Source organism: Hymenobacter properus (genome assembly GCF_015694735.1).
In the GTDB taxonomy this organism is placed as follows: domain Bacteria; phylum Bacteroidota; class Bacteroidia; order Cytophagales; family Hymenobacteraceae; genus Hymenobacter; species Hymenobacter properus.
This window is the reverse complement of sequence record NZ_JADQDP010000002.1, coordinates 1,267,248-1,324,918: the sequence shown is the minus strand read 5'-3', so window position 1 is coordinate 1,324,918 and position 57,671 is coordinate 1,267,248. Positions and strand designations below refer to the sequence as shown.

At 64.0% G+C, this 57,671-nt stretch carries 46 protein-coding genes (2 of these 46 cut by a window edge); 25 read left to right on the top strand and 21 right to left on the bottom strand.

Annotated elements, in window-relative coordinates:
* From I2I01_RS11750 to I2I01_RS11725, 6 genes are all read left to right on the top strand, one after another.
* Positions 1-1,004, top strand: partial view of a serine hydrolase gene (locus tag I2I01_RS11750; RefSeq protein WP_196286628.1) — the 3' portion only. It extends 460 nt beyond the left edge of the window; the window shows 1,004 of its 1,464 coding nt (coding positions 461-1,464); its start codon lies beyond the left edge, outside the window; its stop codon occupies positions 1,002-1,004.
* A 159-nt stretch (positions 1,005-1,163) separates the two neighbouring features.
* Complete coding sequence (locus I2I01_RS11745) at positions 1,164-2,990, top strand: DUF885 domain-containing protein (protein WP_196286627.1); 1,827 nt, start codon at positions 1,164-1,166, stop codon at positions 2,988-2,990.
* Between the two features lie 64 nt (positions 2,991-3,054).
* Entirely contained in the window at positions 3,055-5,397 is a 2,343-nt protein-coding gene (locus I2I01_RS11740; protein WP_196286626.1) for a S9 family peptidase, read from the top strand.
* 137 nt (positions 5,398-5,534) lie between these two features.
* Positions 5,535-7,523 carry a S9 family peptidase gene (locus I2I01_RS11735; protein WP_196286625.1) on the top strand — a complete coding sequence of 663 codons (1,989 nt, stop codon included), beginning with the start codon at positions 5,535-5,537 and terminating at the stop codon, positions 7,521-7,523.
* A gap of 106 nt (positions 7,524-7,629) precedes the next feature.
* Positions 7,630-9,126 (top strand): M28 family peptidase, encoded by a 1,497-nt coding sequence (locus tag I2I01_RS11730; RefSeq protein WP_196286624.1) that lies wholly within the window; start codon positions 7,630-7,632, stop codon positions 9,124-9,126.
* Positions 9,127-9,237: 111 nt separating this feature from the next.
* A complete protein-coding gene (locus I2I01_RS11725; RefSeq protein ID WP_196286623.1) occupies positions 9,238-9,870 on the top strand; it encodes a flavin reductase family protein in 633 nt (210 codons plus the stop codon).
* Between the two features lie 206 nt (positions 9,871-10,076).
* Here I2I01_RS11725 and I2I01_RS11720 read toward each other — a convergent pair whose 3' ends face one another.
* Positions 10,077-11,270: an MBL fold metallo-hydrolase gene (locus I2I01_RS11720; protein WP_196286622.1), complete on the bottom strand. Its 1,194-nt coding sequence runs from the start codon at positions 11,268-11,270 to the stop codon at positions 10,077-10,079.
* Between the two features lie 207 nt (positions 11,271-11,477).
* Positions 11,478-11,846, bottom strand: coding sequence for a hypothetical protein (locus I2I01_RS11715; protein WP_196286621.1), 369 nt, complete (start codon positions 11,844-11,846; stop codon positions 11,478-11,480).
* Positions 11,847-11,966: 120 nt separating this feature from the next.
* Here I2I01_RS11715 and I2I01_RS11710 point away from each other — a divergent pair, with 120 nt between their 5' ends.
* Positions 11,967-13,118 (top strand): esterase/lipase family protein, encoded by a 1,152-nt coding sequence (locus I2I01_RS11710; RefSeq protein ID WP_196286620.1) that lies wholly within the window; start codon positions 11,967-11,969, stop codon positions 13,116-13,118.
* A gap of 71 nt (positions 13,119-13,189) precedes the next feature.
* Here the strand turns inward: I2I01_RS11710 and I2I01_RS11705 are convergent, their stop codons facing one another.
* Both I2I01_RS11705 and I2I01_RS11700 read right to left on the bottom strand, forming a co-directional pair.
* Positions 13,190-13,489 (bottom strand): hypothetical protein, encoded by a 300-nt coding sequence (locus I2I01_RS11705; protein ID WP_196286619.1) that lies wholly within the window; start codon positions 13,487-13,489, stop codon positions 13,190-13,192.
* Positions 13,490-13,596: 107 nt separating this feature from the next.
* Positions 13,597-15,132, bottom strand: coding sequence for an HTTM domain-containing protein (locus tag I2I01_RS11700; RefSeq protein WP_211537919.1), 1,536 nt, complete (start codon positions 15,130-15,132; stop codon positions 13,597-13,599).
* A gap of 131 nt (positions 15,133-15,263) precedes the next feature.
* On the opposite strand from I2I01_RS11700, the gene I2I01_RS11695 reads away from it, so the two are divergent.
* Complete coding sequence (locus tag I2I01_RS11695; RefSeq protein ID WP_196286618.1) at positions 15,264-15,683, top strand: thiol-disulfide oxidoreductase DCC family protein; 420 nt, start codon at positions 15,264-15,266, stop codon at positions 15,681-15,683.
* Positions 15,684-15,695: 12 nt separating this feature from the next.
* Here I2I01_RS11695 and I2I01_RS11690 read toward each other — a convergent pair whose 3' ends face one another.
* The 5 genes from I2I01_RS11690 to I2I01_RS11670 form a co-directional block, all read right to left on the bottom strand.
* A complete protein-coding gene (locus I2I01_RS11690; protein WP_196286617.1) occupies positions 15,696-16,922 on the bottom strand; it encodes a serine hydrolase in 1,227 nt (408 codons plus the stop codon).
* Complete coding sequence (locus tag I2I01_RS11685; protein WP_196286616.1) at positions 16,922-18,037, bottom strand: mandelate racemase/muconate lactonizing enzyme family protein; 1,116 nt, start codon at positions 18,035-18,037, stop codon at positions 16,922-16,924. The genes I2I01_RS11690 and I2I01_RS11685 overlap by 1 nt, the downstream gene beginning before the upstream one ends.
* A 79-nt stretch (positions 18,038-18,116) precedes the next feature.
* The gene (locus I2I01_RS11680) at positions 18,117-18,854 is read right to left on the bottom strand and encodes a hypothetical protein (RefSeq protein WP_196286615.1); all 738 of its coding nucleotides are present in this window, start codon (positions 18,852-18,854) and stop codon (positions 18,117-18,119) included.
* Between the two features lie 204 nt (positions 18,855-19,058).
* The gene (locus tag I2I01_RS11675; protein WP_196286614.1) at positions 19,059-21,332 is read right to left on the bottom strand and encodes a pectate lyase family protein; all 2,274 of its coding nucleotides are present in this window, start codon (positions 21,330-21,332) and stop codon (positions 19,059-19,061) included.
* Positions 21,333-21,553: 221 nt separating this feature from the next.
* Positions 21,554-21,940, bottom strand: coding sequence for a hypothetical protein (locus tag I2I01_RS11670; protein ID WP_196286613.1), 387 nt, complete (start codon positions 21,938-21,940; stop codon positions 21,554-21,556).
* Between the two features lie 139 nt (positions 21,941-22,079).
* Between I2I01_RS11670 and I2I01_RS11665 the strand changes: the two genes are divergently transcribed.
* A complete protein-coding gene (locus I2I01_RS11665) occupies positions 22,080-22,238 on the top strand; it encodes a hypothetical protein (protein WP_196286612.1) in 159 nt (52 codons plus the stop codon).
* Between the two features lie 102 nt (positions 22,239-22,340).
* Here the strand turns inward: I2I01_RS11665 and I2I01_RS11660 are convergent, their stop codons facing one another.
* From I2I01_RS11660 to I2I01_RS11650, 3 genes are all read right to left on the bottom strand, one after another.
* Positions 22,341-22,937 (bottom strand): hypothetical protein, encoded by a 597-nt coding sequence (locus I2I01_RS11660; protein WP_196286611.1) that lies wholly within the window; start codon positions 22,935-22,937, stop codon positions 22,341-22,343.
* Positions 22,938-22,950: 13 nt separating this feature from the next.
* On the bottom strand, positions 22,951-23,148 hold the full coding sequence (locus I2I01_RS11655; protein WP_196286610.1) for a hypothetical protein: 198 nt from the start codon (positions 23,146-23,148) through the stop codon (positions 22,951-22,953).
* A 498-nt stretch (positions 23,149-23,646) separates the two neighbouring features.
* Positions 23,647-26,109 (bottom strand): glycoside hydrolase family 31 protein, encoded by a 2,463-nt coding sequence (locus tag I2I01_RS11650; RefSeq protein WP_230678945.1) that lies wholly within the window; start codon positions 26,107-26,109, stop codon positions 23,647-23,649.
* 248 nt (positions 26,110-26,357) lie between these two features.
* Between I2I01_RS11650 and I2I01_RS11645 the strand changes: the two genes are divergently transcribed.
* From I2I01_RS11645 to I2I01_RS11635, 3 genes are all read left to right on the top strand, one after another.
* Positions 26,358-27,791, top strand: a complete 1,434-nt coding sequence (locus I2I01_RS11645) for a glycosyltransferase family 4 protein (protein WP_196286609.1) — start codon at positions 26,358-26,360, stop codon at positions 27,789-27,791.
* 76 nt (positions 27,792-27,867) lie between these two features.
* Positions 27,868-28,338 (top strand): YdeI/OmpD-associated family protein, encoded by a 471-nt coding sequence (locus tag I2I01_RS11640; RefSeq protein ID WP_196286608.1) that lies wholly within the window; start codon positions 27,868-27,870, stop codon positions 28,336-28,338.
* A gap of 184 nt (positions 28,339-28,522) precedes the next feature.
* Positions 28,523-30,403, top strand: coding sequence for an alpha-amylase family glycosyl hydrolase (locus I2I01_RS11635; protein ID WP_196286607.1), 1,881 nt, complete (start codon positions 28,523-28,525; stop codon positions 30,401-30,403).
* Between the two features lie 170 nt (positions 30,404-30,573).
* Here the strand turns inward: I2I01_RS11635 and I2I01_RS11630 are convergent, their stop codons facing one another.
* From I2I01_RS11630 to I2I01_RS11610, 5 genes are all read right to left on the bottom strand, one after another.
* Positions 30,574-33,039: a TonB-dependent receptor domain-containing protein gene (locus tag I2I01_RS11630; RefSeq protein WP_196286606.1), complete on the bottom strand. Its 2,466-nt coding sequence runs from the start codon at positions 33,037-33,039 to the stop codon at positions 30,574-30,576.
* Positions 33,040-33,432: 393 nt separating this feature from the next.
* Positions 33,433-34,200 carry a LytR/AlgR family response regulator transcription factor gene (locus I2I01_RS11625; RefSeq protein ID WP_196286605.1) on the bottom strand — a complete coding sequence of 256 codons (768 nt, stop codon included), beginning with the start codon at positions 34,198-34,200 and terminating at the stop codon, positions 33,433-33,435.
* The gene (locus tag I2I01_RS11620; protein ID WP_196286604.1) at positions 34,181-35,242 is read right to left on the bottom strand and encodes a sensor histidine kinase; all 1,062 of its coding nucleotides are present in this window, start codon (positions 35,240-35,242) and stop codon (positions 34,181-34,183) included. Before I2I01_RS11620 ends, I2I01_RS11625 begins: the two co-directional genes overlap by 20 nt.
* Before the next feature lie 201 nt (positions 35,243-35,443).
* Positions 35,444-36,661, bottom strand: a complete 1,218-nt coding sequence (locus I2I01_RS11615) for a Kelch repeat-containing protein (RefSeq protein ID WP_196286603.1) — start codon at positions 36,659-36,661, stop codon at positions 35,444-35,446.
* A 245-nt stretch (positions 36,662-36,906) separates the two neighbouring features.
* A complete protein-coding gene (locus I2I01_RS11610; RefSeq protein ID WP_196286602.1) occupies positions 36,907-38,961 on the bottom strand; it encodes an alpha amylase C-terminal domain-containing protein in 2,055 nt (684 codons plus the stop codon).
* Between the two features lie 280 nt (positions 38,962-39,241).
* Here I2I01_RS11610 and ggt point away from each other — a divergent pair, with 280 nt between their 5' ends.
* The gene (gene ggt / locus I2I01_RS11605) at positions 39,242-40,993 is read left to right on the top strand and encodes a gamma-glutamyltransferase (protein WP_196286601.1); all 1,752 of its coding nucleotides are present in this window, start codon (positions 39,242-39,244) and stop codon (positions 40,991-40,993) included.
* 154 nt (positions 40,994-41,147) lie between these two features.
* Here ggt and I2I01_RS11600 read toward each other — a convergent pair whose 3' ends face one another.
* A complete protein-coding gene (locus I2I01_RS11600) occupies positions 41,148-41,516 on the bottom strand; it encodes a hypothetical protein (protein ID WP_196286600.1) in 369 nt (122 codons plus the stop codon).
* 124 nt (positions 41,517-41,640) lie between these two features.
* Entirely contained in the window at positions 41,641-42,717 is a 1,077-nt protein-coding gene (locus I2I01_RS11595; protein ID WP_196286599.1) for an NYN domain-containing protein, read from the bottom strand.
* A 168-nt stretch (positions 42,718-42,885) separates the two neighbouring features.
* On the opposite strand from I2I01_RS11595, the gene I2I01_RS11590 reads away from it, so the two are divergent.
* From I2I01_RS11590 to I2I01_RS11580, 3 genes are read left to right on the top strand one after another with little or no spacing between them, the layout of a single operon-like run.
* Complete coding sequence (locus tag I2I01_RS11590) at positions 42,886-45,780, top strand: TIM-barrel domain-containing protein (protein ID WP_196286598.1); 2,895 nt, start codon at positions 42,886-42,888, stop codon at positions 45,778-45,780.
* A 56-nt stretch (positions 45,781-45,836) separates the two neighbouring features.
* Positions 45,837-47,294 carry a TlpA disulfide reductase family protein gene (locus I2I01_RS11585; protein WP_230679072.1) on the top strand — a complete coding sequence of 486 codons (1,458 nt, stop codon included), beginning with the start codon at positions 45,837-45,839 and terminating at the stop codon, positions 47,292-47,294.
* Positions 47,295-47,333: 39 nt separating this feature from the next.
* On the top strand, positions 47,334-47,891 hold the full coding sequence (locus tag I2I01_RS11580; RefSeq protein ID WP_196286596.1) for a GNAT family N-acetyltransferase: 558 nt from the start codon (positions 47,334-47,336) through the stop codon (positions 47,889-47,891).
* Here the strand turns inward: I2I01_RS11580 and I2I01_RS11575 are convergent.
* Together I2I01_RS11575 and I2I01_RS11570 are read right to left on the bottom strand one after the other, a co-directional pair.
* Positions 47,888-48,523, bottom strand: coding sequence for a phosphatase PAP2 family protein (locus tag I2I01_RS11575; protein ID WP_196286595.1), 636 nt, complete (start codon positions 48,521-48,523; stop codon positions 47,888-47,890). The two genes, I2I01_RS11580 and I2I01_RS11575, sit on opposite strands and share 4 nt — an antisense overlap.
* 47 nt (positions 48,524-48,570) lie before the next feature.
* Positions 48,571-49,311 carry a phosphatase PAP2 family protein gene (locus I2I01_RS11570; RefSeq protein ID WP_196286594.1) on the bottom strand — a complete coding sequence of 247 codons (741 nt, stop codon included), beginning with the start codon at positions 49,309-49,311 and terminating at the stop codon, positions 48,571-48,573.
* A gap of 238 nt (positions 49,312-49,549) precedes the next feature.
* Here I2I01_RS11570 and I2I01_RS11565 point away from each other — a divergent pair, with 238 nt between their 5' ends.
* The 9 genes from I2I01_RS11565 to I2I01_RS11525 all read left to right on the top strand — a co-directional run.
* Complete coding sequence (locus I2I01_RS11565; RefSeq protein ID WP_196286593.1) at positions 49,550-49,933, top strand: DUF4844 domain-containing protein; 384 nt, start codon at positions 49,550-49,552, stop codon at positions 49,931-49,933.
* Between the two features lie 51 nt (positions 49,934-49,984).
* The gene (locus tag I2I01_RS11560) at positions 49,985-51,475 is read left to right on the top strand and encodes an alpha-amylase family glycosyl hydrolase (protein WP_196286592.1); all 1,491 of its coding nucleotides are present in this window, start codon (positions 49,985-49,987) and stop codon (positions 51,473-51,475) included.
* A 34-nt stretch (positions 51,476-51,509) separates the two neighbouring features.
* Complete coding sequence (locus I2I01_RS11555) at positions 51,510-52,226, top strand: DUF421 domain-containing protein (RefSeq protein WP_196286591.1); 717 nt, start codon at positions 51,510-51,512, stop codon at positions 52,224-52,226.
* Positions 52,227-52,324: 98 nt separating this feature from the next.
* On the top strand, positions 52,325-52,915 hold the full coding sequence (locus I2I01_RS11550) for a nitroreductase family protein (RefSeq protein WP_196286590.1): 591 nt from the start codon (positions 52,325-52,327) through the stop codon (positions 52,913-52,915).
* 209 nt (positions 52,916-53,124) lie between these two features.
* Entirely contained in the window at positions 53,125-54,270 is a 1,146-nt protein-coding gene (locus tag I2I01_RS11545; protein ID WP_211537916.1) for a TlpA disulfide reductase family protein, read from the top strand.
* Positions 54,271-54,473: 203 nt separating this feature from the next.
* Positions 54,474-54,953 carry a DinB family protein gene (locus I2I01_RS11540; protein WP_196286588.1) on the top strand — a complete coding sequence of 160 codons (480 nt, stop codon included), beginning with the start codon at positions 54,474-54,476 and terminating at the stop codon, positions 54,951-54,953.
* Between the two features lie 125 nt (positions 54,954-55,078).
* Positions 55,079-55,468 (top strand): VOC family protein, encoded by a 390-nt coding sequence (locus I2I01_RS11535; RefSeq protein WP_196286587.1) that lies wholly within the window; start codon positions 55,079-55,081, stop codon positions 55,466-55,468.
* Between the two features lie 61 nt (positions 55,469-55,529).
* Positions 55,530-56,876 (top strand): alpha-amylase family glycosyl hydrolase, encoded by a 1,347-nt coding sequence (locus tag I2I01_RS11530; protein WP_196286586.1) that lies wholly within the window; start codon positions 55,530-55,532, stop codon positions 56,874-56,876.
* Between the two features lie 55 nt (positions 56,877-56,931).
* A protein-coding gene (locus I2I01_RS11525; protein WP_196286585.1) for an aldo/keto reductase crosses the window boundary here: on the top strand, positions 56,932-57,671 show its 5' portion. 229 nt of this gene lie beyond the right edge of the window; only the first 740 of its 969 coding nucleotides appear in the window; the start codon lies at positions 56,932-56,934; the stop codon falls past the right edge of the window.

Here is a 57,671-nt window from a genome sequence, read left to right as displayed (position 1 = left end):
CCTCTTTCGTGGAAACCCGCCTGCTGCAGCCCTTGGGCATGCGGCGCAGTGCCACGAGCTTTTCCCGCCTGCCTGACCCCACCAATGTCGCGGATGCGCATGCCTCGGAGGACGGCAAGGTGCGGGTAGTACGGCGGCATTTGGGCTCAACAGCTGACCCAACGGGGGCCATGTTCAGCGCCGGCGGCATCTACAGCAGCGTAGCCGACCTGAGCCAGTGGGCCCTGATGCTGCTGGGCGGCCCCGGCGCGCCCGCCCCGCTGCTGAAGCCCGCAACGCAGTGGGAGCTGTGGTCGCCCCAGACGCTCAAGCACCTATCTCCCGGGCCGACGTTTTACAACACCCACTTCGCGGCCTACGGTTTGGGCTGGGACCTGACTGATGTGGGAGGGTTCAAGCAGGTATCGCACACCGGCGGGACGGTTGGCATGGTGACCAAGGTGACGCTGGTGCCCGACTTGCACTTGGGTATCATCGTGCTTACCAACCAGGAGGAAGGCCTAGCCTTTCAGGCCATTACCACCTCAATTATGGACCATTACTTGGGCGTGACGGGCCAGGACCGGGTGCAAACCATGCTCGGCTACAAGCAAGCCAGTGCGGCCGAATCGGATAAGGCCACCGCCGCTGCCTGGAAGCAGGTAGCTCTAGCCCAGAGGGCCGCCCCGAAGAAAGCCGACTACAGTGCCTACATCGGCCGCTACCACGACGCTTGGCTGGGCGATGTGAATGTGTACCAGCAAGGTCCGCAGCTTTGGCTGCGCGCCGTGCGTGCGCCGCGCCTCGTGGGCCAGGTACTGCCCTACCGCGGCAGCACCTGCGTGGTACGCTGGAAGCTCCGCAGCATCAACGCCGATGCCTTCGCCACCTTTACGCTCGACGACCAGGGCCGCGCCTCGGGTCTGAAAATGAAGCCGATTTCGCCGGCAACTGATTTTAGCTACGACTTTCAGGACCTGGATTTCAAACGTGTAACTGAGTCCACAGCGGGCGCCGCCCAGTAAAACCCCGCCCCAAGCAACCGGGAAGCGCAAGCAGCGTCTTTGCCGGCCGTGCCAATGATAGAGGAAAGCCCCGGCCACGGGGCTTTTTTTTTACTTCGATTGCCAGCGCCACGCTTTCGGTATCTTGGGCTGATAAACGGGCCTATAAAGTAGACTTTCATGCGAAAACTTGTATTGCAAACGCTGGCTGCCGGCACGCTTCTGACCACCTGCCCTCTGCCCGGGGCCTTGGCGCAAAAAGCCCCCGCGGCGGCCAAAACAGTCGGCGCTAAAGCCGTCACGACCACCGCCTCGGCTCCGCTGGCGGCGCTGTTTGCGGCGTATTGGGAAGACCAAGCCAAGCTGTATCCGCTGTCGGCTACGGCGCAGGGCGACTACCGCTACAACGACCAACTGCCCAACTACGAGACCCGTGCCTTCCGGCAGCAGTTGCAGCAGGTTTATCAGCAGTACCTGATTTCACTGCAAAAATTTGACCGGACCAAGCTGTCGGCCGAAGACCAGGCCAACTACGACATCTTCGAGTACGAGATGAAGACCCGGCTCGACGGGTTGAAGCTGAATACCTGGATGATGCCCTTCGCCCAGTTTTATTCCCTACCCAACAACCTCGTGCAGCTGGGCGCGGGCACCGGTTCGCAACCCTTCAAAACCGTGAAGGACTACGACGACTGGCTGGCGCGCGTGGATAAGTTTCCGGTGTGGGCCGACTCGGCCATCGGCAACTTCCGGCGCGGCATGAAGGCCGGCGTGGTGTTGCCCAAGGTGCTGGTGCTGAAAATGGTGCCCCAGTTGCAGGCGCAGGTGGTGACAGACCCGGCCAAGAGCTTGTTCTACGGTCCGATTACGCGGCTGCCCGCCAGCTTCTCGGAAGCCGACAAAACCCGCCTAACGGCTGCTTACCAGCAAGCCATTGCCACCGTCCTGGTGCCGACCTACCGCAAGCTGGCCGACTTCCTGCAAACCGAGTATCTGCCCGCAGCCCGCAGCAGCACCGGCATCGGGGCCGTGCCCGGCGGGACCGAGATGTACCGCTTTGCCGTGCGCCAGATGACGACCACCGACCGCACGCCCGACGCCATTTACCAAACCGGGCTGGCCGAAGTGAAGCGCATCCGGGCCGAGATGGAGGCCGTAAAAAAGCAGGTGGGCTATGAGGGCGACTTGCCGGCTTTCTTCAATTACCTGAACTCGGACCCCAAATTCACGCCCTACAAAACGCCGGACGACGTGCTGAACGCCTTCCGGGCCATTCAGGCGCGCATCACGCCCCACCTGCCCAAGCTGTTTGGGCGCACGCCGAAGTCGCCGTTTGAGATTCGGCAAACCGAGGCCTTTCGGGCCGCCACGGCGTCGGCCGAATACAACCGGGGCACGCCCGACGGCTCGAGGCCGGGCATTTTTTACGTGCCCATCCTCGATGCCACCAAGTTCAACGTGACCTCGGGCATGGAGTCGCTGTTTCTGCACGAGGCCATTCCCGGCCACCACTACCAGCTGTCGCTGCAGCAGGAAAACACCACGCAGCCCAAATTCCGGCGCTTTGCCAGCTACTCGGCCTTTAGCGAGGGTTGGGCGCTGTACTGCGAGAGCCTGGGGCCCGAGCTGGGCCTCTACACCGACCCCTACCAGAAACTCGGGGCGCTGGGCGACGACATGCACCGCGCCGTCCGGCTGGTGGTGGACGTGGGCATGCACGCCAAGGGCATGAGCCGCGAGGAAGCCATCAAGTACATGATGGACAATGAGCCCATCAGCGAGCAGGGCGCCACGGCCGAAATCGAGCGCTACATGTCGTGGCCCGGCCAGGCGCTGAGCTACAAAACCGGCGGGCTGAAATTGCGTGAACTTCGCGCCCGCTACGAAAAGCAGCTGGGCCCGAAGTTCGACCTGCGCGCTTTCCACGACGAGATTCTGGCCGGGGGCTCGATGCCCCTGGCTGTGCTGGAGCGCCGCCTGGACGCCTGGGCCGCCCGCCAGCGGTAGGCCGGTTTAAACGCACCTACCTTTCACTTCCCATTCCGAATTCCCGCTTTTTTTGCTTAACCCTATGCCCCAATTTTCCCCGGCCTTGTTTGCGGCCGCGCTTCTGGCCGCTGCTGCTGCTTCGGCTCAGCAGCGGCCTGTGCTCACCGAGCAGGACTATGCCCGCGCCGAGCGTTTTATGAGCTACAACACCCAGGCACTGGTGGACCACAGCGCCGGACAGCCCAACTGGCTGCCCGACGGCCGGTTCTGGTACCGCACGCTCACGGCCCAGGGCAGCGAGTTCATCATCGTGGACCCGGCCCGCAAAACCCGCACCGCCGCCTTCGACCAGGCCAAACTGGCGGCGGCGCTGTCGGCGGCCAGCGGCAAAAGCTACGAGGGCGGCCGGCTGCCCTTCCGCAGCGTCAGCTTCTCGCCCGATGCCAAGGCCATTGCCTTCGAGGCCGCCGGCAAAAGCTGGAAGTACGACGTGGTGAGCGGTAAAATCAACCCCGAAACGCCCACGCCCAACGCGCCGGCCGCCGCGGCCAATGCCGACAACGAAGTGGTGTCGCCCAACGGCCAGCTGGCCGCCTTCATCAAGGACGATAACCTGTGGGTGCGCGACACCAAAACCAATCAAACCACCCAGCTGACCACCGACGGCGCCAAGGACTACGGCTACGCCACCGATAACGCCGGCTGGACGCACAGCGACAAGCCCATCCTGCGCTGGTCGCCCGACTCGCGCAAAATCGCCACCTTCCGGCAAGACCAGCGCCAAGTGGGCGACATGTACCTGGTGACCACCAACGTGGGCCATCCCACTCTGAAAAGCTGGAAATACCCGCTGCCGGGCGATAAAAACATTGCTATGATTGAACGAGTGGTGGTGGAAGTGAGCCCGGCCAAAGTGGTGCGCCTGCAAGTGGCGCCCGACGCCCACCGGGGCACGCTCTCGGACGATATTTCGAGCAGCGGCACCTTTGATGACGTGGACTGGAGCCCGGATGGCCGCGAGCTGGCGTTTGTGTCGACTTCGCGCGACCACAAGGAGGAAAAAGTGCGCGTGGCCGACGCCAGCACCGGCGCGGTGCGCGAGGTATTTCAGGAAACCGTGCCCACACAGTACGAGTCGGGCCAGGGCGCCATCAACTGGCGCTACTTGCCCAAGAGCAAGGAAATTGTCTGGTATTCGGAACGCGACAACTGGGGGCACTTATACCTGTATGACGCCAGCAGCGGCAAGGTGAAGAACCAGATTACCAAGGGCAACTTCGTGGTGACGCAGCTGCTGCGCGTGGACGAAGCCAAGCGTCAGCTCTACTTCCTGGCCGACGGCCGCGAGGCCGGCAACCCCTACTTCACCCACCTCTACCGCATCGGGCTCGACGGCAAAAACCTCACCCTGCTCACGCCCGAGGCTGGCAACCACCAGGTGATGATGGCGCCCTCGGGCCGCTACTTCGTGGATACCTACTCGCAGCCCGACAAGCCGGGCGTGACGGTGCTGCGAAGCATCGACGGCAAGCTGCTGTCGACGCTGGAGAAAACTGACATCTCGCGCCTGACGGCCAGCGGCTGGAAGGCGCCCACGCCCATCACGGTGAAGGCCGCCGACGGGCAGACCGACTTGTACGGCGTGATGTTTACGCCCACCACGCTGGATGCCAGCCGCAAGTACCCGGTGATTGACTACATCTACCCCGGGCCGCAGGGCGGAGGCGTGGGCACCTGGTCGTTTGTGGCGGCGCGGGGCGACCACCAGGCGCTGGCCGAGCTGGGCTTCGTGGTGGTGGTGATTGAGGGTAGCTGCAACCCTCTGCGCAGCAAGAACTACCACGATGCGTGCTACGGCAACATGGCCGAAAACACCCTTTCCGACCAGGTGAGCGGCCTGAAGCAGCTGGCCCAGAAGTACCCTTACATGGACCTGGACCGGGCTGGCATCTGGGGGCACTCGGGCGGGGGCTACGCCACGGCGGCAGCCATGTTCCGCTACCCCGACTTCTTCAAAGTGGGCATTTCGGAATCGGGCAACCACGAGAACCGCAACTATGAAGACGACTGGGCCGAGCGCTACATCGGCCTGCTGAAAACCAACGCCGACGGCACCACCAACTACGACAACCAAGCCAACGCCGCCTTCGCCAAAAACCTGAAAGGCAAGCTCATGCTGGCCCACGGCCTGATGGACGACAACGTGCCGCCCTACAATACTTTCCTGGTCATCGAAGCCCTCACCAAGGCCAACAAGAGCTACGACCTGGTGGTATTCCCGAACGCCCAGCACGGCTACGGCCAGTATTCGCCATACATGACGCGCCGCCGCTGGGACTACTTCGTGCAACACCTGGCCGGCGCCCAGCCCCCGCACGACTACCAGATGCAGCCCAAAGCCGACCCGCGCAACGCGGTGCAATAGAGGCGGAAGTTCGAGTAGAAAACAGACCGTCATGCTGAGCGCAGCCGAAGCATCTCTACCGCGCAAGTAATCCAATCGACAGGGTTTACTATTGCGGTAGAGATGCTTCGACTGCGCTCAGCATGACGGTCTGTTTTATGAAAGCCCTTTTTTCCAAGCTGTGGCTGCTTCTGCTACTCCCCGGCCTCAGCCAGGCCCAGCGCCGCTTCGAGTTGGCCGACATCAGCCGCTTGGTGAACGTGAGCGACCCGCAGCTCTCGCCCGATGGTAAGAGCGTTCTTGTCGTGGTGTCGCGCCCCAACCTCAGCACCAACCGCAACGAGACCGAAGTGGTGCTGGTAGACGTGGCCAGCGGCCAAGAGCGCGTGTTAGTGGCTGGACGGCCCACGGTGAAGCAGCCGCGCTGGTCGCCCACCGGTGACCGGGTGGCGTTTCTGGCGCGCACTGGCACGGGCAAGGAGGCGCACACCCAGCTTTTCGTGCAAAATATGGCTTCGGGCGAAGTGCGCCAGTTGACTAACGCTGTCGAAAACGTGCAGCTTTACAGCTGGAAGCCCGATGGCACGGCCCTCGCCTACTCGGCGGCCGATGCGCCAGCCAACGCGACCGGACTGGCCCGCGGCAACGACAGCTTCGAGGTGGGCAATGGCAGCGTGACGCTCACCGCCCCACCCGCGCCCGACCATATTTGGCTGGTATCAGCTACCGACGGCCCGCCGGCCCGCCGCCTCACCAGCGGCCCGCTCAGCCTGCCCGATGACTCCTCCGCGCCCTTCGCCTGGGCGCCCGACGGCCGCACGCTGGCCTGCGTGCTGCGCCCCAGCGCCCAAACCGGCGACCAGGAAACTGCTGTGTACACGCTGGACGTGGCCACCGGCACCCTGCACGAGCTACCCGGCTCCCCGCACCGCATCGATTTGCCCGCCTACTCGCCCGACGGCAAGTGGCTGAGCTACCAGACGCCGCGCGAACCTCCCTATTTTGAGTCGCTGGAATTTGACGTGGTGCCGGCGGCGGGTGGCCCGGCGCGCCACCTCTGCCGGGCGCTCGACCGGAATTTGCAACGGGCTTTATGGAGCCCGGACAGCAAAAGCCTGTTTGTGGGCGGCAACGACGCGGCCACGGTTTCCATCTGGCAACAGGGCTTGGATGGCAAAAGCCAAAAGCTGAAACTGGGCCCCGTGTCGCCCAATGGCAGCTATTGGGTGGAGATGTCGGTAGGCAAGCGCAACGCTGTGGCCCTTACTGCCAACGAGCCCGGCCGCCCGGCAGAGCTGTACTACCTGCCCTCCCCCACCGCTGCCCCGCGCCGCCTCACCGATTTCAACCACGAAACCGCCGCCCTGGCCCTGGGCCGCATGGAAGCAGTGGATTGGCAATCGGACGAGTTGCGGCCCAACGGCATCCTCACCTACCCGCCCGATTTTGACCCCACCAAGAAATATCCGCTGGTACTGATGATGCATGGTGGGCCTTCCAATGCCTCGCGGGCGGCTTTATATGGGCTGGGGCAGGCGGTGGCGGCGCATGGCTACGTGGTGTTTCAACCCAACTACCGGGGCTCTGACAACTTGGGTTATGCTTTCCAGCGAGCCATACGAGATGATGCGGGGGCCGGGCCGGGGCGTGATGTATTAACCGGCATTGCGATGCTGGAGAAGCGCGGCTGGGTCGACACCAGCCGCATTGCACTGTCGGGCGCCTCCTACGGCGGCTTTATGACGGCCTGGTTGATGGGCGAGCCGCGGCGCTGGCGGTGCGCGGTGGCCGCGGCATCGGTAGTTGATTTGCTGGACAGCTACAACCTGAGCGACAACAACATCGCCAATGCCGGGCACTACGGCCCCTCGCCCTGGCTTAGCGCTGAGAATCTAGCGCATTACCAGGCACAATCGCCCTTGAGCCGGGCCACGCGCTGGCGCACGCCCACGCTCATTCTGCACAACGTGGGCGACTTCCGCGTGCCCATCAGCAACTCCTACAAAATGTACCACGCGCTGAAAGACAACGGCGTGCCCGTGCGCTTCGTGGCCTTTCCCATCTCGGCCCATGTGCCCGGCGACCCCGTGCGCAGCGCCGAGTGGAACCGCCTGTGGCTGGAGTGGCTGGACCGGTACCTGAAGTAGAAACGTATTCCGCTGCTGGCACGCGTCGGAGACGCGCGCCAGTACGTTCAACAAATTCGTTCAACGATGGGCGAGGGCAAGCCTCGCCCCTACCCACTTGCCGCATATGAAAAGAATTCTCCAAACTGCTTCCCGCCTGCTGCTGGCCAGTCTGACGCTGGCCGCGCCCCTCGCCGCCACGGCCCAAAAGAAACCTGCCGCCAAGCCCGCTAATGCCGAAAGCGCCATCCGCGAAGCCGACATTCGGCGCGACTTGTTTGCGCTGGCCGGCGACCATTTCCGTGGGCGCGAGGGCGGTACGCTCGATGAGCTGAAAGCCTCGGTGTGGCTGGCCGACCAGATTCGGGCAACCGGCATGCTGCCCGCCGGCGACGACGGCACCTACTTCCAGTGGTTCAACCTGCAGCGCACCCGCCTGAGCAAAAGTAGCACCCTGCGCATTGGCAGCCATGAGATTAAGCTGAACGAGGACGGCACCGTAACGGCCCCCACCAACGCCAGCGTGAACGCGCCGCTGGTGTACGTGGGCACCGGCACGCCTACCGAGCTGGCCAAAGTTGACATCAAAGGCAAGGCTGTGGCGGTGCAGATTGCCGGCGCACCCACCGACGGCATCAGCTACCGGCGCTACGTGTTTGGCAAGTTTGCCGGGCAGGCCGGCGAGCTGGTGAACGCCGGCGCGGTGGCCGTGGTGTTCGTGTCGGACGCGGCATCCCAAGCGCTGTATGAGCACTGGAGCCACATTTATGAGCGGGGCCGCTACAGCCTGCCCGGCGCGGCCAGCACCCGCGTGGTGAGCACGCCGCCGGTGGTGTGGCTGCCGGCTAGCGCAGCCAGCTGGGTGCAGCAAGCCGGCCAGCAGCTCACCGCCGAGCTGAAGGTAGAAAGCTTCCAGTATCCGTCGGTCAACATCGTGGCCAAGATGCCCGGCACCGACCCGCAACTGAAAAACGAGTACGTCCTCTTCAGCACCCACCAAGACCACGACGGCGTGCGCGCCCCCGTAGCCGGCGACTCCATCTACAACGGCGCCGACGACAACGCCACCGGCTGCGCGGCACTGTTGGCCATCATGCGCGCCTTCAAGCAACAGCCGGGCCGGCGCTCGGCCTTGTTTGTTTATCAGGGCTCGGAAGAGCGAGGGCTTATTGGCTCGACTTATTTTTCGGCCCACCCTACGGTGCCGCAGTCGTCCATTGTGGCGGTTTTAAACGCCGAAATGATGGGCCGCAACGCGCCCGACAGCGCCGCCCTGTTGGGCAGCACGCCCCCGCACATGAACTCCTCGGACCTGGTGAAAACCGCGCTGGCGGCCAACCAGGCCGGCCCGAAATTCAAGCTTGATACCGAGTGGGACAAGCCCACGCACCCCGAGGGCTGGTACTTCCGCTCCGACCACCTGCCCTACGCCCGCCTGGGCATCCCGGCCATTATGTACACTTCGCTGCTGCACGTCGACTACCACACCCCGCGCGACGAGCCCGGCCGCATCGATTACGCCAAGCTCACCCGCATGACGCAGTGGATGTACCTGACCGGCTGGGCCGTAGCCAACCGGACCGCGCCGCCCGCCCGGGAGCCCGGGTTTAAGCTGGAGCGGTAGGGCGCTTCGCTTCAATTGACAGTTATCAGTGAGCAGTTAACTATAAGCCGCCATCAACACTACTGGCCGCTTATTGTTAACTGCTCACTGATAACTGTCAACTGTTTAAACATGCGCCACCTCACCACCGCCGACATTCAGGCTTTCGAGAAAATCTACCGCCTCAACCTCGTCAACGGCCTGCCGGGCTTCAAGCCCGCCAACCTGGTGGGCACGGCCGCGCCCGACGGCGCCACCAACCTGGCTGTGTTTAGCTCAGCCCTGCACCTGGGCTCCGACCCGGCGTTGCTCGGCATTGTGACGCGGCCCACCACCGTGCCCCGCCACACCTACGCCAACCTAAAAGCCAGCGGCTGCTTCACCCTCAACCACGTGCCCGAAGCCTTGGCCGCGCAGGCGCATTACACCTCGGCAAACTTCCCGGACACGGTTTCGGAGTTTGACGAATGCGGCTTCACTGCCGAGTACCGCGACGGTTTTGCCGCCCCCTACGTGGCTGAAAGCGCCCTCAGCATCGGTCTGCGGCTGCTCGAAGAGCACGCCATCAGCAACGGTACCGTGCTACTGGTAGGTGCTGTGGAGCACGTGTACCTGCACGACGAACTGCTGCGCCCCGATGGCACCCTGGACCTGGCCGCCGCCGGCACCGCCGCCATTTCCGGCCTCGACGGCTACCACGCCGTGGCGCCCCCGGTGCGCTTCGGCTACGCCCGGCCGGGCCAGCCACCCGTGCCGCTGCCGTGAGGCGGCTGCAGCCTTGCGAAAAAGAAAGCCCCGCTTCTTGATGGAAGTGGGCTTTTCTTATTTGAAGGATGCTAGAGCCTGCGCTGTGGCGGGCTGCCGGCTTTGGGCCGGCTGTCCGCTCTCTGTCAGAGCAACTTTGCGTTAACAACGAGCGGACAGCCGGCCCAAAGCCGGCAGCCCGCACCGCGCCGTTTATCCGCACCTCTCTACGGGTACTGCGTTTCGATTTTGCGGCCCTCCGTGCTGGTATAGCGCTGGTCGTGGTTGGCGTGGGCACCGCTCGGGTCCGTATCGGGCGCATACGTTTCGAAGCCACTGGCCGACGAGCCGGCCGGGCTGTCGCGGTACCAGGCGCGGTACGAACCATCCGTCGTGCGGGGCTGGAGTGGGCCGAACGAGTCAGCTGACTGACTGGATGCTTGCGGCTTGCGCTTCTTGCTCTTCTTCTTGCCTTTGCCGGCCGTGGCCAGTGCCACGCCCCCCAGCGCCAGGCCGGCCACGGCCAGTACCTTCAGCCAGGGCCGCACCAGGGGCGGCGGCACCGAGGTCACGCCGCTGCCGTCGGCCGTGGCGGGCGTTTTAACGTAGCGGCCCACTTTGGGGCGCGCCAACTCGTCGAAGCGGGGAACGAAATTGTCTAACTGGCGGCGCAATTCCTCGCCGTGCATGGCAATGCCGTGGCCGGTGGCGGCCACTTCGGGTTCCATGCGGGCCAGCAGCGCCATCGAGTCGCGTGCGGCGTCCCAGTCGGGCGTGAAGTAGGCCGGCGGGCCGTGCACCTCTTGCTTTTGCGTGAACACGGCCGAGCCCGATTCCTGCTTCACCGTGGTAAACGCGTCGCCGGCCACCAGCACCTTGTCGTGCTCGCGGAAAAAGGACACGTGCCCGAATGTGTGGCCCGGCGTGTGCACCCAGCGCCAGCCAGGCAGGCCGGGCACGCTGCCATCGGCCGGCAGCGCCTGCACGCGGCTGCCAAAATTGTAGGCGTGCTTGGGATAGGTGAAGGACATGTAGGCCATCATGCCGCCACCAACGGTGGGGTCGGGCGGCGGGAAGCTGGAGCGGCCCGTGAGGTAGGGCAGCTCCAGGGGGTGGGCATACACGGGCACGTCGGGCCAGGCGGCCAGCAGGCCGTCGAGGGCGCCCACGTGGTCGAAGTGGCCGTGGGTGAGCAGAATGGCCACGGGCGGCGTGTCGGGGCCAAACAGCTCCTCGGCCTGCTTCTTAATCTTGTGGGACGAGCCGGGCAGGCCGGCATCAATCAGTACCCAGGGGCCCTGCGGCTGGTCTTGCGGGAAGGCGTAGAAAAGGTTCACGAACACGTCGCGCAGCACGCTCAGGCCGGGCACTACGGCGGTGAAGGCGGGCGTGTCGGCCCGGGAGGCATCATTGGAAAGCATAGGCAGGCGGAAAGGAAGAAATGAAACAACAGTACAGGCAGCGGCCGCACCGGGACGGGCCCGGTTGGCGCGCAGGTACTACGGCCACGCGGGTCGGGCGGGTTGGGTATTTTTTGCGGCCGGGCGAGGTAGCGTCGGGCTTGGCCGGAATGCAAAAAGCCCATTACCGGTCGGTAATGGGCTCGTAAGGCGGAGCTTATAAAAAAGCTATTTCGGCTGCGGCGCGTCGTTCTGGTTGCCGTTGCCGTTCGTCGACTGGTCGGCGTTGCCCAGCTGGCCGCTGGCGTCCTGGGGCGTGGCGGTGCTCTTGCCAGCCGGGGCCGAGTTCAGCTGGTCCTGCACGGTGCCGTTCTTGATGCCGATGGCCGAACCCACGCCAATGGGGGTGTGCACTTCCTGCTTGTAGTTGATGCTGTCGCGGTTCACGTCCGAGTTGTGCCAGCCGGGGGCGTTGGTGAAACCGTGACGGAACTGCATGTTTTCGCCGGGGCTCCAGCGGTAGTCGCAGGATGTCAGCGTGGCGGCCAAAGCGGTGCCCAGCAGCAAGGCCAGGGCGGGACGGGAAGAAAGCTTCATGAAGGTGGTCTTGGGATTGGACACACAAAGTACGGGGATTTCGCCCGGAAGGCCAACCCAATACGGCCCGGGGCGTTACTTTCGGCGCCGGCGCGTGCCGCCGCCCCTGCTTTTTTGCTCATGGCCGCCTCCGATTCCAACCAGCCTTCCCGCTTCCGCCGGGCCCTTGGGGCCGTGGGGCGGGCGGCCCTGCTGCCGGTGCGCGGGGCCAGCTACGTGGTGCGCTCAGGCCAGGCGCACCAGCATTTTTTCCTGCCCGTGCTCAACGGCGCCCTCGGCGACCAGCTGGCCGCGCGCTTCGACAAGCGGGCCATTCGGATGAGCTTCCGGCGCGGCGGGCACGACGTGGCCGTGGCCGACCTGCGCCTGACTGAGCCCCTGCAGAAAACGGTGGTGTTCGTGCACGGCCTGATGGGCGACGAACTCATCTGGCAAACCGGCTTTCAGGATGCGCCCGGCAGCCGCCGCTACGGCCCCCGCCTGGCCGAAGAAACCCATTGCCGCGCCCTTTACCTGCGCTACAACACCGGCCTGCACCTGTCCGAAAACGGCCGCGAGCTCAGCCGCCTCCTTTCCGAGCTGGTAACTACCTACCCCGACGCCATCGGCGAACTGGTGCTGGTGGGCCACAGCATGGGCGGGCTCATCATCCGGAGCGCGGGATTTTACGGGCAATTCGCAATGGGCAATGAGCAATTAACAATGCCTCAGACCGGGGCTGCCGCAACTCCCAAATTGCGAATTGATAATTACTCATTGCCCATTGAAAAAGCGCCCTGGCTGGCCCACCTGCGCTCGGTGTTTCTCATCGGCACGCCCAACGACGGCTCGTGGCTGGAGCAGAACTCGCACCTCACGGCGCGACTGCTGGAGCGCATCAACCTGTTTCCGACGCGATTTCTGAGCAAGGCCCTCAACCAGCGCAGCAACGGCATCAAGGACTTGCGCTACTCCATTTTGGTGGATGAGGACTGGCAGGACGCCCACGCCAACGACCTCACGCCGCCGCGCACGCCGGTGCCGCCGCTGCCGGGTGTGCAGTATCACATTTTGATGGGCTCCTGGCTGCGCACCACCCGCCCAGCGGCCCTGCGCGAGTATTTCGGCGACGGGCTGGTGGGCCACAACAGCGCCCGCGGCCGCGCTACCTTTGGCGACGAGGCGGCCCTGCCCACCGGGGCCAACGTGCGCACGGCCGTGTTCAGCCAGCAGCACCACGGCGGCTTGCTCACGCACCCGGAGGTGTTTCAGTACCTGAAGCAGTGGGCCTAGGCTGGTAGCAGAAAAAAACAGGGCCAAATCCGCGAAGGAAATGGCCCTGTTGATGGGAAGGCAATTTAAAATCAGGTAGTAGAACCCGACGTAGTGGTGCCTGAGGTGGTGGTACCGGACGTGGTAGTACCCGACGTGGTGGTACCGGTTGTGGTGGTACCCGACGTAGTGCCATCGGTGGTAGTGCCGCGGGGGCTGGCGCTGCCGGCCGGTGTGCCGTTAATGTCGCTGGCCGACGTGGTGCCGCCGGTGGTGCGGGGCGTGGTGCTGCCGGAGGAATCGGCGTTTTCGGATGCCGTGCAGGCGCTGAATACGGTGAGCGACGAGCACAAAAGTGCGCCCGAGAGCACGGAAAGCATTTTGCGTTTCATAAGGGTTGAGGAAAGGTGGAAAAGAAAAACGGAAGGACTTCGTGGGCTATACGGACGCATTTAGCTATGTGGGTATTGGACCTGGCATAAATACGTATTTTCCCCTGCTATTCAGAGCCAGCCTTTGGGTTCGTCAACTCGCAGTCGCACAGCACCTCGCGGGTGGGCTTGGCCACCCGGTAGTTGGGCAGCGACACCTCTTTCATGTACACCACCGATAAGTGCCGCAGCGGGGCGTGAGCCGGGTTTTCGTGCCAGACGCGCAACAGGTAGTTGCAGTAGTAGGGCCGCATCCAGGCGTTGTCAACGAAGAGGTAATTCTCGGAATACTTGCGCCAACGGTCGTTTTTGAACAGGTCTACCACGGCGGCCGGCTTGGCGTAGCGCACCAGAGCACCGTTGCGGTTGAGGTCCAGCAGTTTGCCCTTTTTGGTGGTACCTTCAAGGATGTACCAGCCGTCGTCTTTGAACACCACAGGCGCAAACATGCCCCAGTGCTGGTCGACGCGGAACAGGTAGCCGAACCAGCGCAGGGGGGCCGGCAGCAGCCCGCTGGCCGGGCGGATAACGGCCACGTCGTCCAGGTTCCAGACGCAGACGTAGGCCAGCGACAACCCCACGAAGGCCTCGCGCAGCACCCGACTGCGCCGCTGCCCGGTGGCCGTGGCCGGGCGAGTGCGCTCCAGCCGCAGGTGCCAGGGCAGCCGCCATACGGGCAGACGCACCGGCCAGCGCGGCACTTGCGGCGCCGCGCCAAACCGGCGCGCCAGCCAGTTCAGCGCCACGGGCGGCAGCAAGCCCACAATTGACGCCCAGTTTATCAGGAAAAACAGCCCCACATACAGCGTGAGGCTGATGGTGAGGTGAAAGCCGAATAACACGACTATCACCAGCAGCCGCCACCAGCGCACCCCCACCGGAATGAATAGCGCAAACGGCAGCAGCAGTTCCATGAAATAAGCCCCAAACGTGAGCACGCGCAGCAACTCGGGGTACGGGTAGAGCAGGCGGCCACCGGGCAGCAGCAGCTGGTCAAGGCTGAAGGCGTAGTAGAGGGCAGTGCCGTCGTTGGTCCATTCGCCGCCGCTTTTGAGCAGGGCCGTGCACCAGTACACCAGCGCCAGCTGCACCACATAGGCCACCGTGGCGGCACTGAAATAATCGAGCCGCTCCGGCGCCGGCTTGCCGCGCGCGTCCCAGGCCCACACCCGGCCCCAGGGCAGAAACATGCCCCAGAACAGCAGCATGCGCAGTAGGTCGTCGCCGCCCTGGCCAATAAGCGTGTTGCGGTTCTGAAGCGACACCAGCAGCACCCACGAGGCCACTGTGGCCAGCCGCGTGTGGTAGCCCAGCAGCAGCGCCCCGGCCAGCCCGGCCGCCAGCAAAAACAGCACGGCCTCGCCCTGCCACAGGCCGGTGGCGGCGTGCAGCGAGAATTGGTAGGGCGTCCAGGCGTGCTCCATCAGTGCCGGTACCGGCAGCACGCCCATGTTGCTGTAGAAGGCTTCGAGGTCGGTGCTGCGGATGGCCAAATCGAGCAGCACCACGGCCGCCGTGGCCATGCGCAGCAGCGCGAGGGCCCGCAAATCGAGCACAAAGGGGCGTTTCAGCACGCCCCAAAAGCCGGGGTGCTCGTTCATCATTCGTCGGGTTGGGCGTGGGAAGGGTGCCTTCTGTACCGCACCGCGGGGTGCTTGGTTGCAACAGCAAAGCCTAAGCTGGACCAAACAAGCGGGCACCAAGCCGCGTTAGTCCTCAACCAACACCCGCCGCCATGCCTGCCCCCTCCCCCTCCGACGTCATCTTGTTCGACGGCGTGTGCAACCTCTGCAACGGCTTCGTGCAGTTCGTCATTCGCCACGACGCGGCGGGCCGCTACCGCTTTGCCGCCCTGCAAAGCGAGGCCGGCCGGGGCCTGCTGGCTGCTCACGGTGTGGCCCCCGCTGCCCTCGCAGCCGAACCCGACTCGGTGGTATTGCTCAGCGACGGGCGCTTTTATTCGCACTCCGGCGCGGTGCTGCGCATTGCGCGCGGCCTGGGCGGCCTGTGGCAGGCGGCAGCCCTGGCCGAGGTGCTGCCCCGCGCCTGGCGCGATGCCGCCTACCGCTTCGTGGCCCGGCACCGCTACCGCTGGTTTGGCCGTGAGGAAAGCTGCTGGCTGCCCACACCCGAGTTGAAAGCGCGGTTTTTGTAGAAACAGGCCGGGCTAGCGCTGCCTTGACGTCGCCCGCCCCAATTCCGCTTCGTATACCCGCCGGCCCAGGTCGCGCAGGAAGGGAAAGCCGATGCTGTCGTACTCGTATTTATCGTCGTTGAGCACACCGTCGGCGTTCACGTAAAGCACGGCGCTGAGCAGAAACTCCACGCCGTGGGCCTCGTCCTGCACATAGGCGTTGTCGAGGAGAAAGCCGTAGGCCTGCCCGATTTTATTGAACACCCGCACGCCCGGCGGCAACGGCGTCAGGCCCGCCCCGCCCAGCAGAAACTTGGCGTAGGTGTCGGGGTAATGGGCCGGGTCGTAGCGCGGGTGCCGGCTCTCGCGCGGCAGTTCCGACAGGGCCGCGCGCAGCAAGGCGTAGTCCTCGGGCGCGAGGCGCAGGCGCTGCGCGGGCGGCACGGTTTCGGGGAAGAGAATGGTGCGCAACAGCCGCTGCTGGTCGGGCAGGGAGAAGGCGTTTTTCTGGTGGAAATCGAGCGGGCCGGGCACCACAGTATTTCCTTTCATATACGCTTGCCCAACAGCCTCGCCCCGCAGGTGCAGCTGGGGCCAGGGCTCCGCATCGTACCGGGCGGGCAGCTGAGCGAGCAGCTGCGTAGCGGCCGTATCGGCGTAGAAGCGGATGGGGTTGAGGTGGCGGCTGCCGGGCTCCTGGTCGCCCACCGACAAGCGGTGCAGCAGGCGGCTATGGCGCAGGCCCAGACGGGCCAGCTCGCGGTTCAACTCCGCGGGGCCCACGAATTCATATAGCCGATTGAAAGCATCATTATCACTCACCAACAAGGCTTTGCGGATGTAGTTGGCCACCGTGGGCCGGCCGCTGGCGCTGCTGCTGTCGCGCTGCACCCGCGTTTGGCCGGCAAAGGCTGAATCCGTCAGCATGGGCGAATCGGGGCCGAGGCCGGGCACGGTGGCGGCCAGGGCGCGCAGCTTCTGCAGGGCCAACGCGGCGGCGGCCAGCTTCACGGTGCTGGCCGGGTAGAAATACTGCCGGGGCCGCACGTGGTAGCGGTAGGTGCGAAAATGCGGCTGCCCTGCCGCGTCGCGCCGAATCTGGGTGTACTGGATTTGCAGGCGGTAGAAGTCCGGCCGGGCCAACACGCGGCCCAGGCCCGCGCTGTCGTGGCGCAGCACCTGCCGCAGCAGATTGGGCCGCTGCGCCTTGGCCGGGTAGCTCAGCAGCCCCAGCAGCAACAGAAACCAGGCGCGCCGCATCAGAAATGCACCTGTTCGGCCCGACGCAGCCAGTCCTCGTCGATGGTGGCGCCCAGGCCGGGGCCGGTGGGCATCTCAATCACGCCACCAGGCTGGTACTGGAAGCCGCCCACCACGGGGTCGTCGGTGAACATGAGCGGGGTGTCAAAATCGCAGTGGTGAATGGCCGGGCTGCTCAGCGCCAGGTGGGCGGCGGCCGTCATGCCCAGGCGCGATTCCAGGAAGCCGCCCACCTGCAGGGTCATCCCCGCCGCTTCGCCCAGTCGGGCAATTTTTTGGGCCCGGTGAAAGCCCGACGACTTGCCCAGCTTGATGTTCAGCATCTGGCAGGCCTGCAGCTGAATGAGGCGGGCCGCGTCGTGCTCATCGCCGCAGCTTTCGTCGGCCATGATGGGGATGGGCGAGGCGGCCCGCACCCGGCTCAGCTCCATGAAGTGCTGGCGCAGAATAGGCTCCTCGCAATGCTCGATGTTGAACTCGCCCAGGGCCTGCAGCACGGCAATGGCCCGGTCGGCTGTTTGCCAGCCCTGGTTGGCGTCGATGCGCAGTGGGTGCGTGGGCCCGATGCCCGCCCGAATGGCCCGGATGCGGGCCACATCGTCTTCCAGCGTGCCGCCCAATTTCACCTTGATGGCCGGAAACCCCTCCTGCTGAAAGCGCACGGCATCGGCCTGCATCTTGGCGGGCGAGCCTAGGCTCACGGTCATGTCGGTGGTAAGCACTTTGTCGTTTTTCCCGCCCAAAAACTCGTAGAGCGGCAGGCCCGCGTGCTGGGCCGCCACGTCGTGCAGGGCAATGTCGAAGGCGCTTTTGATGCTGCTGTTGCCGTAAATGATGCGGTCCAGCTCGGCCAGGCAGCCGGGCAGGTCCAGCGCGTCGCGGCCCTGCAGGGCGGGCGCGAAGTACTGGCCCACAATGAAGCCCGTGTCCACGCTCTCGCCGTTGATAGTGAGAAAGGGACTGCTTTCGCCGTAGCCCACGTGCCCGTCGGCGGTGCGAATGACCACCACAATGTTTTCCACGGCCGTGAGCGGGCCCAGAGAAATGATGAAGGGCTCCTTCAGCGGCACGAGCAGCTTGTAGAGACTGATGGCTTGGATGGTGGTGCCGGGCATGGACGTGGGTTCGGTCGCAAATGACGCCGCCAAAGTAAGCCACGTCCCGCGATGCGCGCCCGCGCCCCTCTCTCAGGTATTATAAGTAGCTGGTGTGGCGGGGCCGGCTCCCAAAATAGTAGCGGAAGCTGGCCCCAAGCGTGGGGGCCAGGGCGCGGCCATGCGGGGCCGCGCCGCTGCTGTAGCTGCGTTGGTTGAGAGCAGCTTCTACCGTTACCTCAGCGCCCGGCCCCACATTCACCACGCCGGCCAGGCCCGCCGTGGCGTAGAGGTTGGTGGTGCGCAGTTGCTCGGTGGTTTCGAGTTGGGGCTGGCCGGGTAGTGCGGTGGACTCCCGCCTATCGAAGCGCTGCCATTGGGGCGTGACGCCGGCAAAGGCTTCGAGTTGGCACTGCGGCGCAGGGCGCCAGCCCGGGTTGAAACGCAGCAGCACGGGCATCGCCGCTAACCGGCCACTGAAACGGCCAGTGCCCGTGGGCTGGCCCGGCCCGCCAGGTCCAGTCACGCCGGGAATGATATCGTATGAATGCCCAAAACCATCCACGTTGAGTCCCACCTGCACAGCCCAATTGGCATTGAAGCGCACACCCGCGAAAACGGCCAGCACCTCCCAGCCGTCAAGAGTCAGGTCGCGGGCACTTAGCTCGCGCCAATAAACCGGCACGGCGGCCTGCAGGCCCACATACACCCGCGAGCGAAGTCTGGGTGTGGCCTGATAGCCGGTAACATGTTCGTCGGGCGCGCTGGGCTTGGTTTGAGCGCTTGCCGCAGCGGGCAGGGCCAGCGCCAACAGCAGGAAGTAGTAATGCTGCTTCATAAGAAATGTGGACTGCGACGCGGGAGGGATATACTCTCAAATATAAGATTATAAGTCAGATTATTAAGCATAGAACTGCAAAGCATAACCTACTCACCAACACACGCGGCCACGGCTTCTCCAATGCCCAAGCCAGGCCATTTTAGAATCGAAAGGGCGCCCGTTGGGGCGCCCTTTCTGGATAGTCGTAGCAAATGCGGGAGCTTACTGCTTCAGCAGGCGGCTGGCCCGCAGGTAGCCGTCTTCGTCGCGTAGCTGAATGAGGTAGAGGCCGGGCTTCAGGTCCTTCAGGTTGAGCGGCTGGTTGGTGACGCCGGTTTTCAGCAGGCTGCCCGTCACGCTGTAAATCGCAAAGGCCTGCCGACTCGTCCAGGCCACCGTCACCTCATCCGTGGCGGGGTTGGGGTATAGCTTCAGGGCCAGTTCGGCCTGGCTGCGGGCGGCCGTAGGGTTGTAAGATGTGCTCAGGTAGTAGAGGTTGGCGGTGGTGCCTTTGGCAATCTGGTGGGCGCCGGCCGGCAGCGTCGTCGAATACACTCCTCCCGACACCATTTGGTTAACATTGTCAATTTTCACCGTGCCGCTGAAGGCCGTGTTGAACACCAGCGTGAGGATGGCGGGCGCCGTGGTGGTGAAGGCAATGTTGGTGGTCGACTCCATCTTCAGGCACTGCGTCAGGGTCTGGCCGTAGTACGTGACCGTGCCTTGCGACGTGGACAGGTTGCCGGTGATGGTGTAGAACGTGCTGGTGGTGCCCGACACGGTGAAATTGTGCACCATGCCCGAGGTAGACGTACCGCCGCCTGTACCGCCCCCGCCAGTGCCACCACCCGTGGGCGGAGCAGCGTCGCCCTGCACCGACACCAGCCCGCCGGTATAGTTCACCAGCGCCGTTTGCAGGGGCAGGTTCACGGCCGACGACACATCATCGACCGCGTTGTTGAACGTCCACTGGAAGTCGCCGCCTTTCACGCGCCCGCCGTACAGCATGGCATTGTCGCGGGCCGCGGTGGGGTTATCAGGGGTGTAGGCGTACATCACCGCCGAATTCGTGTCGAAGTTGTTGTAGGCATTGGCGCCGTAGGCCGACGTAACCGTGGCGGGCACCGTTTGGGTGCGGCTGGTCACCACGTAGGCGTCAAAATCCACGGTCGGGTTGGGGAAGCCGGTGGCGCCGTAGGGCACGAAACGGGTCTGCCCGGTCATGAAGTTGTCGAAGGCCTTGATGGTGCCGCCATCCTCGTTCGAGAAGATGGGCATGTTGGTGTAGTCGTTGCGCTGCGTGGCGGGGTTGTACACGTCGGTGCCCTGCATCGAGGTCAGCATGGGGTACTTGCAGTTGCGGAAATAGTTGCTTTCCATGAACACCGAGGAGCCCTCCGTGGAGCCGGCCCCGTACTTGGCGTTGCCGTCGTAGTAGTTGTTGTACACGTGGGCCGAGTAGAAGCGCACGCGGGGGTGGCGCGAGTCGGAGTGGTCGTACCAGTTGTGGTGGTAGGTGATGTAGAGGCCCTGGGTGGTGTTTTCGCTCAAACCCAGCAGGTTCGATTTGCCCGAGTCCCAGAAGTGGTTGTAGGAGAAAGTCACGTAGGTCGACTTCTTGCAGTCGAGGGCGCCGTCGCCCTTTACCTGGTCGGCGGCGCTGCCGGCGTGGCCGTAGAAGAAGTCGCAGTTGTGCACCCAGATGTAGTCGTTGTCCTGCTGCAGGCCGATGTTGTCGCCCTCGTCGCTGTCGCAGTTCATGGTGCCGATGTTGCGGACTTCCACGTTGGAAGCGCCCTTGATACGGATACCCCAACCGTTGGCCACGGCATCGTTGCCCACGCCTTCCACGGTGATATAGCTGGAAGCGAAGTTGTTATTCTCCACCACGATGTCGCCGTTGAGCATGTAGCTCAGGTCGGTGATGTTGCCCACCAGGCGCACCACCAGCGGCCGGGCATCGCGCCCTTTCTTAAAGCCGTCGAGGATGGTTTGCAGGCCCACGCAGGGGTTGGTGGTGGCCCCAGTTACGTTGAGCGACACCGTGTTTTTGCTGTTTTGGGTGATGTAGAGCACCACCGCGTTGGGCTTGAGGGTGCCGGTGGCGGTGTAAGCGCCCGGCACGCGGCCGCCGTTGAAGGCGAACCCGGTGCGGTCCTGGGGCAGCACCGTAAGCGTGGGTGTGGTGGTGGGCGTGCCTTCTACCCCGCCTATCACGGGCGCCACCTTGAGCGTGTAGGTGCCCGGCTGCAAACCCAGCGCATCGGCCCGGTAAAAGGTGCCGTAGTTGCGAATCAGCTGGTCATCCAGCTTCTGATTCACGAGGCCTTGGCCGGTGTAGTACACGTTGTAGCTCTGGGCACCGGCCACGGGCGACCAGCGCACGTAGGCCGTCTCCAGCCAGCCGCTCGATTCGACGAGGGTGGGCGCCTGGGCGCGCAGCAGCCCCGGCGTCAGCAGCAAGGAAAGAATGAGTAAGGAAAGCAGTCGCTTCATAGGAAAAGGGGTTGGGTGGGATGGGTAAAACGCTCAGCTGTTTACACAAACCTACCCGCCGGCCCGCCGAAATGCTTGCCATACAAGGCTATGGGAATGACTATATTTATGCAATCGATGCCGGCAACGTTGCCGGAGGGAACAGAGCCTGATGAAATGGAGCAGTAACTGGCACCTACGCACGTCTGGTCAATAATTCTGGCCGCCCATCTTCTCAGAACTCAACGGGTCCGAGGTCCCCTTTTTAAAACGGTTAAAGAGGTATAGCGAAATATTCTTGCCGGGTTGGGGCGGCCCCTTTCCAGGTACCTCGCGCTGGTAAATTTGGCCGGTACGCCTTTCAACGGTTTAAAATACCCCCTCACACGCAGTTGCAACGGGAGGTTCTCGCCATCCCACAAGTCATCAGCATCTGGAATACTCGCTTTCTCCTTCTCCAAATAGATGTATTCCGGGTATTTCACGGCCGGCTTTGTGTTAATCATCCACTGGGCACACGTACATCCAATGGCGCTATACGAAACGACAATGGTCGACTGGGGTTCTTTTTGAGTAGCTTTGGCAAAGACAGAACTCAAAATGACTGCGAAGGCAAGGGTTTTCAGCATAAGTGTCTGAAGATACTACTTGCAGACACCTAAGCCACCGCCGCTTCCTGCGCCTTATCTGCTCTGCATTGAAGCCTGCTCGAACCACTAGTCCCTGCAGCACCAACCCAAGCCCGTTTCTTAGGTTGCTTTCGCCACTATGGCGCGCGCCGACGCACGCATTCAGCCCGGCAACGCGCTTTATAATGAACTCATCGACCTCTGCGCCATCGGCAAGGCCCGCTACGCCACCACCGGCGCCCGCAAATACGAGGACTACGCGGTGACCGACGCGCCCGCGCCGCCGGCTGGGCTATAGGGTACGAAGCGTTTGCAGGAAAAAAGGCGTCCGCTGGGGCGCCCTTTTAAATTTTGGCGGCTGGAGCGCTTCGGTGCCGCGTGCCAGCGGGGTTTACACATCCTATTGTTTTGCTTCAGACGCGTTGACGGTCATGTTCATCTTTTCTTTCAACTGTGCTTGCAACTTCGCAGCAGCTTCCGCAAAGGCCTTGCGCTCGGCCGTTAGTGAACTGCTACCATCCTCGTTGAGGGGCCGTGCTTCAATCAAGACGGCTTCGGCCGGCAACCGAGCGGGCGACGGCGGCTTGGCCAAGGGGTACTCCATAATGAAATCCGTCACCACGTACCGATAGCGGCCCTCCCGTAGCGACAGCTTAGCAGTGTAGTGGAGCACCAGCTTGGTGGTCCGGTGGCGGGGATAGCCACCGATTGTTTGGGTTAGGTCGTAGGTATAGACAAAAGGCTGCGCACCTGAAGCAGTAACCACTTCGGTGCCCTGCTCACTGGCCACAAGGGGAGGCTGGTCGGCGGGGGCTATGCCGTTTGCCCATGCTTGAGCGCGGGCCTGCAAATCTGCCTGACTTGCACCAGCTACCGGCACCACCGCCGCGTAGGATATCCGGCGCGTTGCCTTATCAAGAGGAAAGGCAGCGGGTGCCTGAGCCCTTGCAGGGCGGGCTACGCAACAGAGAAATACAACGGGAAGCAAAATTTTCATCGGGGAAATTTAATCAAACCACCAAAGCCACAGGAGCCGCCTCCCCCGCCGGCCCCACACTCACCCGCACCTCCCCGAAGCCGACGGGCACAACCACGGCCGGCAGCACCAACCCCGTTTCCAGGGTCACTTCGGCCACTTCCGCTACTTGGCCGCGCCGAAGATAAGCCGCAGCCGCAAGGCCCGCTATGCCACCACCGAGGCTCGCCAATACGAGGACGACGGAGTGACCAAAGCGTCCGCGCCGCCGGCATCGCCCCAGTCGTGAGCCACGAAGCATTTGTAGGAAAAAGGGCGCCCGCTGGGGCGCCCTTTTTTGGGTTTAGACCGTTCAGTTTGTAACGGACAGACAGAACTACTTTAAACGTTTTTCAATAAACGTCACAATTGTGAATACCATAAGTAGAAAGAGCGACGGTATACCTAACATAAATCTCATATTAAAATCAAACAACTGGCAATACACTATAACTAATTCGACAAATACAAGAAAAACGAATGCATAGTCTCTAAGGCTTCTGTTCCTATTATTAATCAGTTCTCGCGATTTTCTAACGAGAAGTACAGGAGCCCATAAAGTCAATATTAACACAATAATCAGCAAGATTCTATTGTTAATTATTGCGTCCATAATCAGCCGTAAATAGTCTTTAGTGGCAAATCTGACTTCGCATCTGCAATGCTTATACGTTAGCCTTGCTCCTTATATCTAGGCGACCGGCGCCTCTCCTGCCCCACCTAGCCTCACCCGCACCTCGCCGAAACCAACCGGCACCACCAGCCCCGGCAACACTAACCCCGTTTCCAAAGCTACCTCCGTAACCTCAGTAGCTTGGCCATCCACTACGGCCTCCAAAGGGCCGGGCAGGCCGTGCAGCACCACGCGGTAGGTGGCATAGCTGGGCGCATAGTCGCCCTCGATGGCCTGGGTGAGCACCAGCGCCTGGGGCGCGCCCGCCACGGTGAAGCGGCGCAGGGTGCGTTGGCCTTCCTGGTAGCCGTATCCTTCGCCGCCGTCGTCGTAGTGCACGCTCTCAGCCGTGCCGTTTTTGTAGTACACGTGCAGGGTGAGCTGCTCGATGGCGCGCTCGCCCACGTATTGCAGCACGGGCTGCATGGGCAGCACGGCGCCGGCCTTCACGAAGAGCGGGATGCGGGTGAGGTCGGCGGTGGCCCATACTTCGGCGCCGCCGGCGGTGGGGGCGTCGGTCCAGTAGTAGAACCAGTCGCCGCGGGGCAGGTACATCCAGCGGCCGTCGGCGCCGGGCTGGGTGATGGGGCACACCAGCAGGTGGTCGCCGAGGCCGAATTCGGCCATGCGCAGGTAGGTTTCGGTGTCGTGCTGGTCGAGGAAGGTGAGCGGGCGCAGCATGGGTGTGCCCTGGGTGGCGTACTGCCAGAACGTGGTGTACATGTAGGGCAGCAGGCGGTAGCGCAGCTCGATGAAGTGGCGGGCCAGGTCGGTCACCTCCTCGCCGAAGCTCCAAGGCTCCTGGTCGCCGTGGTCGCCGGAGCTGTGGGTGCGGAAGAAGGGGTGGAAGGCGCCCAGCGCAATCCAGCGGGCGTAGAGCTCGCCGCTGGGCGAATCGATGAAGCCACCGATGTCGGAGCCGATGAAGCTGAAGCCCGAGATGCTCAGGCGCTGGCACTGGATGTTGGCCAGCCAGAGGTGCTCCCAGGAGGCGATGTTGTCGCCAGTCCAGCCCGAGGAGTAGCGCTGGCCGCCAGCGTAGGTGCTGCGCGTGATGGTGAAGGGCCGGTTGGGGTAGCAGAACTGCTTCACGCCGTCGTTGGTGGCGCGGGCCATCTGCATGCCGTAGATGTTGTGAGCCTTCTGGTGCGAGGCCCAGTGCCCGTCGTAGTTGAAGCGCACATCGGGCGGGAACGTGCCCTTCTCGAACACCGCTGGCTCGTTCATGTCGTTCCACACGCCCTTCACGCCGATGTCCTGAATCAGCTCCTTGAACAGCCCGGCCCACCACGTCCGCACCTCGGGGTTGGTGTAGTCGGGGAAGTTGCAGAGGCCGGGCCACACCGAGCCCTTCATCAGCGGGCCGTCGGCGCGGCGGCAGAAGTAGTCGTTGGCCAGGCCCTCCTGGTACACCGAGTACTCCGGGTCAATCTTGATGCCGGGGTCGATGATGACGACGGTTTTGAAGCCGTCCTCGGCCAGCTCGCGCACCATGCGCTTGGGGTCGGGGAAGTGCTGCTTGCTCCAGGTGAAACAGCGGTAGCCCTCCATGTAGTCGATGTCGAGGTAGATGGCGTCGCAGGGAATCTTGCGGTCGCGCAGGCCGCTGGCAATTTCCTTCACGTTGCTCTCCGGGAAGTAGCTCCACTTGCACTGCTGATAGCCCAGCGTCCAGAGGGGCGGCAGCTCGGGCGGGCAGGTGAGCAGGGTGTACTCCTGGGCCACCTCCATCAGCGTGGGGCCGTAGATGAAGTAGTAGTTCAGCTCGCCGCCCTGGGCCCAGAAGCTGGTCACGTCGGCGCGCTCGGCGGCGAAGTCGAAGCTGGCGCGGAAGGTATTGTCGAAGAAAATGCCGTGGGCAATTTTCTGGTGCAGCACGTGGTAGAACGGGATGTTCTTGTAGAGCGGGTCGGAGCCCTTGGTGTAGCCGTAGGTGTCGGAGCCCCAGTTGGTGAAGCGCTTGCCGCGCAGGTTCATGTTGTCGGGCTTGTCGCCGAGGCCGTAGTAGTGCACGCCGGGCGGCACCTGCTTGCTCATCTTCACGATGTCGTTGCCCGAATCGTAGTCGTACTCCCAGTGGAAGCCCTTCTCGTCATCGCTCAGCACCGTGCCCGAGCGGTCAAGCACGCGGGTTTTCAGGTTGTCCTTCTGAATGATGCAGATGAGGCGGGCGGTGGTGAGGCGGTAGTGGTCGGGCTTCTCACGGAACTCCACCACGGCGGGCGCCAGGCGGGCGGTGGCATCGGCCGGCACGGCATAAGAGAAATCGGAGTTGAGGGGCCCGTCGGTGAGGTAGCGGAAGCGCAGGATTTTGTCCGAGAGCACGTGCAGCAGCAGGCGCACACCATTCTGGCAGGTGAAGAGGAAACGGTGGTTGCCCAGCTCCTCCACGCGAATGACCGCGCCGGGGTATTGTTCCTGGTGGCTTTTGGCCGCCAGGTCGTTCACCATGTAGTTGTTGTCCTGAATCGAAGTATCCATATTAAAAAGCGAGTCGAAGCCAAAAGCGCAGGCTGCGGGCGAGTCGGACGAAAACAGCCCGACCACGGCCGTGGCGCCGGGGTTAAGCACGCAAGATACTTTTTCCGGGCAAGCAGGCGCCGAAATTTTCGGCTGACGCAGATTTTTCGTCGTTATATGACCCGGCGTGCGTAGCATTGGCACCTGAACAATGCGCCCGGCCCACCCCAACTGCCCCGCCGTCCCGCTTTGGTCCCCTCCAGCTACCCATGACCCCGACCGACTTTTCCGTTCTGCTGCTCGCCTGGGACGATGCCGACCCCAGCGTGGCCGTACTCGGCGGGGCGGCCCTGCCCCCTACCCTCCCGCTGGTCTACCACCTCGCGCAGGAGCAACCCGTGCTGGCCGTGTTTCCGCACCTGCCGGATGATTTGGAAGGTAGCAAGGAGAACAACCCGGCCGAACCAGCTACTGAATTTTCGGCAATTGAAAGCAGGCAGGCAGCCGGCTTCGGTGCCCAAGTTGCTGATGCAGCTGAACCAGCCGCAACGGAGGAAATGGATACTACCGGGCTTCCTTTGCAGGAAACAGCTTTTCCGAATGCAACCGCTGGCATCCGGCGCCTGCTTACGGCTGCCAGCGAGCCCGCTGCGGCGTTTACGTCTTTGCTGGTTGGTCTGGAAAACCTGACCGCAGCCGGGGCCGTTGCCAATGCCCCAAATGCCGCGGCCAATGCCCCCGCCGAAGTGCAGGCCGCACTACCACTCCCAGCCACCGTTACAGCTGCCCCCGCACTCGTCCGCAGCCAGTGGCCCACCGGCATTCACGCGCCGCGGCACCTGAGCTGGAGCGCGCCGGCCGCGCCCTACCTCGGGGCCAGCGCGCCCGCCGGCCCGCCGGTGCTGCTGCCCGTGCCGCCGCTCATTCCCGCGCCCATTGTGCGCGAAGCGGCCGACCTGGCCCAGGCCGCCCTGAACTGGCCCGTGGGGTTCAGCCCGCTGGCCTCGCCGGTGGCGGCGCAGCTGCTGGCCGCTACTACTGCTAGTGCAGAGACTGCCGAGGAAGATGAAGCAGCCACCGGCACTGAGGAAACCGAAGAGCCAAGCCAAAAGCCGCAGCACGGCCTACAACCGGAGCCCTTTGAGGAAACCACGCAAGAAATAGGCGCCGCCGAAGCCAACGACCTGTCTGCTCCCGAAGACGACCTGACGCCGGATGCGCCCGCCGAGCCTGTGTCCGCATCGGAGGCGGCGCCCGCTGCCGCAGCTCTCGCAACGGAGCCAGTGCCGGAGCCAGCCCTCACAGCGCGCACGCCGCCGCTGGACGGGCTGAATTTTCGCATGATTCAATACGCCCGGCAGGCCGCGCAGCTGGTGCGCGACCGCGCCGATTTCGGAGTGATTTACGCGCCCACCTGGCCGGCGTGGCTGGCCGCGCTCGAAATCCGCAACAGCACCCGCCGGCCGCTGGTGCTCTACGCGGCCTGCCTGGCGGCCGAGTTTGCCGGCCCCGCCGAACGCGGCTGGCTGCTGGAAGTGGAGCGCATGGCTCTGCGCCGCGCCCGCCTTGTGCTGGTGCCCGACGAACAAGTGCGCCAACAGCTCCGCCAACACTACGGCGCCGATACCGGTGAAGTGCGCGTGGTGCCCGCCGCCGATGAGGCGGCCTTGCAGGCGCTGCTGCAGGAGTTGGCTGCTGGATAGCTACGGCAGGGCGGCCTGGGTTGAATTGGCTTTCTTTGCACCAGTCAAGCCATTTAGCCTTTAAACCTCATCCCGCATGGAACCCGAACACGAATTTGAAGCCACTTTAGAAGCCGACGGCGACACGGGCGGCGTGTTTGTGGTCATTCCCTTTTCGGTGGCCGAGGTGTACGGCAAGCGCGGCCAACTGCCCGTGCACGTCACCTTCGACGGCTACCCCTACCAGGGCAGCGCCGTGCCCCTCGGCGACGGCCACCACGCCCTGCTCATCCTCAAGCAAATCCGCAAAGCCATTGGCAAAACGCTGGGCGACAGCGTGCGCGTGACCATGCGCCACGACACGGCCGTGCGCAAGATGGAAGCCCCCGCCGACCTGGCCGAGCAGCTCGCCGCCCACCCGAAAGCCGCCGCCTACTACGATAAGCTGGCCTACACCCACCAGCGCGAGTTCGTGCGCTGGCTGGAAGGCGCCAAGAAGCCCGAAACCCGCGCCAAACGCCTGGGCCAAACGATGGAGCTGCTGAACCAGGGCCGCAAGCGGCCGTAACGGAGTAGACGCACCTCTTGTCATCCTGAGCATTCTGCGAAAGCAGAGACGAAGGACCTTCTCAAGTTAGGAGTAAAATTCAAACGTGAGAAGGTCCTTCGTCTCTGCTTTCGCAGAATGCTCAGGATGACGCATTTTTTATAAATCGCACTTTCAAACCGGCATCCCACCCAAACGCTCTCCCATGAAAAAGCCCTACCTGCTGCCGCTGTTGCTCCTGCCGCTGCTGGCCGACGCCCAAACCGCCAGCATCGACCGTGTGAATCCGACCAACTGGTGGGTGGGCATGAAAAACCCCAACGTGCAGCTCATCGTGCACGGCCCCGGTGCGGGTACCCTGGCCTACACCGTGAATTACCCTGGCGTGAAGCTGGTGAAAACCAACACCGTCGATAACCCCAACTACGCCTTTCTGGACCTTACCATTGCCCCCACCGCCAAGCCCGGCCGGGTGCAGCTGGTGGGCAAAAAGGGCAGCCAGACCGTAACGCAAAGCTGGGAAATCAAGGCCCGCGACAATGCACCCAAGGGCCAGGGCGTGACGGCCGCCGACTTCATCTACCTGGCCATGCCCGACCGGTTTGCCAACGGCGACCCGGGCAACGACAAGTTCGCGGACATGCGCGACCCCAACCACGACCGCGCCAACCCCTTCTTCCGCCACGGCGGCGACTTGCAGGGCGCAGCCCAGCGCATCGGCTACCTCAAAGACCTGGGCGTGACGGCCGTGTGGTTTACGCCGGTGCTCGAAAACAACCAGCCGCTCACCAACGAGGGCGGCACCATGCGCGCCTCCTACCACGGCTACGGTTTTACGGACCAGTACAACGTGGACCGGCGCCTGGGCGGCAACGCGGCCTACAAGAACTACGTGCAGCAGGCCCACGCCGCTGGCCTCAAGGTGGTGCAGGACGCCGTGTACAACCACGTGGGCAACACCCACTGGACCGTGCAGGACCTGCCCATGAAAAGCTGGCTGCACCAGTGGCCCAGCTACACCAACACCACCTACCGCTACACCCCCATCACCGACCCGCACGCGGCCCAAATCGACCGCAAAGTCACGCTCGACGGCTGGTTTGTGCCCTTCCTGCCCGACCTCAACCAACAGAACCCCTACGTGGCCAACTACCTGATTGAAAACGCCATCTGGTGCGTGGAGAATTTTGGCATCGATGCCTGGCGCGTCGACACCTATTTGTATAACGACCAGCCGTTTATGAACCGCTGCAACGCGGCGCTGCTGGCCGAGTACCCGCGCATCCACATTTTCGGCGAGTCGGCGGTGACCAATGCCATCGACCAGGCCTATTACACGCGCAACAAGATTGACTTTCCCTTCAAGTCGAACCAGCCTGGCGCGCTCGATTTCGTGCTCGAAGGCGCCATGCTGGCGGGACTGAAAGAATCCGGCACATCCGGCGCCACTGGCTGGGACGGCGGTGCCCAGCACGTGTACCAGGCCCTGGCCCAGGATGTAGTGTACCAGGACCCGACCAAACTCGTCACCTTTCTCGACAACCACGACCACGACCGATACCTGTCAGTCATCGGCGACGACCTGGACCGCTACAAGATGGGCATGACCTGGCTGCTCACCACCCGCGGCATCCCAAGCATGTACTACGGCACCGAAATTCTGATGAAGAACTTCAAAAACCCAACCGATGCCGAGGTGCGCAAGGATTTCCCCGGCGGCTGGCCCGACGACAAGGAAAACAAATTCTCCGCTGCCGGCCGCTCGGCCCAGGAAAACGAGGCCTTCGACTTCGTGAAAAAGCTGGCCACCTACCGCCGCGACCACAAGGTGCTGCACACCGGCAAGCTGATGCAATACCTGCCCGAGAACGGCCTCTACGTGTACTTCCGCTACGATGCCAGCGGCACCGTCATGGTGGCCTCGAACACCACGGACAAAGCCGCAACGCTGCCCACGGCCCGCTTCTCGGAGCGTATGGCCGGCTTCGCCAAGGCCAAAAATGTGCTGACGGGCGAGAGCCTGAGCAGCCTCACGACGCTGCAGCTGCCCGCCAAAACCGCCGTGGTACTGGAGCTAGGCAAGTAGGCTAAGCCAGCGGCTATTTTACGATTCAGGGCGCTGGCTGGCACGCAGCTCGGAGCAGCAATTGCGCCCAAAGCTTCGCCGGGGCACCGGCTTGCTGGCGCCGCAAAAAGGGCTGCCTCCGCTTACTCGGTTTGCGGAGGCAGCCCTTTTTGATTTATGGTTCAACCCTACTACTGACCGGCGCGGCGCACTTCTTCCAGCTCGCTGCTGCGGGGCCGGGCGCTCACCTGCTGGCCGTGCTGGAAGCGGTAGCGCAGCGTCAGGCGCAGGCTTTGGGTGCCGGTGTATTGGTCGAAGGCGTTGACGTTGCCGCTGAGGTTGGCGGCGCCGCGGATACGGCGGGTCCGGAACAGGTCGGTGGCGCTCAGGCTGGCGTCCAGCTTGTCGTGCCAGAAAGCGCGTTTCAGGCCGGCATCTACCCACCAGTTGGCTTGCAAATGGTAGAGGCCGTAGGCCATGGGGCCCTGGTAACCGCAATTCGCCTCCAATCGCAGGCCGCGGGGCAGCTGCACGGTGTGCGTCGACTGCAGCTGCACCAGCAGTTGCTCGTTGCGCAGGGCCAAGCCATTCAGGGGCAGCTCGAAGCGCTGGTAAGCCACGGTGGCGTTGTTGCTCATTTGCCAGCTGGCAGCCACCCGCACCGGGGCCAGCAGGGTGGCGCTCAGGCTGCGGAAGCTTTGCACATTTTGCTGCTGAAACACGGTCGTCTTGTCGGCCGCGTGCTGCTCGGGCACCTCAGCCATGTAGTCCTGCGTGGTGGCGTAGCCCAGCACCAGGTTGTACTGCTGCTTGAGGGTCTGGCTGATTTCAAAGGAGTTGGTGTACTGAGGCTTTAGGCCGGGGTTGCCCTTAATCCAGGTATAGGGGTCGAGGTAGAAGATGAAGGGGTTGAGGCTTTCGTAGCGGGGCCGGTCGAGGCGGCGGCTGTAGCTGTAGCCCACTTGGTAGTTGGCGCTCACCTGCTGCTGCACGCTCAGAGTCGGAAACAGATTCAGGTAGTTGCGGCCGGTAGTTTGGGCCAGGGTCAGCGAGTGGCCGTTAGTCAGGGTCTGCTCGGCGCGCAGGCCGCCCTGCAGCTGCCAGGTCTTGCCCAGGGGCATGGCCAGGCTGGCGTAGGCCGCGTACACGGTTTCCCGGTACAGAAAATGGTTGCTGCGGGTAGCGTCGAGCGGCGCGGCGGCATCGGGGCCGGTGTAAAAGCGCACTTCGTTGTCGGAAGCCACGTGGCTGGCCTTGGCGCCCAGCTCCAATTTGGTCTGGTGGCCGAGGGGCTTGCTGAAATCCAATTTGGCTGCGTAAATGCTGTAGGTCACCGGGTTCTGGCTGCTGAGTTGCGTGGTGTAGGCCAGGCCAGGGCGCCCCAGGCTGTCGTAGTCGTTGCGGAAGCTGGAGGTGCTGCTGCTGCCGAGGCGGGCAAAATCCAGGTCGGCGCTGAGGGTAGTGCCCAGGGTGTCGGGCCGGCCGGCGTAGTGCAGGTTGGCGGTGGTGTTGGCAAAACGGCCGTCGGTGTGGTTCTGGGCTCCGATGGCTAAGTCGTGCCCGGCGCTGCCGTCGCGCAGCAGCGAGGTGGTGCCGAAGCTGTCGTGGGCGCTGCGCTGCATCAGGCTCAGGCTGGCGCCCAGGCTGTGGCGGGTGTTCAGGGCGTAGTCGGTGCCGAGGCGCAGGGCGGGCACGTCGCGCCGGCCTTCTTCGCGGCCGCTTTGGTCGAAGGTGCTGCTGCCGGTTTCGCCCCGAAACTCGCGGTGCATAGCCATGCTGCGGAAGCGGGTCCGACGGGCCAGGTCTAGGCCCAGGGTTGTGCTCCAGCGGCCCTGGCGGTAGCTCAGGTCGGTGCCGGCGGTGTAGCCGTGCAGGGTGCTGTACTGATAACCGGCGTAGGCGCTGCCGCTCAGGCCCGCCGCGGTGTTTTTCTTCAGCGTCAGGTTGATGACGCCGGCCGAACCGGCCGCGTCGTCTTTGGCCGAGCCGCTGGTGCTGATTTCCAGGTCGCGCAGGTTGTCGGCGCTCATGCTTTGCAGCAGGTTTTGCAGCTCCTTGCCGGTGAGGTAGGTGCGCTTGCCGTCGATGAGCACCTGCACGCCGGCCTTGCCGTTGAGCTGCAGGTTGCCGTCTTGGTCCACGCTCACGCCGGGGGCCCGGGTCAGCACGTCCAGGGCCGTACTGCCGCCCGCCAGCGCCGAACCGGCCACCGTCACCACCAGCTTGTCGGCGTCTTTGCTGATGGTGGGGCGCACGGCCCGCACCTGCACCTCCTGCAGCTGCTGCGCCTCGGGCTGCAGCACCAGCCGCCCAAAGTCTTTGCTGAACCCGGGGCCGCTCACTTCAAAAGCAGCGGTTTGCAGCGGGGCATAGCCCAGCATGTTCAGTTTCAGCATGTAGGCACCCCTGGCCGGGGCCGGCAGGGCAAACTTGCCGTCCGCATCGGCCGTGGCACCCGTCACAATGGCCGCGTTGGTGGCCTCCAGCAGCACCGCGTTGGCGAAGCTCACGGCCGCGCCTTTGGCATCGACGGCGGTGCCGGTCAGCACGCCGCCACGGCTTTGGGCTTGGCCAAGATGGGGCAGCAGGCCGAGCCAGCAGCAAAGCAGCAGCCAGAGCACGCGGCAGGGAAAGCAGAAAGTAGCAGGCGTTTTCATGGTTTCGGGGTTGGGGTTGAGCGGTGAATGACAATTCCTGGGCGGGTCAATCAATTGATGCTCAAAGGTGCCGTAGCCCAAAGGCCGACAAAACCGAAAAACCACGAAAGCAGAAAAGCGGAGAGTGAACAGGGATATAAGGGCAATGAAATGGCCCGGAGCGTGGACAGTTTTTTATTGCCTACACATCCCCCGCTCTCTGCCGGAGAGGGAGCCTGCCGGTTGTAGCGTGGACTTTGCGAGTCCGCGCATTGCAGAACGTTAGCCCATGCGCGGACTCGCAGAGTCCACGCTACAATCGCCCGGCTCGGGACTCAGTGGCCCATAAAAAAGCCCGGCCGCGCCCGTCATAAAGCAGGCGCGGCCGGGCAAACCGGGTTAAAAGCCAGCCACTCAGGAATCCAGCCAGTGCTTGAAAGCTGCGGCACGGCTGCTGCTCACAAACACGTCCTCGGCCGTTGCAGGGCTCAGCAACAGGTACAGGCGGCCTTTCAGATAGGGTTTCACTTCCCGCACAGCCGTGATGTGGACGAGCAGCTGGCGGTTGGCCCGGAAAAACAGCTGCGGGTCGAGCTGCTCTTCTAACTGGTCGAGCGTGAAATTGACGATGTAGCGCTTCTTCTCGTGCGTAACCAGGAACACCACCGCGTCTTCGGCCTGGAAGTAGGCAATTTCCGGCAGCTGCACCACCTTGATGCTTGGCCCCGCCTTCACAAGAAAGCGGGAGCGCAACGGCCGCTGCGCCGGTGCCTGCAGGGTTTGTAGCAGGCCCTGCAGGTTGCCCAGGCCCGCGGCCACGTAGTGCTGGCGCGACTCGTCGTACATGCGCAGGGCGGCGGCTACGTCCTCGCGCTTCACGGGCTTGAGCAAGTAGTCGATGCTGTTCACCTTGAAGGCCTGCAGTGCATATTGATTGTATGCCGTGGTGAAGATGACCGGGCAGCGCACCTCCACTTGCCGAAAAATGTCAAAGCTGCTGCCATCGGAGAGGTGGATGTCGCAGAAAATCAGGTCGGGCGCCTGGTGCAGGCGCAGCCACTCCACGGCCTCCTCCACCGAGCCCAGTACGCCCACCAGCTCGGCCTCGGGCCGCACGCCCCGGATAAGGTCGGCCAGGAGGTCGGCCGCAAACTGCTCGTCTTCAATTATCAGCGTCTTCATAGTCGTGCAGGGAAAGCAGTGGCAAGGCCACGCGGAAAGTGGTGGGCGTTTCGTCGAGTGTCACGGCCGGCGCACCCAAGTAGCGGTAGCGACTGCGAATGTTGTTAAGTCCTAGTCCTGTAGAAGGCTCGGGCCTGATGCGGGGCTGGCGGTTGTTTTCCACTACCACAGCATCGGCATCGGTGTAGATGCGCACCTGCAATGGCTTCTGCCGCGTCGAGCCGTTGTGCTTGATGGCGTTTTCGACCAGCATCTGCAGGGCGGCCGGCGGCAGGCCCTTGGCCAGGGCTTCGGGCGCCAGCTCCACCCGCACCTGCAGGTTGGCCCCCAGGCGCGTCTGCATCAAAAACAGGTACGCCTCCACCAGCTGCATCTCGGCCTGCAGGCTCACCAGGGCCCGGCCGCTATGGTCCAGGGCAAGGCGGTACACGGTGGCCAGCTGGTCCAAAAACCGGTGCGCCAGCTCCGGGTTGCCGGCAATGAGGGAGTTGAGCACGTTGAGGCTGTTGAACAGAAAGTGCGGGTCGACCTGGCTTTTGAGCAGCTCCAGCTGCGCCCGAAAGTTCTCTTTCTGCAGCTGCTCGGCCCGCAGCAGCTCCTGCTGCAGCCGCGCCCGGCTGCGCTCGCGCTCCACGAAATAGTAGAAAAACAGGCAGATGACGTTGCTCACCACAAACCCCATGCGCACCCGCCCCGGCTGAATGTTCACCTGCATGTGCAGCCCTCGAATGATGAGCCAGTAAGGCAGAAAAATGGTGAGCACCGACGCCAGAAAATTGGCCGTAAACACCGTCAGGGCCTCCAGCAGCGCCCGTTGCCAGCCCGCCAGCCGAGGCAGCGGATGGGCTTCAAAAAAAGCGGCAATGCGCTGGTTCGACCAAAATATGACCAGTAGATACCCAAATACCAGCCCCAGCTCCAACGCAATGCCCCGGTCGAAGAGCCAGATGGTGCCCTGGTTGATGAAGACAAACGTGTAGAAGAACACCACCGCCGTGAGAGCGGCGCGAACCGTGGTTCTGAATAAGCGGGACGAGGCCATACGTGGGAGCCGAAACCGCCGGGCACATCAGGCCGGCTGCCGGAGCGCAAAGGAGGCACCGAACACGGGCGTAATCAACGAGAATGCCCGTGAGCACCGGAAAAATGGCATTGAAAACGGATTTAGCGCCCTTGAACGAGTGTGCCACCCCAATGAGCACCACTTCCAGGCGGGGCGCAAAACAGTGGTGGCACGCAAGCGCTACTCCCGCACCACGCGGCAGCTGACGCCCCGGCCGTCAGCTGTGTGCACGCGCACCACGTACAGGCCCACCGGCTGCGCCCGCAGGTCGAGCGGCAAAGACGTGGCCCCCGCAGCCGGCATGGCCGACAGCACCACGCGGCCCAACGCATCGAACACCTCCACGGTGCGCGTGCCAGTGGGCAGTTCCAAACTGGTCAGGCCGTTGGCGCTGGGATTGGGGTAGGCGCGCAGGTTTGGCGCATCGCCAGTCTGGGTGCGGGCAGTCAGCACAGCGCTCACGTTGGCCACCCACATGTCGGCCAGCGTCGAGGCGTTCGACGAGGCTGTGTTGCCGCCCCACACGTAAAGCTGGCCGTTCACGAAGGCGGCCGCGGCGTTGCGACGCGGCGGCAGGTTGGAGGTGAAGGTGCGCAGCTGGCCGGTGCGGGTGTTGTAGGCAGCCAGGTAATTCTGCACGTTAAAGTCGCCCACCATCCATATCCACTCGCCCTGCACGGCCACGGCTTGGCTCGACACCGTGGTGGGCAAAGTGCCCAGGGCCTGCCAGGTGTTGGTGGCCGGGTCGTAGGCATCCACGCGGGCCGAGTTGACGACGCCGTTGTAGCCCCCAATGGCGTAGATTTTACCGTTCACGGCCACGCCTACTGTCGACTTGGCTTCGGGCAGGGGCGCCAGCGTGGTCCAGGTGTCGGTGGCGGGGCTGTAGCGGCGCAGCGCGTCGGTGTAGGTGGTGTTGGTGAGCTGACCTCCAATGGCATATATCAGGCCGTTGATGGTGGCCACCCCGGCCGTGGAAGCAGGCATGGGGTTGGCAAAGCCGGGCCCACTATTGCCGGTACTCACGTCCAGGGTTTGCAGGCCGGGCACGGGCCCGCCGGAGGCCGTAGCGCCGTTGAATACATAAACCAGCCTGCTGCCCGAAGCGGAGGTGCCAAGTGCCGCCGAACCGAACCGCTGGGGGGTGAGGCCGGTGCCGGTCGGGCCCGTCGTCCAAGTTCCCGCGGAGATATCGTAGCGGTACACGGTAGCGTTGAAAGCGAAAAGGGGGCTGCCCCCGCCCACCATGTAGAGGGTGCTTTGGTCCTGAAGGTAGGCCATGCCGTAGCGCCCGCCGTCGGGCAGGCTGCCCAAAGCAGTGAAGGTGAGCGAAGTTTGGGCGTGAGCCGTGCCGGCTGATAGCAGCGCCAGCAGTAGGAAAGCGTAGCGGTTTATCACGGGAAAACAGGAGTAGTTGATAACATCGGCAATTTATGATATAGTCGGCCACTCCCGTTTTATGCTGGCATCTGAAAGCTGCTCGGGTTCCTGAAGCTGCTTCTGCTCACCTGGTATCCACTTCCTGAAGCCGCTCTCTCGCTTCGTCAGGCGAACTCTCTCCCGCTCTCTTCCCAAGCGAGAAGGTTTAACGTTACGTCCAGCAGGCCATATTTCAAGCAATTTGCAGCTCATTCAAACAGCTTCTAAGCCTCCGCCCGCGCCAATACCAGCGCCACCCGGCTCGGCAGGTACAGGCTGAGCTGGTGCTCATACGTTTCGTACTCGAACGCCTCGTCGGGCCTGTCGAAGCCGCCAAAGCGGGCGTTATCCGTCGAGAGCACCACGCGGTATTTGCCCTCCTCCGATACCCAAAAACGGTAGTCGGTCAGGCTTTTTTCCACGTGCAGGTTCACAATGAACACTAGGCCGCCGCGCTCGAAGGCCAGCACTTGGTTTTCCTCGTCGTGCTTGAGCAGCGTGGCCGGGCCCGCGGCCAGCACGTGCCGGGCTTTGGCCAGGTGAATCATGGCCTTGTCGAAGGCGCCCATCTGTGAAAATTTCAGGTCGGGGTTGTCGCCCAAGCTCCACTGGCGACGGGCGTACTGGTAGCTCCAGCCATTGCCCTCACGCGGAAAGTCGACCCACTCGGGGTGGCCAAACTCGTTGCCAATAAAGTTGAGGTAGCCCTCGCCGCCGGCCGCCAGCGTGAGCAGCCGAATTATTTTGTGAAGGGCCAATGCCCGCGCCGCGCCGGGGTCGCCGTCCACGTTGTGCATGTGGACATAAATGGCTGCATCGAACAGCCAATGAGCCAGTGTTTTGTCGCCAACCAGGGCCTGGTCGTGGCTTTCGGCGTAGGCTATGGTTTTCTCACCGGCCCGGCGGTTAGTAAGCGTCCACCACAGTTCGCCCAAGGGCCAGTGCTCATCCGGCGTGTGCTTGAGCAGCTTAATCCAATAATCAGGAATGCCCATGGCCAGGCGGAAATCGAAGCCTACGCCGCCCTCCTTGATGGGCCGGCACAGGCCCGGCAGCCCGCTCATGTCCTCGGCCACCAGAATGCTGCCTTTCTTGAACTCGTGGGCCAGCGTAGTAGCCAGCTGCAAATACAGAATGGCATCCTCATCAGCGGCCGGGCCGAAGTAATTGTCGTAGCCCATAAAGGCCACGCCCTCGCCGTGGTGGTGGTAGAGCATGCTCGTCACGCCATCGAAGCGGAAGCCGTCGAAGTGAAATTCTTCGAGCCAGTAGCGCACGTTGCTCAGCAAAAACTGCTGCACCTCGGGCCGACCGTAGTCGAAGAGCTTGGAATCCCAGCCGGGGTGGTTGCCGCGCGCGCCTTTGTGGAAGTACAGGTTGCCGGAGCCGTCGAAGTCGGCCAGGCCCTCGGCCTCGTTTTTCACGGCATGCGAGTGCACAATATCGAGCAGCACGGCGATGCCGCGCCGGTGTGCTTCGTTGATGAGGAACTTCAGGTCCTCGGGCGTGCCGAAGCGCGAGCTGGCCGCAAACAAGTTGGCCACGTGATAGCCGAAGGAGCCGTAGTACGGGTGCTCCTGCACGGCCATCAGTTGAATGGTGTTGTAGCCGTCGGCCTCGATGCGTGGCAGCACGTTTTCGGCGAACTCGCGGTAGGTGCCCACCCGGTTTTCCTCGGTAGCCATACCTACGTGCGCCTCGTAAATCAGCGGTTCCTTCACAGCGGTGGCGGTTCGGAACTTCTGGTCAGTCCAGGCAAAAGGCATTTCCGGCCGCCAGATTTGGCCGGCGAAGTCCTTGGTTTCCTCGTCCTGCACGGCGCGGCGCAAGGTAGCGGGCAGGCGGTCCTTGCCCTGCCCGTTGGCTACCACGTGCACCTTGAAGCGGCTGCCGTGCGTGAGGCGTTGGTCGTATTCGCCATCGGGCAAAAACACCTCCCACACGCCATACTCCAGCTTTTGCAGGGGGTTGGCGCCCCGGTCCCAGTTGTTGAAATCACCAATCAGCGACAAATAATCCGCCCCCGGCGCCCACTCCCTATACACCCAGCCGCCGCGGCCAGCGTCGTGGTTGAGGCCTAGTTGCTGGTGCGCAGTGGCATAGTTCAGCAGCGAGCCGTGGTACTGCTCAATTTCGGCCAGCCGGGCCTGCAGGCGCGCCTGGCGCTGGCGCAGCACGGGCTCGTAGGGCGCCAGCCAGGCGTCGTTTTTCACGAGGGCCAGCGGGGCAGGCTTGCGGGCTTTGGCGGTAGCGGGGGCGGCAGGTTTCGACTTGGCCATAATAGGGAGAAGGTTTGGGCCAAATGTAAGGCCGTGCGCTATCGAATCAGGAATAAGCAATTGATAATGTCTGTCATCCTGAGCGCAGCGAAGGACCTTCTCACGCCGGAACAACTGTCGTTCAAACGTGATAAGGTCCTTCGCTACGCTCAGGATGACAGAGCAGGTTCTTTACACCAGCCAAAACCTTCGCGCCACGCAGGATGACAGCCGTCGCGAATTGTGCCCCGTTCATCGCCTGATGCATTGTCAGCCGCCATTATTCCCGTTATTTTGCTCCATGCTGAAACGTTTACTTGCCATTCCGCTGGCGCTGCTGCTGGCTTGCTCGGCCGAGCGGCCCGTCACGTCCACTTCGCGCGCCTTCGAGGGTTCGTTGGGCACGCCCATTCCCAAGGCGGCGGCGCCCAAGCTGGCCCGCTACGCCATGGTGGTGTCGGCCCACCCCGAGGCCTCGCGCATTGGCACCCAGATTCTGCAGCGCGGCGGCAACGCCTACGACGCGGCCGTGGCCGTGCAGTTTGCCCTGGCGGTGGTGCTGCCGGCGGCCGGCAACATCGGCGGCGGCGGCTTCCTGCTCTACCGCGACCGCAACGGCTCGGCCGGCTCGCTCGACTTCCGCGAAACGGCCCCCCAAGCCGCCACGCGCGACATGTACCTCGACAAAAGCGGCAACGTGGTGCCCAACCTGAGCACCGCCGGCCCGCTGGCCGTGGGCACGCCCGGCACCGTGGCTGGCATGGCCACCCTGCACCGGCAGTTGGGCAAGCTCTCCTGGCCGTCGCTGGTGCAGCCAGCCATTGCGTTGGCCACCAAAGGCTTTGCCCTCACCACCAAAGAAGCCGCCGGCCTCAACCGCGCGCGGGCCGATTTTGAGAAATACAACCCCGGCAACCCGCCCGCCTACGTGCGCCCCGGAGGCGGCGAGTGGCAGTCTGGCGACACCTTGCGCCTGCCCGAGCTGGCCCGCACCCTCACCCGCATCCGCGACCAGGGCCGCGCCGGCTTCTACCGCGGCGAAACCGCCCGCCTGCTGCTGGCCGAGATGAAACGCACCGGCGGCCTCGTGAGCCAGGCCGACCTTGACAGCTACAAAGCCAAGTGGCGCGAGCCCCTGCGCGGACGCTACCGCGACTACGACGTGATAACCATGCCCCCGCCCAGCTCCGGCGGTGTGGCCCTGCTGCAAATGCTGCAAATGCTGGAGCCCGTCGACCTGGCCCAGGCCGGCTACCACACGCCCCTGTCGGTGCATTTCCTCACCGAGGCCGAGCGCCGCGCCTACGCCGACCGCGCCACCTACCTCGGCGACCCCGATTTCGGCTTCGTGCCCACCCAGAAGCTGCTCGACGTGGACTACAACCGCCAACGAGCCGCTTCCATGCGCCCCAAGGGCCGGGCCTCGGCCAGCTCCGAAGTGACGGCCGGCGCCAACCTGCCCGGCTACGAAAGCGACCAAACCACCCACTACAGCATCGTGGACGCTCTCGGCAACGCTGTGAGCTGCACCACCACCCTCAACGGCGGCTACGGCAGTAAAGTGGTAGTGCCCGGCGCCGGTTTCCTGCTCAATAATGAGATGGACGATTTCTCGGCCAAGGCCGGCACGCCCAACTCCTACGGCCTGGTGGGCGGCACGGCCAATGCCATTGCCCCCGGCAAGCGCATGCTCAGCAGCATGACGCCCACCATCCTCACCCGCAACGGCCGCGTGGCCCTTGTCACAGGCTCGCCCGGTGGCAGCACCATCATTACCAGCGTGTTGCAAAGCATTGTGGGCATTGTCGACTATGGCCTGAACGCCCAGCAAGTGGTGACGGCGCCGCGCCTGCACCACCAGTGGCTGCCCGACGTGCTCGATGTGGAAGCCGGCGCCCTGCTCCCCGCTGCCCAGGACACCCTGCGTGCCCGCGGCTACCACCCCCAGCCCCGCCTGCCCTGGGGCCGCCTCGACATCATCCACGTGCTGCCCGACGGCACCCTGGAAGGAGGCGCCGACCCGCGCGGCGATGACACGGCGCTGGGGTATTAGCGAGAAGTAAGAGCAAAAAAGAACGTCCTGCTAAGCGGCGTCGAAGCAGCTCCCCCGCAATAGTAATTAAATTACTTACGCGGGAGAGCTGCTTCGACGCCGCTCAGCAGGACGTTCTGGTTTTTAAGCTGAGCCCATTCGGCTCAAGTACTATCTAGCGGGCAACAGCCGTGCTGGCCACGTGGCGCAGGTTGCCGGCGGCGGCAATCAGCTTCTGGCTGACTTCGCGGGCTTTGTCGCCTTCGCCGCTGAAGTTGTGGGTGGTGAGGGCCGACTGGGCAGTGAGTTCGCCCAGGGTCTGGAAGGCTTCGGCCATGCCGGCGGCGTTATTGCCTTCGATGTGGCGGCGCAGGGTTTGCAGCTCGGCCACAATGGGGCGCAGCACGGGCTGGTCGATGGCGCTGAGGTGGTTAATCCAGTTGTCAATCTGGTTGACGCCCGCGTCGGGGTCGCCCTGGAAGCCCTGGCCGGTGGCCTTGAACAGAACTTGGATGCTGGACTCTACTTCGGAAATGAAGCTCATGGAAACAGAAATTGGAGATGAAGAAAGTAAACCGGAACCGGCCGGAGCGGCGATGACGTCCCCGGCGCATCGAACGGAGCCTTAAACAGCCCTATTCGGCGCCCAAAGATAACCGGGCCGGCGGCTAGTTTTCCTCGCCTGGGTGCAGGGCCTGCACGTCGGGGTGGTTGTAGTTGACCACAATAACCGAAAAGGGGTGCGGCTCGCCCTCGCGCTTCTCGATGCGAATGGTGCCGGCGTCGCGCAAGTGGTTGAGCAGGTCGCGGCGCTCGTAGTCGGGCAGTTCGGGCAGCTCGTCGGTGAGCAGGCGCATAAACGGGCCCAGCCACAGCTCGGGCACGCGGCGCTGCTGCTTGGCCTCCAGCTTTTGGAACTCGCTGAGGATGAAGGCCAGCGTGCGCCGCTCAATCTCGCGCGCCAGCGGCCGGACGGGCGCAAAGTCGGGCACCTCCTCGCCAAACCGCGGCGCGGCGGGCCGCATTGCCGCGGGCGCGATGGGCCGCGGCGCACCGGCCGACGGCACTGGCGCCACCAGCGGGCCCCGGCTGGTGCCGGGGGTATCGGCGGCGGCGCTGGCGGCCAGCGCGGCCGCCGAGGGCACGCCCACCAAGCCCTGCTCGCGCAGGCGGCGGCTTTCCTCCTGCATGCGCAGGCGGTCGGTGCGGCGCTTTTCGAGCTGCTCCACGCGGTCGGTGCCCAGCAGGTCGCGCGCGTCGAGGAACTGCGCGGAACCGATGTTTTGCAGCAAATCGCCGGATACCGACTCGCGGAAGCCGGCCACCAGCACCTGCCGGGCCTGGCGGCGCAGGTGCTGCAGCACGGGAATGTAGTCCCGGTCGCCGGCCACGAGCACGAAGGTGCCGATGTCGGGGCGGGTGTACATCACCTCCAGCGCGTCGATGCAGAGCTGCATGTCGGCGGCGTTTTTGTGGTCGGTGCCCAGCACGTTGCGGGTGCTCACGCCCATCAGGTAGAGGGCGCCCTGCGGGGCGGTGGCCAGGCGCTCGAAGTCGGCGTAGGCGTAGCTAATGAGCGAGTCGAGGCCCTTCCCGCTCAGCTCCTCGCGCAGCGAACGGATGATTTCGAGCACGTAGTCGTTGAGGTCGGGCGGGTCGTGGAAATGATTCTTGAGAAAATAGTAAATATTCTCAAAATCAATGAATACCGCAGCGTAGGAAGATGTTGTGGGTTTCGACAACATGGCGCAAAAAGTTGGAATCTAGGCACGGAGGAACAGCTCTGTGGGTAGACCAGAACATTTTGCGGCGCGCACCCGGCCGGCAACCCGCCACGTCGTGAACCCCTGGAAAGCAGGGACAACCGGTGGAATATGGTGGCGAGTTTGTCGGCTTGTGCGTTATTTAACCGGATGAAGGTACGAAACCTGGCCTCAGCTGCCGCGGCGCTGCTGGCGCTGCACTTTTCCCTTTGCCCGGCGGCGCACGCCCAGCAGGCCGATAACGGCCGGACGGCGCAGGACCCGTTTGGGCGGCGCGTGGTGCCAGCGCGGGCGGTGCCGGGCGGGCGGTATAAGTCGCATTCGCTTAGCTGCGATATGCTCATTATTCATTCCACTGATGGTAGTGTCTTACAGGTGATGCCCTGGGGCGAAGGCATCGTAAAAGTGACTTATCAAACCGGCGGAAAGGCGGCAAAATCAGACAGCTCGGTGAGTGTCGTTCTGGCACCTCAGCCTACGTATTGGGAGGGCACTAGAATCTTTCCAACTATTACACCAGTAGCCGAAAAGAAGGTATCAACAGTATCCGGGCTGCTGGCCAATGGGCTAGCAATAGCATTTGATAAACGCACATTACAGTTAAGCCTTCAACAACACAAACTTTCCATTTCCCAAGAAGGCTCCATCTTTCGCCGCGATGCCGCCTCTCCTACCCCGGCTACCAAGCCCGAGCCCGGCGGCGTGGCCGTGCGCTTTCGCCTGGCGCCGGACGAGCACCTTTACGGCACCGGCTCCCGCGCCTTGCCCGTGGACCGGCACGGGTACCGGCTGGAGCTGTACAACCAGGCGCATTACGGCTCGCAGAACCACGAGCCCAACCTGAACATCGCGCTGCCCACGGTACTCAGCAGCCGGGGCTATATGCTGTTTTTCGACAACCACGCGCCCGGCTACCTCGACCTCGGCAAGACCGATAAGAACGTGCTGGAATACGGCGGCGAAGGGCTCACTTCGCTTTCCTACTTCGTAATAACGGGCCGCAACCAAGCCGAAATCCTGGACCGCTACACCGCCCTGACCGGCCGGCAGCCCCTTCCGCCGCGCTGGGCGCTGGGCCTCATCCAGAGCCGCTTCGGGTACCAGAGCGACGTGGAGATGCAACAGGTAGCGGCCCGCATGCGCCGCGAAAATTTCCCGCTCGACGCGCTGGTGCTGGACTTGTACTGGTTTGGCGGTATTAAAAAGCAAGGCGATTTTAGCTGGGACCGGTTTCATTTTCCCGACCCTGCGGGCATGATGAGCGGCTTGCAGAAGCAGGGCGTGAAGACGGTCCTCATCTCGGAGCCTTACGTGATGCGCACCTCGCGCAACGACTCGACCGTGCGCACCCAGGGGTTGGTGGGCACCACGGCGGCAGGGCGGCCGTACACGGTGGCGTCGTTTTGGGCGGGGCCGGCCAGCATTCTGGATGTGTTCAAGCCCCAGACCCGCGACTGGCTGTGGGGCTATTACAAAAAGTTGCACCAGGAGGGCGCCGCCGGCTGGTGGAGCGACCTGGGCGAGCCCGAAAACCACCCCGCGGCCATGCAGCACGTGGCTGGCCCGGCCCGCGTCGTGCACAATGCCTTTGGGCAAAGCTGGGCCGGCATTTTGAGCGAAGGCTACGCCCGGGACTTCCCCAACGAGCGGCTGTTCAACCTGGCGCGCTCAGGCTGGGCGGGCATGCAGCGCAACTCCGTTTTTCCGTGGTCGGGCGACATCAACCGCTCCTGGAGCGGATACCAGGCCCAGGTGCCCGTGTTGCTGGGCATGGGCCAGGGCGGCGTGGGCTACATGCACTCCGACGCGGGCGGCTTTTGCGTGGGCGGCATCGACCCGGAACTGTACACGCGCTGGCTGCAAATGGCCAGCCTCTGCCCCATCCTGCGGCCGCACGCCTCGGATGTGCCGCCGGAGCCGTATTTCTACCCCGACCCCTACAAAAGCAGCGTGCGCGCCGCGGTGCACCTGCGCTACCAGTTGCTGCCCTACCTCTACACGCTGGCCTGGCTGAACACGACCCGGGGCTTGCCGCTGGTGCGGGCCATGGATTTTAATAACCGTTACCCCTCGCTCCCTAGCCTGCCGCCCTCGCCGGAAGATTCGCTGGTGGCCCAGCAGCTGGCTACAGCCAACGACCAATACCTTCTCGGCCCCAGCCTGCTGGTGGCGCCCGTGCTGCACCCCGGCCAGCGGCGGCGCAACGTGGTGCTGCCCAACGGCAATTGGATTGATTTTTACACCAACCAAGCCTACCCCGGCAACGGCACCGTGGGCGTGCCTGCACCGCTGGCCCACCCGCCACTATTGGTGCGGGGCGGCGCCTTCCTGCCGATGACGGCCTACCGGCCCAGCACCGCCTTCTACCGCCCCGATACCCTGCTGCTGCGTTACTACCCCGACCCGCAGGCGAGTGAGTCGGAGTTTACCATGTACGACGACGATGGGCACTCGGCCCAGGCGCTGGCCCGGCGGCAGTACGAAACGCTAACCATGCGCGGCTTCTGCACGCCGGAGCAAACCGACGTGATTTTGAGTAGCAACGGCGAATACCCCGGCCAGCCGGTGTTCCGGTACCTGCGGCTGCTGGTGCAGCGAGTGGCCGCCCCGCCCACGGCCATCTATTTCGACGAGAAGCCTGTGCCGGCCGAAGGCTACGCCTACAACCCGACCACGCACGAGTTGGAAGTGCACTTCCTGATGAACGCCGGGGTGGCCGTGAGCATGCGCGGCCTAAAAATTCTGGCCTCCCCCGCTTCTGACGCCGCGCCCGAAACCCTGACACTGGAAGCACCGGACCGGCGCAGCTTTGGGCCCGGCGGCACCACGTTGCACTTCACCCGCCACGCTTCCAGCCCTACCGAGGCGCAACTGCTTATCCGCAACGCGCAGGGCCGCACCGTGCGGGCATTGCCGCTGGCGGCCGCGCCCGGCCCCCACGCCCTGGCCTGGGACGCCCGCGGCGCCGCCGGCCAGCCCGTGCCGCCTGGCGTGTACACGGCCGAAGTAGCTGGCCAACACCAGCGGCTGATTGTGGCGCAGTAAACACCGGCTTACCCACTCTTATGAGCCTGTTTAGGAAATTGCTTTGCTGCCTATTGATGCTCGGCTGTGGGCGCGTGGCGGCCCAGCCTGCTGCCCGCGCCGTGCTGCGGGGCCGGGTGCTGCACGCTAAAGATTCTGCGGTGTTCCTGGCCTGGTCGCGAAATCTGCTCGACCCCACGCCGGTGTTCAAACACGTTCGGTTGAGTCCGCAGGGTGAGTTCCAGTTTGTGCTCGACAGCCTGCCCCGGCCGCTGGCGGCTCAGTGGGGCTTGGGCCGCCCCGACCGGACGAGGCACTACACCGACGTGTGGCTCACGCCCGGCGACACCCTCACGCTAACCGTGGACGCCCGTCATTTCAACCAAACCCTGGGCTTTGCCGGGCCCGACGCATCCATAAATTACTACCGCGCCGCCCAGCGCCGGGCCCGCACCAGTCATTTCAACGACGCGCCCGAGGGCCGGCCCGAACCCCGCAACCCGGCCCGGACACGCGCCCTGGCCGACCACTACCGCCAGCGGGCCGAAGCCGGGCTGCGCGTTGCCGACCGCGCCCACCCGCTGCCACCCGCCCTCCGACGCCAGGAAGCTGCGGCCATTCGCTACGACTGGGGCCACGCCCTGCTTACATCGACCCACCGCTACGAATACGACAAATGGCCGCAGGGCCGCGTGGTCCGGCCCATGCCCGAAGCCTACTACGGCTTCCTGACCGAGCTGCCGCTGCCGCAAGATTCGCTGCTGGCGCACCCGGCCTATCGGCAGTTTGCGCACTACTACGCCACCTACCTGCTGCGCGAACGGCGGCAGCAGCTGCCGTTTCCCGCGTTTGTAACCCCCCAGTTTTCGTGGGCCTACGACACGGCGCGGCAGGTGCTGCCTGCCGGCACCACCCGCAACTACGTGCTGGCCCAGGTGCTTGATGACCTGCTGCGGCACGGCATCGCGGCCGACTTCGACGCCCGGCTGGCCGACTTTGAGGCCCAGGGGGCCACGCCTGAGCTGCGCAGGGCGCTGAAACAACGGGCCGCTGAGCTGGCCGGCACCCGCCCCCAACAACCCGCGCCAAGCTTTGGCATGACGGACCTGAACGGCCAGCCCGTGCGCTGGGCCGACCTGCGCGGCAAGCTCGTGTACGTAGACGTGTGGGCCAGTTGGTGCCAGCCCTGCCGGGCCGACGCCCCCGCCCTGCGGGCCTTGCAGGCGCAGTTTGCCGGCCGCAGCCGGCAGGTGGTATTTGTAAGCCTTTCCATTGATGCCAATGCTGCAGCCTGGCGCCGGGCTGTGGCCGCCGACCACCTGGCCGAGGCGCCCAACCAAATGCAGGTGTTGGGCGAGCTGACTGACCCCGCCCTGCGCCGGCTGTGGGAGCAGCGGGGGGTGCCCCAATGCTGGCTTATTGGCCCCGACGGTCTTATTATTGATGCCAATGCCCCGCATCCGAGTAACCCGGCCGCGGCGGCGACATTGGAAACTACGCTAAAGGCGTTGGCGGCTAAAAAGCTGGTGCCTTAACCGCCGCTGACTGTTCAAAACCCACCGCTTTCTCACTTCATGCTTCCTACTGCACAGCCCTTCGATTCCGCCCGCCTACACTTCCGTCCGCTCACGGCTGCTGATGCGCCGGGCATGTTTGCGCTCGACTCGGACCCGGCCGTGCACCGCTACCTCGGCGGCGTGGGCGGCCAGATGGTGAGTGAGTTAAGCCAAAGTGCCGATACCATCGCCTTCATTCAGGCCCAATACGCGGCCACCGGCATCGGCCGCTGGGCGGTGCTGCTGCGCGACACCGGCGAATTCATGGGCTGGGCCGGATTGAAGCTGGTAGCCGGCCCCATCAACGGCCAGCACGATTTCTACGACCTTGGCTACCGGTTTCGGCCGCAGTTTTGGGGCCAGGGCTACGGCTTCGAAGCAGCGCAAGCCTGGCTCGACCATGGGTTTCAAACCCTGAAGCTGCCGCGCATCTGTGCGTATGCCGATGCAGAAAACGTGGGTTCCCGGCGCATTCTCGCCAAGATTGGTTTGCGGGAGGGCAACGAGTTTCTGGAGGGCGGTACCCGCTGCGTGTGGTACGAGGCCGCGGCGCCGGGCTTAACGAAGGCGACTTAAAAAGCGGCCTTTTCGGGCCAAACCCGCGCAGCCAGCAGCTGCACCAGCAGCACCCAGCCCACGGCGGCGCACCAGCCGGCCAGCACGTCGGAGGGGTTGTGCACGCCCAGGTACATGCGCGCCCAGCCCACGGCCAGCGCAAACAGCGCCGCCAGCCGCCCCGCCCACGGCCGGCCCGGCAGCAGGAAAAACAGCGCCGTGGCCAGGGCGGCCGTATCCATGGCGTGGCCGCTGGGGAAGCTGAGCGTGTGCTCGGGCCGGATGCTGAGCCAGAGCGACGGCCGCGGCCGCGCCACCAGCGCCTTGATAACCTGCGTGAGCAGCATGGAGCCGCCCACCGAAAGCGTCCACAAGCCTGCGGCCCGCCACTGCCGGCGCCGCAGCAACCATAGCAGCACCAGCACGCCCGCCCCCACCATGGGCCCGGTATTGCCTACAATGGTTAGGAAAACGGCCAGCGCATCGAGCACGGGGGTGGCGTGGCGGTGCCAGAACAGCAGGATGGGCGCGTCCCAGCCGGGCCCGCCGGCGCGCACGACGGCCACGGCCAGCGCCCCGAATACCGCCCACGCCAGGCCCAGCAGCGCCCAAAGGCCGAGCTTGTTGAAAGTGAATGGCGAAGAGGGCGTCATCAAACGAGCAGCAGGGCTGGAAAGGCTGCAAATAAACCTCTGCGCAGCTAAGCCGTGGCCGCGGGAGCATCGGCCGGCGGGGCCACCAGCCGGGGCCAGCGGCGGTGCAGGGCCGCGCGCCACAGCCGGCGCAGCCGGTGGAACTCGGGCGAAAACAGCAAGTGCAGCCCCGCCACCCAGCCCACCGAGCCGGTCCAGCCGGCCAGCACGTCGGAAGGGTAATGCACGCCCAGGTACAAGCGGCTCCAGCCCACGCCCAGCGCAAACAGCAGCCCCAGTCCCCAAACTAGCCCTCGGTACCGGTGCCGCTTCAGCAAAAAGCCCAGGGCCGTGACCACGGCCGCCGCGCCCATGGCGTGCCCGCTGGGAAAGCTGTAGTAGAATGCGGGCTTCAGGCTGACCCACAGCGCGGGCCGAGGCCGGGCGAAGAGTACTTTCACCAGCAGGTTCAGCAGCATGGCCCCGCCCACCGACAGCGCGAAAAACCACGCCTGCGGGCGGCGCCCCCACCGGGCCAGCGCCAGCGTGGTGGCCAGGGCCAGCAGGCTCATGGGCAGCGGGTCGCCGGCGGCGGTGAAGGCCAGCGCCAGCCGGTCGAGCGCCGGCGTGGCGTGGGCATGCCAAAACTCCAGAATGGCCTTGTCGCCCACAAAGCCGCCGGACTCCCAGATGTCCTCGGCTACGTTCACAAACACTACCCAAGGCAGCACCAGCCCGGCCAGCAGCGCCAGCAGCAGCAGTTTGTGGGCCCGGAGGGCGTGGCGCAGGCGCAACCAGAAGGAATGCATAAAGCTGAAAAGGAAGGTGCCCCTCGCCACGGTGCGGATACCGCAGGGCCGAAACAGAAGTTGCGAAAGTCGCTCCCGATTCTGTAGCTGAGCTGAAGGGGATTTATGGCCGGGCCGGCGGCCCCCGCCCTCCAACGCTTAGCTTTGGCCCATGGCTTTTTTGCTCCGCCTGCTACCCCTTGCGGCTCTTGCCGCGCTGCTCCTCCTTCCGTCCTGTCGTTCACAAAACCAACATCCCATGCACCTTCCCGCTGCTGCGCTGCCGCAGCTACACGCCTTCAAGGCCCAGGCTAAATTTGACGCAGACTCAGTGTACACCGGCGCCTGGCCGGCGGAAATCCGGCCGGTACTCAACGCGGTGCTCAACCAATCGGCCGATGAGTTTATTCGCATCAGTGCTGCCCAGCCCACGCAGGAGCAGTATTTGCAGGCCATGGCCGCCGGCCTGGCCCAAATCGACGCCGCCGAGCTGGATACCGAGGACCGGGAACGGGTGGCCGAGCAGTACCAAACGCTGATGGACATTGTGGGCTTGCCCAGTTCGGAAGGGCAGTTGAATAAATTCGTTTACGGGGATTTTCTGGGCGGGCTGGTGTCGGAAAGCAACACTCCGGAAAAATAGCGCCGGGCCCGGCTGCTAGGCTAGCTATCAGACGCGGCCTTACCTTGCCGCATGCCTTATGCCGTTCCCTGCCCGTTGCGGGCACTGCTCCTGCCGCTGCTATTGCTGGGCGCCTGCCAGTCAGACCCCAAATCCACGACCAGCACCACCGCCGAAACCACCACCCCGAAGGCTCCGGCGCCGCCCGCCGGTGCCGATTCGTCGGCCTTCACCATCCGGCATCCGGCCTGGGCCACCAACGCCAGCATCTACCAGGTAAATGTGCGGCAGTACACGCCGCAGGGCACTTTCCGGGCGGCCGAGGCCGACCTGCCGCGCCTGCAGAAAATGGGCGTGGGCGTGGTGTGGCTCATGCCCATTCACCCCATCGGCCGCAGCCACCGCAAGGGCACGCTGGGCAGCGCCTACTCCGTGCGCGACTACCGCGCCGTGAACCCCGACCTGGGCACGCTGGCCGATTTGCAGCACTACGTGCGCACGGCGCACGGCCTCGGCCTGCACGTCATTCTGGACTGGGTGGCCAACCACACCAGCTGGGACAACCCGCTTACCACCGAGCACCCCGACTGGTACACCCGCGACGCGAAAGGCAACTTCCGCCCGCCGGTGGCCGACTGGCAGGACGTCATCGACCTCGACTACCGCAAGCCCGCCCTGCGCCAGTACATGACCGAAAGCATGGTGTATTGGGTGAAAACCGCCGGCCTCGACGGCTACCGCTGCGACGTGGCCGGGCTGGTGCCCACCGACTTCTGGAACGCCACCCGCCGCGAGTTGGAAAAGGTGAAGCCCGTGTTTATGCTGGCCGAGTGGGACGAGCTTTTTCCGCCCACCTTCATCTCGCGGCAGGAGTTCGACCCGCACACCCGCCTGCTCGAAAAGGCCTTCGATGCCACCTACGCCCTGAGTTTGCACGGCCTGCTCGACAGCATTGGGCGGGGCCAGAAGCCCGCCACTGAGCTGGCCCGCTACTGGGCCGCCGAGCGCCGCATGTACCCGCCCGGCGTGAATCTGATGACTTTCACCAGCACCCACGACATCAACGCCTGGGACGGCAGCGAGTACGAGCGCCTCGGGGCCAACGCCCTGCCCGAGGCCGTGCTCACCACGCTTTGGCCCGGCATCCCGATGCTGTACAACGGCCAGGAAGCGGCGATGAAAAAGCGCCTGCGTTTCTTCGACAAAGACACCATTCCGTGGAATGGCTACCCGCTGCAGGATTTTTACACCACGCTGCTGCAGCTCAAGAAGCGCCACCCGGCCTTGCATAATTTCGATGCGGCCAGCCAGTTTCGCTTGCTGCCCAGCCCGCCGCAAACCGTGTTTTTTGAGCGCCAGAAAGGTACCGCCGCCGTGCTAGTGGCCGTGAACCTGAGCGACCAGCCGCAGCAGGTGCAGCTGCCGGCCGTGGCCATGGTCGACCAGCCTTACCAGCGGCTTTTTGCCACAGTGGGGCAAGATAAAGGCGGCTTTAGCGCCGCCTCGTCTGTCACGCTATGGCCGCACGGCTACCAGGTTTGGGAACGAAAAGCCGGCAAATGAGTAAGTAGCTGGGATACTATTCTTTTCCCAGCCCATGCCCCTGCTTGCCGAAACCATCACGCCCTTCGACTGGCAACGCCTGCTGTGGTCGGCCGACGCTCCGCCCCTGTTTTTGTTGGAAGTGGCGTTTCGCTGCCTCATCACTTACCTGCTCACGCTGGCGGCGTTGCGCATCACCGGGCGGCGCGGGGTGCGGCAACTTTCTTTGTTTGAGCTGAGCATCATTCTGGCGCTGGGCTCGGCCTCGGGCGACGCCATGTTTTACCACGACGTGGCCCTTTCGCACATCGTGGTGGTGTTTGCGGTGGTGATGCTGCTCTACGTGCTGCTGAACCGCCTCACCGAGCGGGCGCCGGGCTTCAGCGACTGGCTGGAGGGCAAACCGGTGAAGCTGGTGGCCGATGGCGCCCTCGTGCACGAAGCCCTGCGCAACCAGAACCTCACGCACAAGGAGCTGTTCGGCGAGCTGCGGCAGCAGCAGGTGGAGCACCTGGGCCAGGTGCGCATGGCCTACATTGAAGCCACGGGCCAAATCAGCGCCTTCTTCTACGAAGACGAGGACGTGCGCCCCGGCCTGCCCATTTTGCCCGAGCTGCGCGAAAACCCGCTCAGCGTCATCGGGCAAGCTGGCACCTACGCCTGCTCCGAGTGCGGCCACGTCGAAACGCTGGCGCCCACGCCCGCCCTGGCTTGCCCGGTGTGCCGCTGCGACAAGTGGCTGCCCACCCGCACCGGCCGGCGCGTGGCGTAGGTTGCTGAGTGGCACAGAGGCGCGGGCTGCCGGCTGCGCAGCGTTTCAACCTTCCGCCCGGGCCGTCGGTTTAGTTGATTCACCTTTCTGGCTTCCGCATGTCCGAACTCTTCGACACCGAGCAAATCAACCGCCTCATCCGCACGCGGCGCAGCACGTTTATTCCGCAGTTTGCGCCCGGCCGCGTCATCCCCGATTCCACCGTGTGGCAGCTGCTCGAAAACGCCAACTGGGCCCCTAGCCACAAGCAAACCGAGCCCTGGCGCTTCATTGTGTTCACGGGCGCGGGCCTGCAGCGCCTGGCCGATTTTCAGGCCGATTTGTACGAGCGCACCGCCGGCCCGGCCTACAAAGCCGCCAAGCACGCCAACCTGCGCCGCAATCCGCCGCTGTGCTCGCACGTCATCGCCCTGGCCATGAAGCGCACCGAGCGCCGCCTGCCTGAAATCGAGGAAATCGAGGCCGTGGCCTGCGCCGTGCAAAACCTGCACCTCTCGGCCCATGCCTACGGCCTGGGCGGCTACTGGAGCAGCGGCGGCATCACCTACACCGACGAGGCCAAGGCCTTTTTCGGCCTCGACGCCGACGACCGCCTGCTGGGGTTTTTCCAGCTGGGCTACGTGGAAGTGCCCTCCGCGCCGGGCCACCGCGGGCCGGTACAAGACAAAACCCGCTGGGTGAGCGAATAAGCCTGGCCATTCCGGCCGACGTTCGCCTATATTTAGGACCTGAAAGGTCGTGTTAAAGAACGTCGTGCTGAGCGCAGCCGAAGCATCTCTACCGCGGCAGTAATCCAATCGACAGGATTTGCTATTGCAGTAGAGATGCTTCGGCTGTACTCAGCATGACGTTCTTTTCCAGCTTATTAATCAATCCAACCCTTTTCTGCATTACCCTCATGAAAAAACTTGTTTACGGCGCGCTGGCGCTGCTGCCCGCCCTGGCCCAGGCGCAGGCCCCCACCGAGAATTTTGTGGTGAAAGGCTCCGTGGGCGCCAAAGCCAACGTCACCAAAGCCTACCTGCGCTACGTGAACGCACAGAAGTGGCTGGTCGACTCGGCGGCCGTGAAGAATGGTCGCTTCGAGTTCAAGGGGGCGGTGAACGAGCCGGGCCGCGCCACGCTCATCCTGAGCCACAACGGCACGTCCCTGGCCAAATCGAAGGACGCGACCAAGGATTTTTTCCTTTTGGAGCAGGGCACCATCACCGTCAGCATGCCCGACTCGGCCACCAAGGCCGTGGTGCGCGGCACGCCGCTCAATGACGAGAAAGCCAAGCTGGCCGCCCTGCTGAAATCGTCGGACGACCGGTACGAGGCCTACATTAAAGAATACCGCGCCCAGCCCGAAGCCACCCGCAAAGACCCGGCCTACATCAAGCAGCTCGAAGCCAAGCTTGACCCCATCGAGGCCGAACAAAAACAAATCCGCACCGCCTACTTAAAGGCCCACCCCGACACCCGCTACAGCTTGTTTGTGCTGCAGGACGTGGGCGGCTCGGTGCCCGACGTGACGTCGTATGCGGCCCTCTACCAAGGCCTGAGCCCCAGCCTGCGCAACTCGGTACGGGGCAAGCGCATTGAGGAACAAATCACGCGCCTGCAAAAAGTAGCCGTGGGCGCCGTGGCGCCCGACTTCACCCAGAACACCCCCGACAACGTGCCCGTGAAGCTGAGCAGCCTGCGCGGCAAGTACGTGCTGATTGACTTCTGGGCCAGCTGGTGCGGCCCCTGCCGCCAGGAAAACCCCAACGTGGTGAAGGCCTACAACGCCTTCAAGGACAAAGGCTTTACCATCCTAGGCGTGTCGCTCGACAAGGAAGGTGCCCGCGAAGCCTGGATGCGCGCCATCGAGAAAGATGGCCTGGCCTGGACGCAGGTGTCGGACCTGAAATTCTGGAACAACGCCGCCGCTCAGGAGTACGGCGTGCAAGCCATCCCGCAGAACTTTTTGCTCGACCCGCAGGGCAAAATCGTGGCCACCAACCTGCGCGGCGAGGAGCTGCAAAACACCCTTGGCAAGCTGCTGAACAAGGTAAACTAAGCGTTTTTCTTCGCTGCGACGTACGCCGCAAATCAGGGCCGTTTCGTGTAGGAAACGGCCCTGATTTGCGGCGTTTCTTTTTATTTTCCGTCATCCTGAGCGCAGCGGAGGACCTTTTCACGTTAAATAGCGATAGGTTAGCCGTGAGAAGGTCCTTTGCTGCGCTCAGGATGGCAAGCGTTTTTGATTCAAAGCCAATTCCCATGGACGCCGCCTTCGCCCAACAATACGACCTGATTCGCGGGGCCCGCGCGGCGCTGCTGCGCTACTGCGCCACGCTCAGCCCGGCGCATTTTGTGGCGCCGGTGGCCGGCTTCAACCACAGCAGCATCCGCGACTTGCTGGTACACGTGGCCGAGTGCTACCAAGCCTGGCTGGGCGAGGTGGGCCTGGGCCGCCCGCTGGCGCGCCGGCCACCCGAACAGGCACCGGACGTGGCCGCCGTGCGGGCGCTGTTTGCGGCCGTAGATGCGCTGGTGGCAGAGTTTCGGCAGAAGTTTGCCGGGCAGTGGCTGACCACGCAGCGTTTTGCATCGCCGCGGCACCCGGCACCGTTGTTGCTTTCGCCGCTGCAGCTGTTCACCCACGTCATCACCCACGAGTTTCACCACAAAGGCCAGTGCCTGAGCATGAGCCGGCAGCTGGGCTACGTGCCGGTTGATACCGATGTGATTCGGACATAGCAGCGGGGTATTTTAATCTTAGTAACTGTCGGGGTGCAGAGACGCATATTTGCGCCGCGTCGCTACGCAAAATCGACCACCGACGAGACGCAAATACGCGTTTCTACCCCTCCTAAAGCTTTACCATGCTGCCTTTGCTCGGCCTGCACCACGTGGCCCTCATTTGCTCCGATTACGCAGCCTCGAAACGGTTTTACACCGAGGTACTCGGCCTGGAAATCCTGGCCGAAACCTACCGCGCGGCGCGCGATTCGCACAAGCTCGATTTGGCCGTGAATGGGCAATATGTTATCGAACTGTTCTCCTTTCCCAGCCCGCCTCCGCGCCCCAGCTACCCCGAGGCGGCGGGCCTGCGCCACCTGGCCTTTGCGGTGCCCGATGTGGAGGCCGCCATCCGCCACCTGGAAGCGCACAACGTGCCCTGCGAGCCCGTTCGCACGGATGAGCTAACTGGCCGGCGCTTCACCTTTTTCAGCGACCCCGACGGATTGCCGCTGGAGTTTTACGAGCGGTAAGCCTTGGCAACCGTCAGCAACCTGGCCGCGTAGCGAAACCTCGTTGCTACCTCCCCAGCTGATGCCCCACGACCACCCGCTTGCCCCGCGCTTCACCGTGCCCCACCCCGAGTGGGCCGCCCACGCCACCATCTACGAAGTCAACGTTCGAAATTTCACGCCGGAGGGCACGTTTCGGGCTTTCGAGGCCCACTTGCCACGTCTGCAAGAAATGGGCGTTAGCATTGTGTGGCTGATGCCGGTGCACCCCATTGGCGAAGTGGGGCGCAAGGGCTCACTGGGCTCGCCCTACGCCGTGCGCGACTACTTTGGGGTGAACCCCGAGTTTGGCACCCTCGCAGACCTGCGCCACTTGGTGCACACGGCGCACGGGCTGGGCATGAAGGTCATTCTGGATTGGGTGGCCAACCACACCAGCCGCGACAACGCCCTCATCACCAAGCACCCCGACTGGTACCAGCACGACGCCAACGGCCAGCTGGTGCCGCCCGTGCCCGACTGGACCGACGTGGTGGCCCTGGACTACACCAACCAGGAAATGCGCCGGTACATGACCGAAGCCCTGGCCTACTGGCTGCGCGAAGCCGACATCGACGGCTACCGCTGCGACGTGGCCGGCCTGGTACCCACCGACTTTTGGGACGAGGCCCGCCCCGTGCTCGACGCCATCAAGCCCGTATTTATGCTGGCCGAATGGGACGAACTCTACCCCTCGGGCGGGCTGACCTGGGAGGAATTCAACTCCGACACGCGGCTGCTGGAGCGGGCCTTCAACATGACTTTCGGCCTGCGCTTGCACTACCTGCTCGACCGCATTGCCGAAGGCCACGCCCCGCTGGCTGATATTGATATTTACCTGGCCGCTGAGCGCGAGAAATACCCACCCAGCGTGTACCTGATGCACTTCACCAGCAACCACGACGTGAACAGCTGGGACGGCACCGAGTACGAGCGCCTGGGCCCGCTGGCCCTGCCCTTCGCCGTGCTCACGGCCCTGCTGCCGGGCATGCCGATGCTTTATTCCGGCCAGGAAGCCGCCCTAAACCGCCGCCTGGCCTTTTTCGACCGCGATACAATAGATTGGAACAGTTACCCGCTACAGGATTTTTACACCCGCCTGCTGCAGCTCAAGCAAACGCACCCCGCCTTGCGCAATGGCGACCCCAGCAGCCACTTTTACCGCCTACCCGGCCCGCCGGAGGTGTACGCTTTCGCGCGGGCCAAGGGCGAAGCGGCCATGCTTTGCGCCGTAAACACCGCCGCCGAGGAGCGTACGCTGCCCGCCGTGGCCGGCCACTGGCGCGACCTGTTCAGCGGCGACCCGGTGGTGCTGAGCGACGGCCAGCCGCTGGCCGTGCCCGCCCACGGCTGGCGGGTGCTGGTAGCCGAACCGGGGGCCGGAGCCTAACCTTCGGCGCAGTTTTGCGGTTAGCGAATCTCATTCCTTGACGCTTCAAACTGCTATGCAAACCCGTGAACTGGGCCGCTCCGGCCTGCAAATTGCGCCCCTCATGCTGGGCGGCAACGTCTTTGGCTGGACCATCGACGAGGCTACTTCCTTTGCCGTGCTCGATGCCTTTGTGGCCGCCGGCGGCAACGCCATCGACACGGCCGACGGCTACTCGGTGTGGGTGCCCGGCCACGTGGGCGGCGAGTCGGAAACCATCATTGGCAAGTGGCTGCAGCGCCGCGGCCGGCGCGACGACGTGATTATTGCCACTAAAGTGGGCTGGGAGGTGAACCCGGAGAACAAAGGCCTTAAAAAAGACTACATCCTGCGCGCCGTGGAAGGCTCGCTCCGCCGCCTCGGCACCGACTACATCGACCTCTACCAGTCGCACAAAGACGACCCGACCACGCCTGTGGAAGAAACCCTGGAAGCCTACGCCCAGCTGGTGAAAGAGGGCAAGGTGCGCGCCATCGGCGCTTCCAACTTCACTGCCGAGCGCCTGCAGGAGTCGCTGGCCGCCAGCCAGCAGCACGGCTTCCCGCGTTACGAAACGCTGCAAAACCTCTATAACCTGTACGACCGGGAGGACTTTGAAAAGAACCTCGCCCCGCTCCTACTGAAAGAAAACATCAGCGCCATTCCGTATTACGGCCTGGCGGCCGGCTTCCTCACCGGCAAGTACCGCGACCAGAACGACCTGCAAAAAAGCCCGCGCGGCGCCGGCGTAGGCCAGAAATACCTGAACGAAAAAGG

Excerpts from the sequence above, each read along its gene's own strand:
- I2I01_RS11705 (WP_196286619.1), bottom strand. The coding sequence starts at position 13,489 with ATGAAACGCAAAATGCTTTCCGTGCTCTCGGGCGCACTTTTGTGCTCG.
- I2I01_RS11715 (WP_196286621.1), bottom strand. The coding sequence starts at position 11,846 with ATGAAGCTTTCTTCCCGTCCCGCCCTGGCCTTGCTGCTGGGCACCGCT.
- I2I01_RS11660 (WP_196286611.1), bottom strand. The coding sequence starts at position 22,937 with ATGAAAATTTTGCTTCCCGTTGTATTTCTCTGTTGCGTAGCCCGCCCT.
- I2I01_RS11600 (WP_196286600.1), bottom strand. The coding sequence starts at position 41,516 with ATGAGCTTCATTTCCGAAGTAGAGTCCAGCATCCAAGTTCTGTTCAAG.
- I2I01_RS11530 (WP_196286586.1), top strand. The coding sequence starts at position 55,530 with ATGCCCCACGACCACCCGCTTGCCCCGCGCTTCACCGTGCCCCACCCC.
- I2I01_RS11710 (WP_196286620.1), top strand. The coding sequence starts at position 11,967 with ATGGCCGCCTCCGATTCCAACCAGCCTTCCCGCTTCCGCCGGGCCCTT.
- I2I01_RS11685 (WP_196286616.1), bottom strand. The coding sequence starts at position 18,037 with ATGCCCGGCACCACCATCCAAGCCATCAGTCTCTACAAGCTGCTCGTG.
- I2I01_RS11640 (WP_196286608.1), top strand. The coding sequence starts at position 27,868 with ATGGAACCCGAACACGAATTTGAAGCCACTTTAGAAGCCGACGGCGAC.
- I2I01_RS11585 (WP_230679072.1), top strand. The coding sequence starts at position 45,837 with ATGCTCGGCTGTGGGCGCGTGGCGGCCCAGCCTGCTGCCCGCGCCGTG.
- I2I01_RS11570 (WP_196286594.1), bottom strand. The coding sequence starts at position 49,311 with ATGCATTCCTTCTGGTTGCGCCTGCGCCACGCCCTCCGGGCCCACAAA.
- I2I01_RS11665 (WP_196286612.1), top strand. The coding sequence starts at position 22,080 with ATGGCGCGCGCCGACGCACGCATTCAGCCCGGCAACGCGCTTTATAAT.
- I2I01_RS11535 (WP_196286587.1), top strand. The coding sequence starts at position 55,079 with ATGCTGCCTTTGCTCGGCCTGCACCACGTGGCCCTCATTTGCTCCGAT.
- I2I01_RS11730 (WP_196286624.1), top strand. The coding sequence starts at position 7,630 with ATGAAAAGAATTCTCCAAACTGCTTCCCGCCTGCTGCTGGCCAGTCTG.
- I2I01_RS11675 (WP_196286614.1), bottom strand. The coding sequence starts at position 21,332 with ATGAAGCGACTGCTTTCCTTACTCATTCTTTCCTTGCTGCTGACGCCG.
- I2I01_RS11550 (WP_196286590.1), top strand. The coding sequence starts at position 52,325 with ATGTCCGAACTCTTCGACACCGAGCAAATCAACCGCCTCATCCGCACG.
- I2I01_RS11720 (WP_196286622.1), bottom strand. The coding sequence starts at position 11,270 with ATGCTTTCCAATGATGCCTCCCGGGCCGACACGCCCGCCTTCACCGCC.
- I2I01_RS11630 (WP_196286606.1), bottom strand. The coding sequence starts at position 33,039 with ATGAAAACGCCTGCTACTTTCTGCTTTCCCTGCCGCGTGCTCTGGCTG.
- I2I01_RS11645 (WP_196286609.1), top strand. The coding sequence starts at position 26,358 with ATGACCCCGACCGACTTTTCCGTTCTGCTGCTCGCCTGGGACGATGCC.
- I2I01_RS11555 (WP_196286591.1), top strand. The coding sequence starts at position 51,510 with ATGCCCCTGCTTGCCGAAACCATCACGCCCTTCGACTGGCAACGCCTG.
- I2I01_RS11580 (WP_196286596.1), top strand. The coding sequence starts at position 47,334 with ATGCTTCCTACTGCACAGCCCTTCGATTCCGCCCGCCTACACTTCCGT.
- I2I01_RS11680 (WP_196286615.1), bottom strand. The coding sequence starts at position 18,854 with ATGAAGCAGCATTACTACTTCCTGCTGTTGGCGCTGGCCCTGCCCGCT.
- I2I01_RS11565 (WP_196286593.1), top strand. The coding sequence starts at position 49,550 with ATGCACCTTCCCGCTGCTGCGCTGCCGCAGCTACACGCCTTCAAGGCC.
- I2I01_RS11725 (WP_196286623.1), top strand. The coding sequence starts at position 9,238 with ATGCGCCACCTCACCACCGCCGACATTCAGGCTTTCGAGAAAATCTAC.
- I2I01_RS11740 (WP_196286626.1), top strand. The coding sequence starts at position 3,055 with ATGCCCCAATTTTCCCCGGCCTTGTTTGCGGCCGCGCTTCTGGCCGCT.
- ggt (WP_196286601.1), top strand. The coding sequence starts at position 39,242 with ATGCTGAAACGTTTACTTGCCATTCCGCTGGCGCTGCTGCTGGCTTGC.
- I2I01_RS11635 (WP_196286607.1), top strand. The coding sequence starts at position 28,523 with ATGAAAAAGCCCTACCTGCTGCCGCTGTTGCTCCTGCCGCTGCTGGCC.
- I2I01_RS11540 (WP_196286588.1), top strand. The coding sequence starts at position 54,474 with ATGGACGCCGCCTTCGCCCAACAATACGACCTGATTCGCGGGGCCCGC.
- I2I01_RS11595 (WP_196286599.1), bottom strand. The coding sequence starts at position 42,717 with ATGTTGTCGAAACCCACAACATCTTCCTACGCTGCGGTATTCATTGAT.
- I2I01_RS11610 (WP_196286602.1), bottom strand. The coding sequence starts at position 38,961 with ATGGCCAAGTCGAAACCTGCCGCCCCCGCTACCGCCAAAGCCCGCAAG.
- I2I01_RS11700 (WP_211537919.1), bottom strand. The coding sequence starts at position 15,132 with ATGATGAACGAGCACCCCGGCTTTTGGGGCGTGCTGAAACGCCCCTTT.
- I2I01_RS11620 (WP_196286604.1), bottom strand. The coding sequence starts at position 35,242 with ATGGCCTCGTCCCGCTTATTCAGAACCACGGTTCGCGCCGCTCTCACG.
- I2I01_RS11735 (WP_196286625.1), top strand. The coding sequence starts at position 5,535 with ATGAAAGCCCTTTTTTCCAAGCTGTGGCTGCTTCTGCTACTCCCCGGC.
- I2I01_RS11690 (WP_196286617.1), bottom strand. The coding sequence starts at position 16,922 with ATGCGGCGCGCCTGGTTTCTGTTGCTGCTGGGGCTGCTGAGCTACCCG.
- I2I01_RS11545 (WP_211537916.1), top strand. The coding sequence starts at position 53,125 with ATGAAAAAACTTGTTTACGGCGCGCTGGCGCTGCTGCCCGCCCTGGCC.
- I2I01_RS11560 (WP_196286592.1), top strand. The coding sequence starts at position 49,985 with ATGCCTTATGCCGTTCCCTGCCCGTTGCGGGCACTGCTCCTGCCGCTG.
- I2I01_RS11650 (WP_230678945.1), bottom strand. The coding sequence starts at position 26,109 with ATGGATACTTCGATTCAGGACAACAACTACATGGTGAACGACCTGGCG.
- I2I01_RS11670 (WP_196286613.1), bottom strand. The coding sequence starts at position 21,940 with ATGCTGAAAACCCTTGCCTTCGCAGTCATTTTGAGTTCTGTCTTTGCC.
- I2I01_RS11575 (WP_196286595.1), bottom strand. The coding sequence starts at position 48,523 with ATGACGCCCTCTTCGCCATTCACTTTCAACAAGCTCGGCCTTTGGGCG.
- I2I01_RS11745 (WP_196286627.1), top strand. The coding sequence starts at position 1,164 with ATGCGAAAACTTGTATTGCAAACGCTGGCTGCCGGCACGCTTCTGACC.
- I2I01_RS11695 (WP_196286618.1), top strand. The coding sequence starts at position 15,264 with ATGCCTGCCCCCTCCCCCTCCGACGTCATCTTGTTCGACGGCGTGTGC.
- I2I01_RS11625 (WP_196286605.1), bottom strand. The coding sequence starts at position 34,200 with ATGAAGACGCTGATAATTGAAGACGAGCAGTTTGCGGCCGACCTCCTG.
- I2I01_RS11590 (WP_196286598.1), top strand. The coding sequence starts at position 42,886 with ATGAAGGTACGAAACCTGGCCTCAGCTGCCGCGGCGCTGCTGGCGCTG.